This is a genomic window from Bacillus sp. AFS098217, assembly GCF_002551815.1.
Lineage (GTDB): Bacteria > Bacillota > Bacilli > Bacillales > Bacillaceae_G > Bacillus_A.
Genome location: NZ_NVPR01000046.1, coordinates 1 through 53,671 on the forward strand (window position 1 = coordinate 1; position 53,671 = coordinate 53,671).

At 35.5% G+C, this 53,671-nt stretch carries 55 protein-coding genes and 1 pseudogene; 15 read left to right on the forward strand and 41 right to left on the reverse strand.

Annotated features, from left to right (window positions below; translation table 11 throughout):
- Positions 1–61: 61 nt before the first annotated feature.
- Entirely contained in the window at positions 62–265 is a 204-nt protein-coding gene (locus tag COO03_RS13320; protein WP_097897639.1) for a hypothetical protein, read from the reverse strand.
- Between the two features lie 260 nt (positions 266–525).
- Here COO03_RS13320 and COO03_RS13325 point away from each other — a divergent pair, with 260 nt between their 5' ends.
- Positions 526–729, forward strand: coding sequence for a CsbD family protein (locus tag COO03_RS13325; protein ID WP_097897640.1), 204 nt, complete (start codon positions 526–528; stop codon positions 727–729).
- A 23-nt stretch (positions 730–752) separates the two neighbouring features.
- On the opposite strand, the gene COO03_RS13330 is transcribed toward COO03_RS13325, so the two are convergent.
- From COO03_RS13330 to COO03_RS13340, 3 genes are read right to left on the reverse strand one after another with little or no spacing between them, the layout of a single operon-like run.
- The gene (locus COO03_RS13330) at positions 753–1,001 is read right to left on the reverse strand and encodes a DUF2164 domain-containing protein (RefSeq protein ID WP_097897641.1); all 249 of its coding nucleotides are present in this window, start codon (positions 999–1,001) and stop codon (positions 753–755) included.
- A gap of 15 nt (positions 1,002–1,016) precedes the next feature.
- Positions 1,017–1,475 (reverse strand): peptidoglycan recognition protein family protein, encoded by a 459-nt coding sequence (locus tag COO03_RS13335; protein ID WP_097897642.1) that lies wholly within the window; start codon positions 1,473–1,475, stop codon positions 1,017–1,019.
- Positions 1,476–1,489: 14 nt separating this feature from the next.
- Entirely contained in the window at positions 1,490–2,293 is an 804-nt protein-coding gene (locus COO03_RS13340) for a protein phosphatase 2C domain-containing protein (protein WP_097897643.1), read from the reverse strand.
- A 147-nt stretch (positions 2,294–2,440) separates the two neighbouring features.
- On the opposite strand from COO03_RS13340, the gene COO03_RS13345 reads away from it, so the two are divergent.
- On the forward strand, positions 2,441–3,250 hold the full coding sequence (locus COO03_RS13345; RefSeq protein WP_097897644.1) for a YitT family protein: 810 nt from the start codon (positions 2,441–2,443) through the stop codon (positions 3,248–3,250).
- A gap of 30 nt (positions 3,251–3,280) precedes the next feature.
- Here COO03_RS13345 and COO03_RS13350 read toward each other — a convergent pair whose 3' ends face one another.
- Positions 3,281–3,649 (reverse strand): VOC family protein, encoded by a 369-nt coding sequence (locus tag COO03_RS13350; protein ID WP_097897645.1) that lies wholly within the window; start codon positions 3,647–3,649, stop codon positions 3,281–3,283.
- Between the two features lie 279 nt (positions 3,650–3,928).
- On the opposite strand from COO03_RS13350, the gene COO03_RS13355 reads away from it, so the two are divergent.
- The gene (locus COO03_RS13355; protein ID WP_097897646.1) at positions 3,929–5,464 is read left to right on the forward strand and encodes a BA3702 family sensor histidine kinase; all 1,536 of its coding nucleotides are present in this window, start codon (positions 3,929–3,931) and stop codon (positions 5,462–5,464) included.
- A 191-nt stretch (positions 5,465–5,655) separates the two neighbouring features.
- On the opposite strand, the gene hutG is transcribed toward COO03_RS13355, so the two are convergent.
- The 5 genes from hutG to hutP form a co-directional block, all read right to left on the reverse strand.
- A complete protein-coding gene (hutG, locus tag COO03_RS13360; protein WP_097897647.1) occupies positions 5,656–6,612 on the reverse strand; it encodes a formimidoylglutamase in 957 nt (318 codons plus the stop codon).
- On the reverse strand, positions 6,591–7,862 hold the full coding sequence (hutI, locus tag COO03_RS13365) for an imidazolonepropionase (RefSeq protein ID WP_097897648.1): 1,272 nt from the start codon (positions 7,860–7,862) through the stop codon (positions 6,591–6,593). The genes hutG and hutI overlap by 22 nt, the downstream gene beginning before the upstream one ends.
- A gap of 12 nt (positions 7,863–7,874) precedes the next feature.
- Positions 7,875–9,533: a urocanate hydratase gene (hutU, locus tag COO03_RS13370; protein WP_097897649.1), complete on the reverse strand. Its 1,659-nt coding sequence runs from the start codon at positions 9,531–9,533 to the stop codon at positions 7,875–7,877.
- Positions 9,534–9,555: 22 nt separating this feature from the next.
- On the reverse strand, positions 9,556–11,073 hold the full coding sequence (gene hutH / locus COO03_RS13375) for a histidine ammonia-lyase (protein WP_097897650.1): 1,518 nt from the start codon (positions 11,071–11,073) through the stop codon (positions 9,556–9,558).
- Positions 11,074–11,175: 102 nt separating this feature from the next.
- On the reverse strand, positions 11,176–11,616 hold the full coding sequence (gene hutP / locus COO03_RS13380; protein WP_000926516.1) for a hut operon transcriptional regulator HutP: 441 nt from the start codon (positions 11,614–11,616) through the stop codon (positions 11,176–11,178).
- Positions 11,617–11,814: 198 nt separating this feature from the next.
- Between hutP and COO03_RS13385 the strand changes: the two genes are divergently transcribed.
- The gene (locus tag COO03_RS13385; protein WP_097897651.1) at positions 11,815–12,771 is read left to right on the forward strand and encodes a class I SAM-dependent methyltransferase; all 957 of its coding nucleotides are present in this window, start codon (positions 11,815–11,817) and stop codon (positions 12,769–12,771) included.
- Between the two features lie 467 nt (positions 12,772–13,238).
- Here COO03_RS13385 and COO03_RS13390 read toward each other — a convergent pair whose 3' ends face one another.
- Positions 13,239–13,817: a DJ-1/PfpI family protein gene (locus COO03_RS13390; RefSeq protein ID WP_097897691.1), complete on the reverse strand. Its 579-nt coding sequence runs from the start codon at positions 13,815–13,817 to the stop codon at positions 13,239–13,241.
- 266 nt (positions 13,818–14,083) lie between these two features.
- On the opposite strand from COO03_RS13390, the gene COO03_RS13395 reads away from it, so the two are divergent.
- A complete protein-coding gene (locus COO03_RS13395; RefSeq protein ID WP_097897652.1) occupies positions 14,084–14,380 on the forward strand; it encodes a hypothetical protein in 297 nt (98 codons plus the stop codon).
- A 104-nt stretch (positions 14,381–14,484) separates the two neighbouring features.
- Entirely contained in the window at positions 14,485–14,916 is a 432-nt protein-coding gene (locus COO03_RS13400; RefSeq protein WP_097897653.1) for a DUF2621 domain-containing protein, read from the forward strand.
- A gap of 26 nt (positions 14,917–14,942) precedes the next feature.
- Here the strand turns inward: COO03_RS13400 and COO03_RS13405 are convergent, their stop codons facing one another.
- Complete coding sequence (locus tag COO03_RS13405; protein WP_097897654.1) at positions 14,943–15,449, reverse strand: CcdC family protein; 507 nt, start codon at positions 15,447–15,449, stop codon at positions 14,943–14,945.
- A gap of 89 nt (positions 15,450–15,538) precedes the next feature.
- On the reverse strand, positions 15,539–16,246 hold the full coding sequence (locus COO03_RS13410; protein ID WP_097897655.1) for a cytochrome c biogenesis CcdA family protein: 708 nt from the start codon (positions 16,244–16,246) through the stop codon (positions 15,539–15,541).
- A gap of 547 nt (positions 16,247–16,793) precedes the next feature.
- On the opposite strand from COO03_RS13410, the gene COO03_RS13415 reads away from it, so the two are divergent.
- Positions 16,794–17,702 carry an EamA family transporter gene (locus COO03_RS13415; protein ID WP_097897656.1) on the forward strand — a complete coding sequence of 303 codons (909 nt, stop codon included), beginning with the start codon at positions 16,794–16,796 and terminating at the stop codon, positions 17,700–17,702.
- A 197-nt stretch (positions 17,703–17,899) separates the two neighbouring features.
- Here the strand turns inward: COO03_RS13415 and COO03_RS13420 are convergent, their stop codons facing one another.
- Together COO03_RS13420 and alsR are read right to left on the reverse strand one after the other, a co-directional pair.
- Complete coding sequence (locus COO03_RS13420; protein ID WP_097897657.1) at positions 17,900–18,463, reverse strand: FtsX-like permease family protein; 564 nt, start codon at positions 18,461–18,463, stop codon at positions 17,900–17,902.
- A 454-nt stretch (positions 18,464–18,917) separates the two neighbouring features.
- Positions 18,918–19,820 carry an acetoin biosynthesis transcriptional regulator AlsR gene (gene alsR, locus COO03_RS13430; protein ID WP_097897659.1) on the reverse strand — a complete coding sequence of 301 codons (903 nt, stop codon included), beginning with the start codon at positions 19,818–19,820 and terminating at the stop codon, positions 18,918–18,920.
- A gap of 119 nt (positions 19,821–19,939) precedes the next feature.
- Between alsR and COO03_RS13435 the strand changes: the two are divergent.
- Positions 19,940–20,101: pseudogene (locus tag COO03_RS13435) on the forward strand (LrgB family protein); the annotation flags it as partial.
- 29 nt (positions 20,102–20,130) lie between these two features.
- Here the strand turns inward: COO03_RS13435 and COO03_RS13440 are convergent.
- Positions 20,131–20,541: an NUDIX hydrolase gene (locus tag COO03_RS13440; protein WP_097897660.1), complete on the reverse strand. Its 411-nt coding sequence runs from the start codon at positions 20,539–20,541 to the stop codon at positions 20,131–20,133.
- A 142-nt stretch (positions 20,542–20,683) separates the two neighbouring features.
- On the opposite strand from COO03_RS13440, the gene COO03_RS13445 reads away from it, so the two are divergent.
- Positions 20,684–20,884, forward strand: a complete 201-nt coding sequence (locus COO03_RS13445) for a DUF3903 domain-containing protein (RefSeq protein ID WP_097897661.1) — start codon at positions 20,684–20,686, stop codon at positions 20,882–20,884.
- Positions 20,885–21,192: 308 nt separating this feature from the next.
- On the opposite strand, the gene COO03_RS13450 is transcribed toward COO03_RS13445, so the two are convergent.
- The 4 genes from COO03_RS13450 to COO03_RS13465 form a co-directional block, all read right to left on the reverse strand.
- Complete coding sequence (locus COO03_RS13450; RefSeq protein ID WP_097897662.1) at positions 21,193–21,780, reverse strand: DUF2238 domain-containing protein; 588 nt, start codon at positions 21,778–21,780, stop codon at positions 21,193–21,195.
- Between the two features lie 29 nt (positions 21,781–21,809).
- Positions 21,810–22,565, reverse strand: coding sequence for a sulfite exporter TauE/SafE family protein (locus tag COO03_RS13455; protein WP_097897663.1), 756 nt, complete (start codon positions 22,563–22,565; stop codon positions 21,810–21,812).
- Between the two features lie 475 nt (positions 22,566–23,040).
- The gene (locus COO03_RS13460; RefSeq protein WP_097897664.1) at positions 23,041–23,616 is read right to left on the reverse strand and encodes a hypothetical protein; all 576 of its coding nucleotides are present in this window, start codon (positions 23,614–23,616) and stop codon (positions 23,041–23,043) included.
- 35 nt (positions 23,617–23,651) lie between these two features.
- Complete coding sequence (locus COO03_RS13465; RefSeq protein ID WP_097897665.1) at positions 23,652–24,695, reverse strand: NERD domain-containing protein; 1,044 nt, start codon at positions 24,693–24,695, stop codon at positions 23,652–23,654.
- A gap of 335 nt (positions 24,696–25,030) precedes the next feature.
- Between COO03_RS13465 and COO03_RS13470 the strand changes: the two genes are divergently transcribed.
- Complete coding sequence (locus tag COO03_RS13470) at positions 25,031–25,693, forward strand: excalibur calcium-binding domain-containing protein (RefSeq protein WP_097897666.1); 663 nt, start codon at positions 25,031–25,033, stop codon at positions 25,691–25,693.
- A 28-nt stretch (positions 25,694–25,721) separates the two neighbouring features.
- On the opposite strand, the gene COO03_RS13475 is transcribed toward COO03_RS13470, so the two are convergent.
- The 9 genes from COO03_RS13475 to COO03_RS13515 form a co-directional block, all read right to left on the reverse strand.
- The gene (locus tag COO03_RS13475) at positions 25,722–27,485 is read right to left on the reverse strand and encodes an ABC transporter ATP-binding protein (protein WP_097897667.1); all 1,764 of its coding nucleotides are present in this window, start codon (positions 27,483–27,485) and stop codon (positions 25,722–25,724) included.
- Entirely contained in the window at positions 27,485–29,236 is a 1,752-nt protein-coding gene (locus COO03_RS13480; RefSeq protein WP_097897668.1) for an ABC transporter transmembrane domain-containing protein, read from the reverse strand. The genes COO03_RS13475 and COO03_RS13480 overlap by 1 nt, the downstream gene beginning before the upstream one ends.
- 122 nt (positions 29,237–29,358) lie before the next feature.
- On the reverse strand, positions 29,359–29,580 hold the full coding sequence (locus COO03_RS13485; protein WP_097897669.1) for a YneF family protein: 222 nt from the start codon (positions 29,578–29,580) through the stop codon (positions 29,359–29,361).
- Positions 29,581–29,657: 77 nt separating this feature from the next.
- Positions 29,658–30,098, reverse strand: coding sequence for a sporulation inhibitor of replication protein SirA (gene sirA, locus COO03_RS13490; RefSeq protein ID WP_097897670.1), 441 nt, complete (start codon positions 30,096–30,098; stop codon positions 29,658–29,660).
- A gap of 157 nt (positions 30,099–30,255) precedes the next feature.
- Entirely contained in the window at positions 30,256–32,256 is a 2,001-nt protein-coding gene (gene tkt, locus COO03_RS13495; protein WP_097897671.1) for a transketolase, read from the reverse strand.
- A gap of 267 nt (positions 32,257–32,523) precedes the next feature.
- Positions 32,524–33,327: a phosphonate ABC transporter, permease protein PhnE gene (gene phnE / locus COO03_RS13500; protein WP_097897672.1), complete on the reverse strand. Its 804-nt coding sequence runs from the start codon at positions 33,325–33,327 to the stop codon at positions 32,524–32,526.
- On the reverse strand, positions 33,327–34,121 hold the full coding sequence (phnE, locus tag COO03_RS13505; RefSeq protein WP_097897673.1) for a phosphonate ABC transporter, permease protein PhnE: 795 nt from the start codon (positions 34,119–34,121) through the stop codon (positions 33,327–33,329). Before phnE (COO03_RS13505) ends, phnE (COO03_RS13500) begins: the two co-directional genes overlap by 1 nt.
- Positions 34,118–34,891 carry a phosphonate ABC transporter ATP-binding protein gene (phnC, locus tag COO03_RS13510; RefSeq protein WP_097897674.1) on the reverse strand — a complete coding sequence of 258 codons (774 nt, stop codon included), beginning with the start codon at positions 34,889–34,891 and terminating at the stop codon, positions 34,118–34,120. Before phnC ends, phnE (COO03_RS13505) begins: the two co-directional genes overlap by 4 nt.
- A gap of 117 nt (positions 34,892–35,008) precedes the next feature.
- The gene (locus COO03_RS13515) at positions 35,009–35,947 is read right to left on the reverse strand and encodes a phosphate/phosphite/phosphonate ABC transporter substrate-binding protein (protein WP_097897675.1); all 939 of its coding nucleotides are present in this window, start codon (positions 35,945–35,947) and stop codon (positions 35,009–35,011) included.
- Positions 35,948–36,131: 184 nt separating this feature from the next.
- Between COO03_RS13515 and COO03_RS13520 the strand changes: the two genes are divergently transcribed.
- Positions 36,132–37,724: a bifunctional metallophosphatase/5'-nucleotidase gene (locus COO03_RS13520; protein WP_373605251.1), complete on the forward strand. Its 1,593-nt coding sequence runs from the start codon at positions 36,132–36,134 to the stop codon at positions 37,722–37,724.
- 45 nt (positions 37,725–37,769) lie between these two features.
- Here the strand turns inward: COO03_RS13520 and COO03_RS13525 are convergent, their stop codons facing one another.
- Positions 37,770–38,009: a DUF896 domain-containing protein gene (locus COO03_RS13525; protein WP_097897677.1), complete on the reverse strand. Its 240-nt coding sequence runs from the start codon at positions 38,007–38,009 to the stop codon at positions 37,770–37,772.
- Between the two features lie 45 nt (positions 38,010–38,054).
- Positions 38,055–38,711 (reverse strand): YneB family resolvase-like protein, encoded by a 657-nt coding sequence (locus COO03_RS13530; RefSeq protein ID WP_097897678.1) that lies wholly within the window; start codon positions 38,709–38,711, stop codon positions 38,055–38,057.
- A gap of 142 nt (positions 38,712–38,853) precedes the next feature.
- Here COO03_RS13530 and lexA point away from each other — a divergent pair, with 142 nt between their 5' ends.
- Positions 38,854–39,474 (forward strand): transcriptional repressor LexA, encoded by a 621-nt coding sequence (gene lexA, locus COO03_RS13535; protein WP_141523256.1) that lies wholly within the window; start codon positions 38,854–38,856, stop codon positions 39,472–39,474.
- A gap of 28 nt (positions 39,475–39,502) precedes the next feature.
- Here the strand turns inward: lexA and COO03_RS13540 are convergent, their stop codons facing one another.
- From COO03_RS13540 to COO03_RS13550, 3 genes are read right to left on the reverse strand one after another with little or no spacing between them, the layout of a single operon-like run.
- Complete coding sequence (locus COO03_RS13540; RefSeq protein ID WP_097897679.1) at positions 39,503–40,303, reverse strand: DUF4097 family beta strand repeat-containing protein; 801 nt, start codon at positions 40,301–40,303, stop codon at positions 39,503–39,505.
- A gap of 5 nt (positions 40,304–40,308) precedes the next feature.
- On the reverse strand, positions 40,309–40,851 hold the full coding sequence (locus tag COO03_RS13545; RefSeq protein ID WP_097897680.1) for a DUF1700 domain-containing protein: 543 nt from the start codon (positions 40,849–40,851) through the stop codon (positions 40,309–40,311).
- Positions 40,852–40,855: 4 nt separating this feature from the next.
- Positions 40,856–41,167 (reverse strand): PadR family transcriptional regulator, encoded by a 312-nt coding sequence (locus tag COO03_RS13550; protein ID WP_141523257.1) that lies wholly within the window; start codon positions 41,165–41,167, stop codon positions 40,856–40,858.
- Between the two features lie 654 nt (positions 41,168–41,821).
- Between COO03_RS13550 and COO03_RS13555 the strand changes: the two genes are divergently transcribed.
- Genes COO03_RS13555 through COO03_RS13565 form a run of 3 tightly spaced genes read left to right on the forward strand, consistent with a single transcriptional unit; the run spans position 41,822 to position 46,223 of the window.
- Positions 41,822–42,784 carry an AAA family ATPase gene (locus COO03_RS13555; RefSeq protein ID WP_097897682.1) on the forward strand — a complete coding sequence of 321 codons (963 nt, stop codon included), beginning with the start codon at positions 41,822–41,824 and terminating at the stop codon, positions 42,782–42,784.
- Positions 42,784–43,998: a DUF58 domain-containing protein gene (locus tag COO03_RS13560; protein ID WP_097897683.1), complete on the forward strand. Its 1,215-nt coding sequence runs from the start codon at positions 42,784–42,786 to the stop codon at positions 43,996–43,998. The genes COO03_RS13555 and COO03_RS13560 overlap by 1 nt, the downstream gene beginning before the upstream one ends.
- The gene (locus COO03_RS13565) at positions 43,995–46,223 is read left to right on the forward strand and encodes a transglutaminase TgpA family protein (RefSeq protein ID WP_097897684.1); all 2,229 of its coding nucleotides are present in this window, start codon (positions 43,995–43,997) and stop codon (positions 46,221–46,223) included. The genes COO03_RS13560 and COO03_RS13565 overlap by 4 nt, the downstream gene beginning before the upstream one ends.
- A 118-nt stretch (positions 46,224–46,341) precedes the next feature.
- On the opposite strand, the gene COO03_RS13570 is transcribed toward COO03_RS13565, so the two are convergent.
- The 7 genes from COO03_RS13570 to COO03_RS13595 all read right to left on the reverse strand — a co-directional run bounded on the left by COO03_RS13570 (position 46,342) and on the right by COO03_RS13595 (position 53,258).
- The gene (locus tag COO03_RS13570) at positions 46,342–48,144 is read right to left on the reverse strand and encodes an ABC transporter ATP-binding protein (RefSeq protein ID WP_097897685.1); all 1,803 of its coding nucleotides are present in this window, start codon (positions 48,142–48,144) and stop codon (positions 46,342–46,344) included.
- A 10-nt stretch (positions 48,145–48,154) separates the two neighbouring features.
- Positions 48,155–49,342, reverse strand: a complete 1,188-nt coding sequence (locus COO03_RS13575) for a nucleotidyltransferase domain-containing protein (protein WP_097897686.1) — start codon at positions 49,340–49,342, stop codon at positions 48,155–48,157.
- Complete coding sequence (locus tag COO03_RS13580; RefSeq protein WP_097897687.1) at positions 49,332–49,820, reverse strand: lasso peptide biosynthesis B2 protein; 489 nt, start codon at positions 49,818–49,820, stop codon at positions 49,332–49,334. The genes COO03_RS13575 and COO03_RS13580 overlap by 11 nt, the downstream gene beginning before the upstream one ends.
- Before the next feature lie 36 nt (positions 49,821–49,856).
- Positions 49,857–50,159 (reverse strand): lasso peptide biosynthesis PqqD family chaperone, encoded by a 303-nt coding sequence (locus tag COO03_RS13585; RefSeq protein WP_097897688.1) that lies wholly within the window; start codon positions 50,157–50,159, stop codon positions 49,857–49,859.
- Positions 50,125–51,093, reverse strand: a complete 969-nt coding sequence (locus COO03_RS13590) for an aldolase (protein ID WP_097897689.1) — start codon at positions 51,091–51,093, stop codon at positions 50,125–50,127. The genes COO03_RS13585 and COO03_RS13590 overlap by 35 nt, the downstream gene beginning before the upstream one ends.
- A gap of 87 nt (positions 51,094–51,180) precedes the next feature.
- Positions 51,181–51,306, reverse strand: a complete 126-nt coding sequence (locus COO03_RS26495; RefSeq protein ID WP_141523258.1) for a paeninodin family lasso peptide — start codon at positions 51,304–51,306, stop codon at positions 51,181–51,183.
- A gap of 14 nt (positions 51,307–51,320) precedes the next feature.
- Positions 51,321–53,258, reverse strand: a complete 1,938-nt coding sequence (locus tag COO03_RS13595; RefSeq protein ID WP_097897690.1) for a lasso peptide isopeptide bond-forming cyclase — start codon at positions 53,256–53,258, stop codon at positions 51,321–51,323.
- Positions 53,259–53,671: the final 413 nt, after the last annotated feature.

Sequence of the window (53,671 nt, forward strand, 5' to 3'; positions counted from 1 at the left end):
TTAATTGATGTATATATAAGGTGATTCATATATAACCTTAGATACTTCTCTTTTCCTTCTATCATAATGGCTTCTGCTTAAACTTTTGATAGTTTCGCACTTTTAGCAGCAGTACACTTCCACAATCCGTACAAATATAGGCATCCACTGGAGAAGATGTAAACATCGTCTCTTTTTTTCTTATTTGCGCGTATCCGACAAACTCGCCTTCTCCAATATTGTTAGAGCCACAATAAGAGCATGTATGTACCTCTTTTTTTTGCATGAGAGCACCACCTTTGATCTGTTTCTACTCCCTTCGACAGTAATCTTCCATTTTCCTTCCATGAAAAAACCTAATTTCCAAAAGGAAAAAATGTTATAAAACTCGGATCAATACAAATGTATCCATTTTATGACAATTACCTTTCTATGCCATTAATCATTTGAATATCCTATTCATTCCCTATAAACTAACAATAGATACATCATTCAACTTGCACTATGAAGGATTAACCCCAATCAAACTACAAGGAGGAGAAATGTATGATAAAGCCTGAACATGGATTAAAAGAAAAAGTAGAAGGTGCTATTGATAAAGTAAAAGGTGAAGTAAAAGAAGTTGTCGGAAAGGTAACCGACAATAAAAAATTACAAGCTGAAGGCAAATGGGATAAAGTAAAAGGCACCGTGAAATATACTGTCGGTAATATAAAAGAGAAAGTACATGAACATAAAGAACGTAAATAAAAAGAGCCTATTTAAAGCTCTTTTTATTTACCATCCTGTTTTTCTAATACATATAAATCCTCTTCTATATTAGATAATTTATCTGTAATTAGCTTTCTTGCATCACCGATTGCCTGGTTATATGCATATGGTCCAAGTAATTTTATCATTTCTTCTATTAAACGTTCTGCTTGAAAACGCCCGATTGCTTCTAAGTCTTCTTCTTCAAAAAACTGCTGAATTTGTTCTACAAGCTCTTCTTTTTTTTCATTTGGTATTTTTACATTCATCATGAATCATCTTCTCCTCTATTTTTGAGATAATACTTTCCTTAACTCTATCATAGAAAAACGTGTTCCTGGGCAAGTTTTTGTAACACCTTTTAATTCACGATGACCAAGTATGCGTTCTTCACATATAGAAAATCGCTTCATAAAATCTCTACATAACGAATGTAAAGAATCGATTTGTGCTAAAGTCGGATCGTATTTATCAAAATTACCTGTCATACAAATCCCTATCGTTTCACTATTATATCCTTTTGCATGGGCTCCAATGTATAATCCTCTACCTTCAAACACTGTCCCATCTTCTTCAAGAAAATAATTATATCCAATACCACTCCATCCTCTTACCTTTTGATGAAACTCATGTGTTTTATACACATCCCATCCATCTTCAGCTGTGTGATGAATGATGAGTTTTGTTACATTTTGTAAAGGCTGCAATTCATCTTGAAACGTTAATTTTGCTTGTTTAATTTCCATTCCAAAACCTCCTTTTACAACTCAATCATAATTACCGTTTTATCATCTGGTCGAATCCGCTTTTTGTCTTCCAATGCTTCTATTATAGAAATATATTCCTTCACGCTATTTCTTCTTATATACTGTACAGTTTTCTCAAGTGACCAGTCCGAGTGAAATAATCCATCCGAACAAATAAAAATTCCTTTTACTTCAGCAAGCGGTAATTTCCCTTTTTGAATCCATGTAATTGCTTCCGGCATTCCATTGGCTACTGAATACCCACCTGGCATGTTTGCAAGATAGCGATTATATTTCAGCTGTTCTCGAATGTCATGAAAAATATGTTCTTCAGGTACAGATAAACCCTTTTTTCGATCTTCTTCACGTTTTCTTTTTGCTCGCGTACTTATTCCCTTCACTGTATCTTTTGTTAATACTTTCATCGTTTCATCATGCAATATAGCTACAATCATACAATCACCAAGCTGCGCATATTGAATGACTTCATCTTCTATAAGAACTGCCGCAACACATGTACACCATACATGATCTTTCTTTCTCGTATCAATCTTATACTTTATCATTTTTTCTTGTAACACTTTATTTGCAATTGCAATTTCATTTTGCAAGCTAGATTTTTCTTTTAAAGATGTAAAATGACTTGCAAATAAATTTGAAGCTAGGTAGGCTCCGTTATGCCCTTCTTCATCTTGAAACGGGATAAGTGGTGTTGCACCATCACATACCCCATAGATTTTTAATCCTTCATTACAAAAAAACGAATCCTCACATTCTTGTTTCAAAGGGCTTTTCTGTTGATATGTTTTAATTTCCATCTCTTTACACTCCTTTAATGAAGCTTAAAAAGTAATTCATTTTTCTGATTAGTCTAACTTTACAAAATAAACTATTTTCCCCTAAAACTTTTAATCTCATATATAATCTTGAAATAATATGATTTTTTAGTGAAGGACGGGAAAAAGATGGTCAGATTTCTTGGAGTTATTATTGGTTCTATTATTATTGCAATTGCCTTTAATCTTTTCCTTATCCCCCACAAGATTTTAAGTAGTGGAATCGGCGGAATTGCTATTATCTTAGGAATTGTAACCCCTGTAAATACGGGAATTATTAACTTTGTATTAAACGTACCTATTCTTATTTTAGGATACATAGGTCTTGGAAAAAAAGTAATTTTTAATACAATCGTCTCTGTAGTTGTATTATCAGTAGCATTATACTGGATTCCAGTACAAGTCGTTGCAACAGATCCACTTCTATCTTCTATATTTGGAGGCGTAATTGCCGGGGCAGGAGTTGGCCTTGTCTTTAATTGCCATGGTTCAACAGGTGGATTTGATATTATCGGCATGCTGTTATCTCGTAAAAAAGATATTAAACTTGGTGGTTTTCTCATTCTTTTAAATACAGTCGTTGTTGTCATTGCTGGATGTTTCTTCAACTGGGATGTGGCGTTAACGAGTTTACTTTCAATCTATGTAACAGGTAAAGTAATTGATGCTGTTCATACGAAACATCGCAAAGTTACACTTATGATTGTAACAAATCAAGCAGAAGAAATGAAAAAGAAACTCCTTTCCACTGTTGTACGTGGAATTACACTTCTTGAAGGTGAAGGTGCCTATTCAAGTGAAAAAAAGCGTGTACTTATGACTGTCGTTTCACATGAAGAGCTTGCAAGTATGAAGCAAACTATTTCTGAAATTGATCCTCAAGCATTTGTTAATATTACAGAAACTGTTGAGGTATTAGGATTGTTTAGAAGAGGGTAAAAAACTAGGTGGGAATCCACCTAGTTTTTTTTATTTATTTTCCATAAATTCTATTCTGTTTCCAAATGGATCTGAAACGTAAAATCTGATTACATCTGCACGTGCATGATCATCTATTACTTGAACCCCTTGCCCGGTCAATTTTTGTTTAAATTCATCAATCTGCTGTACATAAAAAGCCGGATGCGCTTTTTTGGCCGGAGAAAATGCTTGTTCAACCCCAATATGGATTTCTTGATTCCCACAACGGAACCAACAACCGCCACGCTTTCTTAATTCTTCTGGTTTCGGAATTTCTTCTAGACCAATCTGATTTCCATAAAATTCTCTTGCTTCTTCTTCACAACCTACTGGTGCAGCTACTTGTACATGATCAATTCCTTGAATGTAACCTGTCATATTCCTCTCCCCCTTTATATTTTCATTTTATTGTATATTGCTAAAAAAATAACTTATATGATTGTTATAAAACTCCATAAGATATGCTTAATAGCCATATGTATATGATTTGTTTTATTAATGAAGATGATGTTTTCATAAGAATCTATTTAAAAATATTGAAAATAAACACTATTCTGTAACTTTGTTTTTTATGGAAATATATGATGTTTTTCATATATGATATCTATTATAGGTTGTTGAATCTGTTTTAGATGCTAGTTGCACGGAGGAAAAGTTATGAGTCGGAAAAAGTTCTCATCCATTCAAAAAAGGCGTCAGGTGGCCAAGCCTCATCGTTTTAGAAGACAAAATTGTTCTTTAACAGAAAGGCATGTATCTCTTTTTGAACATAATCCTGATGGTATTATCTCTTTGAACATACAAGGAATCATATTGCACATCAATCCCTCTGCGGAAAAAATATTGGGATATGCTTCACATGAATTAGAAAGAAAGGTAATTACCTCTATTGTTGAAACACATATCTCTGATCAAGTGTTGCAATGTATAAAAAATACTACGTCTGATAATCAAAAAGAATATATACTTTCTATCTACCATAAAGAGGGACATAAAATAGATGTCGTCACAAAATTAGTCCCTATTTTTGTTCAAAATCGTATCACTGGTGTATATGCAATTATGAAGCCACTCGCAAAATCTGAAAGAATTGAAAAAATATTGCAAGAGAGTGAGAAACGTTTACGAACATTGATGAACTCAATGCCTGCTTTTGTCATATTTAAAGATCATGAAGGTCGCTGGCTTGAAGCAAACGATTATGCTCTTTCTTGTTTTGATTTTCATGATGTTCCTTATCACGGAAAAAAAGATAGTGAACTTATCCAATATAACGAGGCATATCGAGATGCATTTTTACATTGTGAAGAGATAGATGAACTCGCATGGAAAAAACGAAAAACGATTCACGGTGAAGAATTTGTTATACATAGAAGCACGTCTAATCTGATCTTGAATATTTCAAAAGTCCCACTTTTCCATTCTGACGGTTCAAGAAAAGGTCTCATTGTTATGGGAAGAGATGTTACTGAATTAAAAGAGACAGAAAAGTTATTACGAAAATCAGAAAAACTAGCTGTAGTGGGACAGTTAACAGCAGGGATTGCTCATGAAATAAGGAACCCATTAACTTCTTTAAAAGGATTTTTAACATTATTAAAACCTGAAATCAATGAACAAAACAAGTGGTATGTAGACGTGATGTTAAGTGAAATTTCACAAATGGAATCCATTACAAGTCAATTTATGGCAATGTCTAAACCGCAAGTTTTATCTATCCATTCTTGTCAAATCGAAACATTAATCGAAGAAGTTGTGACTTTCATTTTGCCTACTGCGATTATGCATAGTGTACATATAATTATGGATCATTCTTCTGCCATGCCCAAAATTCAATGTGATGGGAATCAATTAAAACAAGTCTTTATTAATATTTTAAAAAATGCAATTGAAGCAATGCCAGATGGCGGGAACATTTTTATTCAAACTCAAACATTAGAAGATGATTTCATTTTAATTCGCATTATCGATGAAGGGTGCGGTATTCCAAAAGATCGCATTTCCCGTTTAGGCGAACCTTTTTATAGTTTGAAAGAGAAAGGAACTGGTCTTGGTCTAATGATGTGTTACAAAATAATTGAAGAGCATCATGGCAAGCTAAAAGTTTCAAGTGAACTAAATAAGGGAACCACTGTAGAAGTTCGATTACCCATTTTTCCAGCGCAAAATAATAATGAAGTAGAAAAAGAGTAAATGGAAAACCATTTACTCTTTTTCTTATACGCTAACTTGCTTACTATATATACATCAATTAAAAAGCCGACATAACCCCCCTTTTTTAGGTGGGAGAGAGCATCTGGCCATGCATAGAAGCGGTTAGGGCCTTTTTCTGCCANNTTTATTCTGCATAGCAAGGATTTAGATGTCGAAAAATTAACATGGATTTATATAATCGTTTCTCTTGCTAGAAGAAAACTCATAATAACCTGAGCAGCTACCCGGCTCGTCATATCACGAAAATCTAGCGTTGGATCAATTTCTACAATGTCCATACCTTGAACAAGCGGTTCTTGACCAAGTACTGTAATCGCATCAAGTAAAGTTGTACTATCCATACCACCTGGGCCAATTGCTGGACAACCTGGTGCAAATGCTTGATCTAATACATCCATATCTACAGAAACATAAATAGCTGTAACGCCTTGTCTACGTAAAATCTCAATGCTTTCTGTAATGATATCTTTCATCGCTCTCTCTCGAACATGCTTCATTGTATATACCGTTACACCATGCTCTTTTGCATATTCATGATACGTTCGCGCGTTTGAAAAATTGCGTATACCAATTTGAACAAGCTGCTTTCCTGTAATCACATCATTCTCTAGTAAACTACGAAATGGCGTCCCATTAGACGGTCCTCCATCTTCTAAATTACGTAAATCATGATGTGCATCGAATTGGATAATGCCAACTTTTCCTTTACTACTTGCAAAACCACTTATACTAGGAAAACTAATAGAATGATCGCCACCAAGAACAATTGGTACCATTTGTGGATTTACTTTCGTCAAGTGACCGAGCGTCTTAACAATACGATTGTGACTTTCTTTTATGTCTGTCACATGCATCGTAATATCACCGCAATCATACAAAACGCTTTCTTTCATATCATGCTCTTCTGTAATTGCATATGTGCTATACGCATCTAGCATTGTCCGAATGGTTTTGGGTGCAAAACATGCGCCTGAATGACTAATAGACGGCTTTGAGAGCGGTGCACCAATTAATGCTGCACCAAAAATTTCTTCACTCTCATCCCAATTTTTAACCATTTCACTCCATTTCATTACTTCACGATCAATAAACTTTGCATTTTTCTTTAAATAGTGGCCTTGCTCCACGATTTGTCACCTCTTGTATATGCAATATTACCATTCTTCCATACTGTATTTACATGGCTTACTCCGTAATGATACGGTACATACGCATAATTATATGCATCCCATAAAACTAGATCTGCCTTACGTCCAACTCGAATTTTCCCAGCAACATCACCACGATTAATTGCATAAGCTGAGTTAACCGTTACAGCATTCCAAACTTCTTCTGGTGTCATTTTCAACTTCAACATTGCAATACTCATGATAAGCTGAATATTTTCAGTCGGGCAGCTACCTGGGTTAAAGTCTGTTGCTAAAGCAACCGCTACACCTTCGTCAATCATTTTACGTCCACGAGCAAAACTTTCTTTATTTAAGTAGAAAGTCGTTCCTGGGAGTAACGTTGCAACTGTATTAGAATTTGCAAGCATTTCAATTCCTTTATCAGATGCCCCAACTAAATGATCTGCTGATGCCGCACCAATTTCTGCCGCTGCTTCTGCACCACCAAGCGGGTCAATTTCATCCGCATGAATTTTCACGTCAAAACCAAGCTCTTTCGCCTTTAATAAGAATTCTTTTGATTCGTCTACAGAGAATACACCTGTTTCACAGAAAATATCAACGAACTCAGCTAATTGTTTTTCCTTCATCTCTGGTAATAAATCTAACATCCATTGTAAAAATTCTTTTGATCTTCCCTTATATTCTTTTGGAACAGCATGTGCTCCTAAGAATGTTGACACTAAGTCAATCGGATGCTCTTTTTGCAACTGCGCCGCCACTTCTAATTGCTTCCACTCTGTTTCATCATCTAATCCGTAGCCACTCTTTGCTTCCACTGTTGTCACGCCAAATGATAACATGCGATCCAAATGAAATTTCGCCTTCTGCACAAGTTCTTCTTTCGAAGCTTGCTTCGTCGCATTCACAGTCGAAAGAATACCGCCGCCTTGCTCTAAAATTTCTAAGTATGGAACTCCCTGTAATTTAAGAGCAATTTCATTTTCACGAGATCCACCAAATACAAGGTGTGTATGAGGATCAACTAGCCCAGGAGAAACCATTTTCCCTTCGCAATCAATGATTTCTTTTGCTTGTAAGCCTTGTGCTTCTTCAGCTGTTCCAACGAAATTAACAACTCCATTTTCAATACCTACTACTCCGTTTTCAATAACAGGAAGCGTGTTCATCGCTTCCCGTCTTAACAAGCCATCTTCTTGATCCATTGTTAGCAATTGACCGATATTTGTTAGTAAAGTGTCCAGCATGTTTCTTCCTCCTTATTTCATCATTGGAATATTAACGCCTTTTTCTTTCGCTGTTTCAACAGCTAAGTCATATCCTGCGTCAACGTGACGAACAACACCCATACCAGGATCAGAAGTTAATACGCGTTCAATACGTTTTGCCGCTGCTTCTGTTCCATCAGCAACGATAACCATTCCAGCGTGAAGTGAATATCCCATGCCAACTCCTCCGCCGTGATGTACAGATACCCAACTTGCACCGTTTACACTATTGATTAATGCATTTAAAATTGGCCAGTCTGCTACTGCATCACTACCATCTTTCATCGATTCTGTTTCACGGTTTGGTGAAGCTACTGATCCACAATCTAAATGGTCACGACCGATAACAATTGGTGCTGACAATTCACCACTTGCCACCATTTCATTAATGATACGACCAAATTTTGCACGCTCCCCGTAACCAAGCCAACAAATACGTGATGGCAAACCTTGGAATTCAACTTGCTGACGTGCCATACGAATCCAGTTACATAAATGCTCGTTATCCGCAAACTCACGTAAAATCACTTCATCAGTTTTATAAATATCTTCTGGATCACCTGAAAGAGCTACCCAGCGGAATGGCCCTTTTCCTTCACAGAATAATGGACGAATAAATGCTGGAACAAATCCTGGGAAATCAAATGCATTTTTTAATCCTTCATCGAAAGCAACTTGGCGAATATTATTACCATAATCAAATGTAATTGCACCTTTTGCCTGCATTGCAAGCATTGCTTCTACATGCTTTTTCATACTTTCTTTTGATAATTGTATGTAACGCTCTGGATCTTCTTTACGAAGTTTTGCTGCTTCTTCTAATGAGTACCCTGCTGGAATATAGCCGTTTAACGGATCGTGTGCAGACGTTTGATCTGTCACTAAGTCTGGTGTAATACCACGGTTTACTAGCTCCGGTAAAATTTCTGCAGCATTTCCTAATAATCCAATTGAGATTGGTTCTTTCTTTTCTTTGTATTCTTTCGCAACAGCTAGTGCCTCTTCTAAAGATTCTGTATACATATCGCAGTATCTTTTCTCAATACGACGGTCAATACTACGTTTATCAACATCAATCGCAATTACAACACCACCGTTCATCGTAACAGCAAGAGGTTGCGCTCCGCCCATACCACCTAAACCAGCAGTAAGTGTTAATGTACCTTTTAATGAACCACCAAAGTGTTGACGTGCTGCTTCTCCAAATGTTTCATATGTTCCTTGTAAAATCCCTTGTGTGCCGATATAAATCCAGCTACCTGCTGTCATTTGTCCATACATCATGAGGCCCTTTTTCTCAAGTTCACGGAAGTGATCCCAATTTGCCCACTTCGGTACTAAGTTTGAGTTTGCTAGAAGGACGCGCGGTGCATCTTCATGTGATTTAAAAATCGCAACAGGTTTTCCAGACTGAACGAGTAATGTCTCATCACTCTCCAATGTTTTTAACGAATCAACAATCGCATGATAGCTATCCCAGTTACGAGCTGCACGACCAATTCCGCCATATACAACTAATTCTTCTGGTTTTTCAGCTACTTCAGGATCTAAATTATTCATTAACATACGAAGTGCCGCTTCTTGAATCCAGCCCTTTGTTTGTAATTCTGTTCCTCTTGGCGCGCGAATTGTTTGTTTTACATTTTCCATTTCAATCTCTCCCTTTTCTTTTTTATAGTGCCGCATTTACATCCATTCGTTCCATTGTCCAGCGACTTATTTTTAACCAATGCGCAATATTTTCAATATCTGTTGAGAAAATACGATCGTTTGTAATGGAAGGCACGTGCTGACGACCTTGATGATAAAAAGCCCTCGTTACTGTACTCATTTCTTGGGTACCACGATATTCCGCCGCTTGCATTGCACAAATCATTTCAATTGCAAGAACACGTCTTACATTTTGAATAATTTGATGTGCATGACGCGAAGCAATTGTTCCCATGCTTACATGATCTTCTTGGTTAGCTGATGAAGGAATAGAATCCACGCTTGCTGGATGCGCTAACGTTTTATTTTCTGAAACGAGTGACGCTGCTGCATATTGCATAATCATTGCACCAGATTGAAGTCCTGGTTCTGGACTTAGAAATGGTGGTAAATCATTTAATTGCGGATTCACAAGACGCTCGATACGACGCTCAGAGATATTCGCAAGTTCCGCCATTCCAACCTTTAAAAAGTCCATTGCAAAAGCAATTGGTTGTCCGTGGAAGTTCCCACCAGAAATTACTTTTTCTCCACCATCAAAAATAAGCGGGTTATCTGTTGCTGCGTTCATTTCAATTTCTAATTTTTCTTTTACATAATTTAAAACTTGCCAGGAAGCACCATGCACCTGCGGGATGCAGCGAAGCGAGTATGCATCTTGTACGCGTTGTTCCCCTTGCTTTGTGACAAGCTTGCTATCATGGAGAATAGCTCGGATACGCTTAGCAACTTCTACTTGTTCTTTGTATCCACGAGCTTTATGAACATTTTCATCAAATGCATCAATAATGCCGCGTAACCCTTCAATTGTCATCGATGCAATTAATTCTGATTGATAAGCAATTGCTTCAGCTTCTATATAAGAAAGAATTCCTTGTGCTGTCATCGCTTGCGTACCATTGATTAATGCAAGACCTTCTTTCGCTTCTAATTCAATTGGTTCTAGCCCTTCTTCCGTAAGAGCTACCATCGCATGAACACGTTTCCCTTTATAAAACACTTCACCTTCTCCTAATAGAACGAGAGCAAGATGAGATAATGGAGCCAAATCACCACTCGCACCTAATGAACCTTGCTGCGGAATAACCGGGTGAATTTTCCGATTCACAAACTCTAATAGCATATTGACAACAAGAGGACGAACACCAGATATCCCTTTTAACATCGTATTAGCTCGTAAAATTAACATCCCGCGGGACACTTCTTCCGGGAAGGGATCACCTATCCCGCATGCATGTGATTGAATTAAATTATGTTGAAGTGCTTTTACATCATCTTTTTGAACAAATACATCACTAAACTTCCCAAAACCAGTTGTGATACCGTAAACAACCTTTCCATCTTCTACGATTTTTTCAACAGCTTCACGGCACTGTGCTACTTTTTTCATGCTGTTTGGGCAAGCTGTTACTCCTTCCCCTTCAAACAACAATCGTTTCATTTCTTCTACTGTCAATGAATGTCCTGTTAACGTAATCATTATTGTTCCTCCTTAAAAAAGCAAAAGGGGACCTTATCTTTTTAAGACAGACTTCTGTCCCAAAAAGCAAGGCCCCCTTCTAACTAATAGACTATGGGCAAATCATATGTGATTAATTCCTAAACCAATCGCCTCATGCTCAGATCCTTTTACAGGCGCACCTATCGTTCCATAAAGTGCAACAGCAACCCATTCGCCTTCTTTTTTGCCGTCGTATGGTGTACCGCGCACAATCGCAAACCGAAGACCTACTGTACGAAGAACGTCTGCTAACTGAATTTGACCTCTCGTTACTCCGTACAACGCTTCCATGATTGCATGATAAAGTGCATGCGTTTCTCTGTAAACGTCTGTTTCAATAACTTGGTTGCTCTTAGCCGCTGTTTCCATTGCTGCGACAACCTTTTGCGAATTCATAGAACCAACTTTTCCAGTACAATACTTCCAACCTTTTGGAATGGATAGTACGGGACTTTCATTCTCATCCGCAAGCGCCAACAACATGGCCATACGACCAATTCGATGTGTTCCTTGAAGAAGCATGCGACTCTCTCATTTCTTATAAATTATTTGAATATTACTTAATTTAAGAATATATGAAAACGTTTTAATCGTCAATAGTTTAAACGATTATTTGAATGAATTTTTTTAATACTCTGTTACTGTTGTGTACACAGTTTATTTACAGAAATTTTTAAAGCATGCTATAGTCTCACTAACAGCTGTAAGGGGGAACCAAAATTGGTTAAGAGAAAAGATATTCATTTTCGAATTGACGAAAGATTACTAGAAAGATTTGAAGCAGCACTTCATTATGAAGGTCTAAATAAAACAGATATTTTAACACATGCTATTCAGCAATTTTGTGTAAAGGTGGAATTAGAAAAGATGGATGATGTAAAAAGGCAATACGCTGTAAGTAACCATCTGCAAACACGGATCGATACTCATAAAAAATATGAGGAAAAACGAGTAGACTTAGATGAAGTTGTAATAGATTATCTACAATTACAAGGAACGGAAAAGATATTAGAAGTTGGATGTGCTAATGGAAAATTCCTTGCACTACTGCAAAAAAACGGTCATACGGGACATCTCACTGGTCTTGATCAATCTACAACTATGCTGCGAGAAGCTGCTATGAATACAGCAAAACAACATGTAAATATTGAATGGAAACTTGGAGACGCTACTAAACTTCCTTTCCCAGCTGATTCTTATGATTGGATAATCGCAAGACATATGCTGTATCACATGACGGATGTTGAAAAAACAATTCAAGGATTTCATAAAGTAATTTGTCCCGGAGGCAGATTCCTAGCCACAACAAATTCCCAGATCTCATTACCCCGTATGGATGAGATGTGTAACAAAATGTTAGCTGCATTCGATTTACCTGAAAAATCACCAACAGCTACTCCATTTTGTTTAGAGAATGGAAAACAACTATTACAATCTGTTTTTCAAACTGTAGAAGAAACAAGCATTCATAATTCACTTGTATTCCATAACGCGACGCCTATTGTCAATTATATCGCTAGTATGTTCCCATCATTAAACATACCTGATGATATTCACCTTCATTTAGAAATGAAGGAATGGCTTACAATCGAAATAGAAAATGAATTATCTCTTCATGGGGGAGTATGGCGTGACCCAAAAACACTTGCTATTTATCGTTGTACAAAATCAGCATAAATTCATCTTATAATATAATCTCTAAAATCCACATATTTAAATCTAATTGAAGCAACCTTTCCTATTTAATACATAACAAAGATTGCAATACTTTCGCGGCACGTATACTGTAGGCAACGCCATCCCCTTATATTCCATTTTTATATTCAGATAAAATAAGGCAACCTTACTTTCAATAGCAGGGTTGCCTTATTAGTGAGGATAAATCATCTTAAGTTACATTATCAAAAGTTTCAAATACTCTTTACCAGCCTGTACCATGTTCAGAGTATTGAATGATTTCAGTTTGAGATGTAATCTCTTGTTTAGCCTGTTGTGTATCTTTAGATACATTCATATTTAGTACCACAAGAATTGCTAAAAAACTCACCCTGTATAATTTGAAATAGCACCAAATAACGAAACATGATCACTTCAATATAAAAAGCTAGCATTTTGCTAGCTTTTTATCCTCTTCACATGCATTGTCAACCTTCAACTGTTTGCCCCAAAAGCTTTTCCATCATGATATTCTTATTTCCTCGATAGAAATTAACACGATGCTCGTTTATCACATCAAAATACTCTCCTATCGCAAGTCCGAATTCTACAAATGCATGTCCTTGTGCCGTTATGATATTTTTATAGCTTACAACATTCTTATAGATGAAATTTTCTATCGGAAAACAATCTAATTTACGATAATCCATTGTGACTGTATAAGGGACATCTTTTAGTAAATCAGCTGCCGCTAACACAAACGGTCCAGCACAAATTGCCGCAACTAATTTTTCTTTCTTATAGAATTGACGTACGATAGAAAATAACTGTTCAGAATCCTTAATATGTATAACATCCCCGCCAGGAATTATGATTGCTTCATAATCTTCCACACGAACTTCAGTTAATTCTAAATGTGGTTGCACCTGTAATCCTGTTTCAGCTGTAATCATGTCTTTTGTTAATCCTACTGTTTCAATTTTGTAATCACCCTTCAACAAAGCTGTGGTCACGGTAATCTCAAATTCAGCAAATGTCGGATATATAAATAAAAGTATTTTCTTCATATTCTTTTCTCCCATCCCTTTTTCAACAAAATACTCCTCACCTCCACAGTAAACAGAATTTTACAAACAATCAACAAAATACTTCTCGCCTTGTTTCCTATTCCTATCTAACTTATAATAAACATAGAGACGATTACGGACGCATTTTATGTAAGCTTGGGTTTCCAAGCTTACATTATTTTTTGCTTTCCCTTTCCTTATAAAAGGAGTATACTAAAGTAGAACGTATGTTCTTAACAATTACATACAGTAAGGAGATAGAACAAATGGTATACGACACAAAAGTAATTTCTTGGAATGAAGCTTTAAAACAATTACAACGTCGCTACACAAATCAACCAGTAAATCGAAAACAGTTTGAAGATGTTGAACTCATGGAATTCTTCCGCGATAATGACTACATTTCCCTTCCTACACATATTAGCGGCTTATCAACAAAGCGTTTTACTTCTTACTCTATTTTCACAACTGAAGATAAAGATCGTAAAGTTGGCACACTTATCATTGAATATTTAGAAGATGATACTGATGTATTACGTATCGAACAATTATACTTCGTTTAATTCATAACGCTTGGTCAAAATGGCCAAGCGTTCTTGCTTTCTATCAATCTCACTGCTTATAATACTAGTAAGGGAAAACTGCTATCGTAAAGGGGGGTATACTGTTGCTTGAAGGATGGTTTAGTTGGTTTATTATTTCTTGGACTGTTATTTTACTAAGTCTTATGTCTATTGGTGGATATTTCATGTTCCGAAAATTCTTAAAACGATTACCAAAAGAAGACGGCATGTCCATTTTAGATTGGGAAGAGCATTACATTAATCAAACACGGCATTTATGGGATGACAATCAGAAACAATTATTAGAGGAACTAGTAAGCCCAGTACCTGAACTATTCCGTGATGTTGCAAAATCAAAAATTGCAGGGAAAATTGGAGAGCTTGCGTTAGAAGAAAAAGCCACAAAAATAACTGAAGATTTAATTATTAAAGGATATATTGTAGCAACGCCAAAGCGTGATCATAAGTTTTTAATTAAAAAATTACAGGAAAAACAAATTGATTATTCTCCGTATCAATCACTTTTAGCTAAATAAAAAAACCTCAAGAATCTTGAGGTTTTTTACGTTAACTTCATATCTTTCTCATTATAAAATTCATCTTCTTTTTCCATTTCCTTTTGCAATTTTGTAAAGGAACGATACATTGCAATTCTCCATGATACAATCATTGCAAAAGCAAGTAAGAAGAACATACCGCTCAGCTGCCCTAAATCAACTGATTGACTTAAATATGTTTTAAAGACAATACGCACTACAAGTAAACCAATTAAAATAAAGACGAATGCTTTTGAACGCTTTAAATAAATTTCTTGTCCACGTATTTCAAATTTAGATGTTTTAATAAGAAAAATCGAGAAAAATAACCCAACACCAATTGCTTCTAACATTTCAACTGGAGTTAATCGAAATTCAGGAAAAATATACATCATTGCCCCCGTACTCATAAAAAGCGGCGGGAGAATAATTTTTTTCAATGTTGCTGGTTTCTTTGCTGCTTTTAAACGGATAAACATCACACCAACAGCCATACAAACCGCAACAATACTTGATAAGACCGCTACGCTCATACTTTCTCATCCTTTTTGTGGAAATATAAAAAATACAGTTTCATTATAAGCTTTCTTATTATTATTTCCAACATTTCCATGAAATAGTACTAAAAACCAGTGAAACCACCAAATAAACTTGAGACATACACAATGATTTTTGTCATCCAGTTAAAGTATAGCAAAATACCCATGACAATCATAATGTATCCCCCTACTTTTACAAACATTCCACTATTGCGCTTAATCCAAGACATTTTCGTAATAAAGAATGAAAGTATAAAAAATGGGATAGCAAATCCAAGTATGTAAGCAATCATATATAGCATTGCAGATTCTGGATTCGTGGTAGCTAATCCAATTACAGCTACTAGAATTGGTCCTGTACACGGTGTCCAGCCAGCTGCAAATGCCAAACCAATTAAAGTAGAGCCAATATAGCCACTCGGACGACTTTTAAATGTAAACTTACGATCTTGCATTAAGAACTTCGGCTGAAAGACCCCTACGATTACAAGGCCAAACACAATAATAAATAGTGCCCCTAACTGCCTAATTAAATCTTTGTAATCTTGGAAGAATGACCCAATAAAGCTTGTTCCAAACCCAATCGCAATAAATACAATGGAAAATCCCAGCAAGAAAAATGCCGTATGTATCATACTTCTCTTACGAAGCATTGCATTTTCTTCTTTTAATTCAGAAACCGACATTCCGGTTATGTAAGACAAAAACGCTGGATACAGCGGTAAACAACAAGGGGAAATAAATGATAAAAATCCGGCCCCAAACGCTAAAAAAATATTAAGATCTTGCATAGTTTCACTCCTCTCCTCTTCAATATTGTAGCAAAAACGACCAAAAATGCTATGAACAATTGATGAATTCACAGTTTACAACGTGCCAATAAGAAAAAATCCTATTATCACTACTTACAACCATCTTTCTCTAAAACGTTTTCACTTTCCTTCTATTATAAATACATTCCATTCATCATTCACATAAAATGAAACTTTAATCCGTTGGGGTTTTCTTCATCCTCCACTGATTATTAGCCCTTACCAATCGGGATAACAAAGCTTTTCCATTTCACAAACTACTCGCATGTGATTATTCAGTATTCGATACATATCTCGCAAAAAAATATTTTTTTCAAATGATAGCTTTATACAAGATAATCCTTATTTTACAATACTTCTACAATTTTAAATTTCAATATTATGCATAAATATCATACTTTTATTATTATTCTATAAAATGTCGCACTTTTCTTTTATTTGACCCTTCATTTTTAATTTTGTATACTTCCATCTAGTTGTATATGTCCGTTTGGGAACAATTTAATATAGATGGGAGGAATTTTTCATGCTTCGTTATTCTCTTTTAGTTTTATTAGGAGCATGTAGCTATGGGATCTTAGCTATTTTTGTTAAACTTGCATACGCAGAAGGTTTTTCACTTGGGGAAGTCATTGGGAGTCAATATTTGTTCGGCTGGTTTATTTTACTTGGTATTACGCTTTTATTTTCCAGACATCGTGTTCCACTTAAACAAATGCTTATTTTATTTGTCGCTGGAACGTCTGCAAGTTTGACTGGGATTTTTTATTATGCTTCATTAAAAACGGTACCAGCTTCCATTGGCATAATCCTTTTATTCCAGTTCGTTTGGGTTGGTATTATCATTGAAGCTGTTGCAACAAAAACATTGCCATCAAGAGAAAAAGTCATTTCTGTTATCTTTTTAGTTGCTGGTACATTCTTATCGAGCGGATTATTAGAAAAATCAACAGGTGATTTCGATACAATGGGAATCATATTAGGTTTATTATCTGCTGTTACTTTTGCTACCTATATTTTTATCAGTGGTAAAGTTGCTGTTGAAGTACCATCATTACCACGAGGAGTTCTTTTAATGGCTGGTGCTTTAACTTTAGTAATGATCGTATTCCCGCCAACATTTATTTTTAATGGTGCCATTTCTCAAGGCCTTTGGAAATATGGCTTAGGATTAGGAACATTCAGTATCGTTATTCCGACAATTGCCTTTACAATCGGAATTCCTAAAATCGGTTCTGGTTTAGCAACTATTCTTGGAGCAGCTGAGCTTCCTGTTACAACAATCATGTCTGTATTCGTTTTAAAAGAGGCGGTACTCTCTTCTCAATGGCTTGGTGTAGCACTTATCTTGGTTGGTATTGCAATTCCGCAAATTGCATATACAATGCGTGGACGATATCGTAAACACCATACACATAAAAAGGTTGCTGCCTAGGAAAAGAGGATTCTCAGTTAGGAATCCTCTTTTCTATTCCACATTATTTTTTACACGATTCGCTTTGCTAATCGATCAACTTTTACTATGGATTGCTCATTTGTCATTCTATACAACCTTTCTCCTTAACTCTTTTTAATTTTTTCACTACATCATGATTATTTACACGTGTAAAACCGAGGAAAAGGTATGATGATTCATGCTTTTTCCTCGGCTTTATATACACTTTCTTTTTTTAGATCGTATACAAATTGATAACATTGCCACATTGATAATACAATTAAAATCATAATAAGCAGTGTCGTTACCAATAATGCATATATCGTAATCAGCGTCCCACTTACCCCACGAATTCCTAATACTTTCATAAAAATAGCAATAAATAGCCTCAAAAATAACATGCCATGAATCAACCCGAAAAATAGAGCTCCCCCAAAAATCAATAACTGTTCCTGACATAACAAACATACAATCTGTCTTTTTTTCATATTAATGGCTTCATATGATTGAAATTCTTGTCTTCTTGTTTTTAAGAAACCTTTTATCATTTGATATGTAACGAAGCCACACACAAAAAACAACAGAATAGATACATAATAAAATAACGGTACATGTTGTAGTTTCTTTATTATCACCTCATTTGATTGAATAGATATAATAAAGAAAGATAACATTGTACTCATTGCAATCCATATGAATTGCTTTAATCTTTGGGCAGCAAAATTTTGTATATTGTTTCTTGCTAACCGAAATATAGACATAATTGATTCCCCTACCTTACTTCATAACGTACTACATACTATACTACTAGTGTATAAAAATATGACATTTTTAACATCGAACTACAATCGGAATCTTTCCTAGGTCTTAAGTCCTAGGAATAAGACGGTATTGATATATAAATACAAATTGAAAAACCAACCCCCCGCCTTTCTTTTAGGTGGGCGAGAGCATCTGGCCATGCATAGAGAAACGGTCAAGGCCTTCCCTTGCCACATGCAAGGATCAAAACAAAGGAAGAAAGTGATTGCGGGTCATGTTTTGTTCTACATAACAGCAACTTATATGCTGAAAAATAAAAATGAATTTATATAAAGAAAGGGAATTCTTATATAATATCTAATAGGTTAGAAGTTATGAAATAAAAAAAGCGGAAATGCATTATAATAGCATCTCCGCCTTTTTCTTCTACAACTCAAAAGTTGATTTCATTATTCATTTGTCACTTTCCACTTCTATTCGCTTTTTCTCTCTTGCAATTTTTAAAAACTCTAATAGCTCAGGATTACTATTTGCTTTCCGATATGCAACTGACATCTCTGCCACAAAATTAGAATCATATATAGCCTTATATACAACTTCTGTTTTATATAACTTATTGGCCGAAACCGGAATTACTGTTATTCCAATCCCCGCTGCTACAAGCCCCATTACAGTTTGGTATTCCGTCGCTTCTTGTACGATACGTGGACTAAATCCTGCCCCGCGGCATAGCGATAATATTGTGTCATATAACGCAGGCCATACTGGTCTAGTTATAGATACAAATGGTTCATCTTGCAAATCCTCAATGTGAATTTCCTTTTTCTCTGCAAGTGGATGCGCTTTCGGTAAACATAACGTACAAGAAAGCTTTTGAATCGGTTCTACTTCTAATAATTGCGTCGAAATAGGCGGGCGTAAAAAACCAATATCAATTCGATTATCATGAAGTGCATGAACTTGATCTGGTGTAGACAATTCATGCAGTGCAACGGATACCCTCGGAAATTTCTTTCGATATTCCCTAACAATGGACGGTAAAATATCATATATAGCCGCCCCAACAAATCCAATTGAAAGCGAGCCAACTTCCCCTCTTTGTGCACTTTGTGCAACTTCTACTGCTTTTTCAATTTGATCAAACGCTTTTTTCACTTCTTTTAAGAACATTTCTCCTGCTTCAGTCAGTTCAACCTTTCGCTTCGTTCTTGAAAATAACATAACTCCCATTTCTTTTTCTAATTGCTGAATTTGTTGACTAAGTGGCGGTTGTGTCATTTGTAAACGAGCAGCTGCTCGTCCAAAATGTAGTTCTTCTGCCACAACAACAAAGTATTGCAAATGCCGTAATTCCATTTTGGACACCCTTTTCCATTAATATATATAATAAATTAATAACATATAATTTATATATTAGACAACTTTTTTGAAAGAACGTATAGTAGAAATTGTTAATTCTTTTTTACAATTTCTATGTAAAAAAAGGAATTATGTTAGGTACTAGCGCCAATGGAATTGGTACATCAAAAGCATTTGAAATCGGTCCTGTTGAAAGTACAATCGCAAGCTTATCTATGCTTTTAACAGCTGGAGCAAGTTTAGTCATTGTACCACTCTTCTTACCTTGGTTACAGTGAAAAAGCAAGTGTTTTTGCCACTTGCTTTTTCATTTCAACTCCATATTTACATATTGGCATAACAACTCATAATCTTCTGGAAAAGCTAAAGAAATTTCTCTTAATTCATAAATACCCTTCCAATCAATCTTATGAATTAATCCATCTGGATCTTGAATATTCATATTACCGCCCATTTGTTTCACAAGATAATAATGTACATAAACAGGGATCCCATATGTTACACCCTTTTTTTCATATATTTTATTTATAACTTCTACATGATAGCCCGTTTCTTCCCAAACTTCACGAACACAACACTCTTCAAGTGTTTCGTCTTCTTCCTGTCCTCCGCTTGGTACAGACCACCTTTTCGGTTCGTCTTTTTTTCCTTGTAATACCATCAAAACTTCATTTTTTTCATTCACGCATATAGCTGCTGCTCCAATCCATCTTTTCATTTCTCTCTCCTCCCATATCTAATATTCTTTCTTCTTTTATTCTTTCCCTTGAAAATAGAGGAAAAAGCTAAAATCGTAACGAAAGATTATATCAACTTCAAAGACAGCCCATACCTAGAAATTCGAACGGAAGGATGAAAATATGATTTCTAAATATGTTGTGGAGTGTGTCTTTTGTGAAGAAAATCGAAAGCCTCGGCAAGCAATTGTCACCGTTCCTGCTACTTCTCATGCACTTGCTATTCAAAAAGTAAGAACTGAATGTAAGCGTCGTTTTGGAAAAACATTGCTATTACAAACAAAAATTACGGAAGAACTATTTTTACACAAAAAAGAAAGCTGACCATGGTTTGGTCAGCTTTCTTTTTCCGATCATATTTTCACATGAAGATTAGGGGCATCCTCTTTAAGGATCGGGATTTTACCATTATGTACGTTCCATAATGGGCATCGAACAATATATTTCTATACAATTAAATATTGAATAGAATAGGGCAAAATTTGTTCGCATTTTTAGAAAAGGGATAGGGATATAATACTAGTAATACGTCGAATACTCGAACGTTACACTCATTATATTATAGCAAATCCTTTTATATGAGAAATATGAATTACTTACATAATTCATACGTAAAACATATTAATAGATTTCTATATATTTTTCTTATTCCGAAAAACCATTATCGCTAGAATCGCTCCAAATAACGCAAATGTCATATCCCATTGTGTATCCCAAACATCTCCTTGCGTTCCAAGAAATGCTTCTGCACCTGTTCCCGTTAGTTTTGCAACCGCAAACTCCAACAACTCATATAGTGCACTAAATGCTAAACAAACTGATATTACAAGTAATTCTAACCATCCTTTTTTCTGAACCCCAACTACCTTTACAAGTACTTCCCTTACTAATAAAGCTGGAACAAACCCCTGCATAAAATGTCCAACACGATCGTAGTAATTTCTTTCTAACTCAAACGTATCACGAAGCCAATTGAATAGTGGTACCTCTGCATATGTATAATGCCCTCCGATAAGCAATATCAACATATGAATCCAAGTCCATACATATGTAACTGTTGAAAATTCAAATCGATAATATGTAATCATTAATATAAATACTAAAATAACTGCTGGGGCTACCTCTAAACACCATGTAAAAAAATCTTTCGGGTAGATTCCTGATATGAATAATGCAATCCAAAAACTTACACATAACAATTTATGAAGATGCACGGTCACATCACTTTCCTCCTCAATATTTCTTCACCTTATTCCATTAATAGCATACATCCAGCTAAAATAGGCGTCATCATCATCGAAACTTTCAATATAATACGAGGTGCATAATTTGTAAACTTCGCTCCTATATACGCTCCTAGCATCGTTCCCATTAAAACTTGTACTAATAATACATAATCTAAATATCCTTCGGAGCTATATCCAAACCCACCCCCAACGGCGATTGGTAGAATAATAAGCATTGTAGTTCCGACTGACTGTTGAATCGTTAAACCTAACAACACCATTAGTCCTAGTTGAATAAAAGGCGCTGATCCTATCCCAAATGCACCTGCTAATCCTCCAGTTACTAGCCCTAGCAAAATACATTTCCCTAATACAACGATAGATAACGGTTCTCCTATGTCCATAGACGACTTCTTTTGATTTTGAAAAAAAAGTAATCGAATAAACATAAATATTGCAGATAAAAACAACATACTAGCCGTAAACCAATGAAGAAGATGTGCTGGAATCACCGCACCAAATTTAGAACCAATATATGATCCAACCGCTCCAAATACCCCAACAATACTGCCAATTTTCAATGTAACATTCCCTTCTTTATAATGACTCACCACTCCGGAAAGGGTTGTAAATGCCATTGCGGTTAGCGATGTTGCAAGAGCTACATGAATCGGAACTTGAAATACGAGAGTCAGTACTCCAATAATAAATCCAGCACCTCCTGCCCCAACAAAACCTAATAAAATACCCATTAAAAACATTGTTATAATAATAGCCACTTTCTTTCCCTCCAGTAGCTCTATTCTAATATATTTCTTTTTTTACGCAAATAAAAAAACATCCGTACAGGATGCTTTCATTACTTCGCTTCACGTGAAAACTTTGTATATACGCCAATACCAGCAAGCAGTACTCCCAATCCTGCAAACATAGTACCTAAGCCTAAAAAAAATGAACCAAGTGTTTGTAAATCTTCCATATGTATCTCTCCTCTAACATTATAATCTGTATATTCAACAAATTAATTATACATCATTTTCCATTTCTGTTCCATTTATTTTTCAACATTACTATTGCACCTATAAAACTTGCAGTACCTAATTTGTACAAACTCAAAATTGGTAGAAATTAAATTTTTATATTTTTTATTTAAAGCAGTATCACAACTGTATTGTATTCTCTAATAAACTCCCAAAAACAAAAAACAGAAGACCATCAATTATATATGTCTTCTGTTCTTTATTTCATACTATTTTAGTCTTTTTGTATTGTATACTCTATCACCTTATCATCATGATCAAATTGAAGAACAAGACACTCACTATCTATAGAAATGAAGCCTCTTTCATTTCCAAGGTAGTATAAAGTTTGAGTCGTTTCCTCAAGACGTCTCGTTTCAGTCGGATTCCCTAATAACTGTATCATTTCTTCCTTAGACTTTCTTACTAGTTTATGTTTCGCTAGAAGATCATCCACCATATATACTCGTTTCTGTTCATTTTTTAACCATCTATCTGTATGAAACTTCGAATTATACTCATTTACACCTAGTTGTACGATACAAAAACTAAATAATACTGCTCCAAAAATTGTAATTCCTTTAAATCTTTTCTTATATTTTCTCTTATTATCACCTACAGAAAAATATAAAATTATCCACTGCATAACGAGTAAAAGAATAAACGGAAGCGATACCGCTAAAACACTCACTATATTATAAAACGAATGAATCATATCAATGATGAATATGAAAGCAAGATATACGAACAAATATAAAAAAATATAAACATATAATGTTCCCCACAATAAAAAATCTCTATATTTCCCCAATAAAAAACCACCTTTATCACATCATATTGTTTCTTTTACACCTCCACATCTTCCATACGTTCGACCATTTCTTTTATTTCTTGTAATTCTTGTACTGTATATAACACTTTTTCTTTTAACATTCCATTTCTGAAATAAGTAACAAGTTGTTCTCTATCCTTCAACTTCGGTAGTGTATCATTAGAAATGTCGATGATTTCATGTCCGCTTCCATTTATCTCATTTCCAAAATATACAATTGGCTTCACTTCTTCTTTTAAAACTTTCGGATTCATCTCTTTCAAATACTCATATAAAATTATTGAAAGGTGTTTTGCTTTATAAGCAGGGTTCCCTTCATTTACTACCTTCAAAGTCCCTGAATCTCCCTCTGTCGTAAAAACAAATGTTTCTTCTTTATCATATTCATGTTGATGTTTACCAATCTCATCAATCATAAATGAATATACCCCTGCGTTTTCTTTCGTTAACCCATGTATCATCCTTCCTTGCCATTCTGTTGTCTCAATTACATATATTCCAGTTGTCAATAACAACAAATGATCAATCCGACGATTTTCCATCTTACTTCTATTTCGACTCGATACTTTAGGTAAAAATACATTTGGAATAATATATAGCTCATTTTCTGTGAGGATTCCTTGTTGAACAAAGCCTCGTTTCATATCATGTAACATTTCATGCGTGTTCATTTCTTCTACATTTCTAGAATACGCTTTTAAATCTGTAATTAGATTTTGCAACCTATGTATCTCATGACTATGTTTTTGTTGCATTTCACTGCGTTCTTTACTGTGTTGTACAACTAGTTGGTTCTTCATCATTCGCATATTTTCAACTTCTCTAGCTGTACTCACTTTTAAATCATTATATTTTTTCTTCTCTACGCTTTTTAGTGTTTCTTGCTGCTGTTCATAATTTGCAACCGTAGCCGCAATCTCACCTTGATGGTTTTCTATTGCTTGTGTCTTTTCAAATGCTACTTGTTGATTCTCTGATTCTAACTGTTTATTCTTATAAAACAGTACAAATACTCCCGCTAATAGTGCTAGGATCACACATATAAGTACATATTCCATTTTCCTGCTCCTTTATTCAATACTTCATTATTTCTTACATATCAAAAACGTATCTCTTCTATTATACTATGCTATTTATCAACTACATGTAAAAATTAAATAGTGTTATCACTTTTTCATATTTCTTGCATTACGTATACTTTCACAAATTAATTTGATGAATTCATTCGTGCTGTAACACATACAAAGTCAGTTCTTTCATGGAATTAGCTTTTGTATTGGTTGTAGAAATAATATTTCTTACAAAAAACAGTTTATAAATTCAACTTTTTGTAAATTCATTATCTAAATTTGTTATACTAACTATTGTGATTTTAATATATAGGGGGAGCACTATGTCAAACAAAACTCAAAAAGAAGAAAACAAACGACGTGGTTGTGGTTGTTTAGGCTGTTTAGGTATTATTATTCTCATAGTAGTTTTACTAGCTTCATGTTTTAATGGCGACAAAAATACTACAAAAAAAGAAACGGAAACTACAGTTACGAAACAAGAAAATAAAGCAACAACACAGCCATCTTCTGAAAAAGAAAATAAGGCTATGGAAACTAAAACAAAGGACGAAAAAAAGACTTATTCAGTTTCTGATTTACAAACTGCATTCCCAGTAAATATGCCTTTCAATGATTACATCAATAAAAATAAAGAGATGAATGTAGATCATCCTGTGGATATTTCATTAGGTAAAGGAAATGTTGGTAAAGTATTACAGGCTACTGATGGCTTAGTAGTAGTTTGTGTTGATGGGGTTAAAGTTTTTGATGTGAAAACATTTGCAACAATGGATGAGGTAAAGCAATTTGAAAAAGATTCTATTGCAAAAACCAAAACAACGTCTGCTACCGCGCCAGACACTAAACAAAATAATACTAACGTACATTACAAATCTTGTGACGAAGCTAGAAAGGCCGGAGCCGCTCCAATAAAAGCTGGTGAACCAGGTTATGCAAAACATTTAGATCGTGACGGCGATGGAATAGCTTGTGATAAAAAATAATTAAGAAAAAAGCCTTCAAAGGCCTTGATTACAAGGCTTTTTGAAGGCTTCCTTTATTCTGAAGTAAATACATATTATAGTATAACCCTTGTTTGCTAAGTAACTCTTGATGTGTTCCTCGTTCTACAATTTCTCCTTCATGCATAACAAATATTTGATCGGCATCTTGTATTGTAGACAACCTGTGTGCAATTGCTATTGTTGTTCTCCCTTTTCTCATGCGCTGCAGTGCTGTTTGAATCGCTTCTTCTGTTTCTGTATCAATATTTGCTGTCGCTTCGTCTAATACTAGTACTTTCGGATTTGTCGCAATTGTTCTCGCAAAAGCAATAAGTTGACGTTGTCCACTTGAGAATGCAGCTCCTCTTTCTACTACTTCAGTATCATACCGCTCTGGTAACTTTTCAATAAACGTATTTGCCTGCACAAAGTGCGCCGCTTCTTCTATTTCTTCATCAGTAATACCTTCATTATACATACGAATATTTTGTTTCACATTTCCTGCAAACAAAAAAGCATCTTGCAGCACAAGACCGATTCTTTTTCGAATTTCCTGCTCCTCAAATTTCTCTAAGTTTACACCGTCTATTAGAATATTCCCTGCTTTAATATTGTAAAATCGCATCAATAAGTTCATAATTGTACTTTTCCCGCTTCCAGTATGTCCAACAAAAGCAATCGTTTGCCCTGGTTTTACATGAAAAGATACATTTTTCAAAACATCACGTTTTCCATCATAGGAAAAGGTAACGTCTTTAAATTCAATTTCACCTTCACGTACTTTCGGCTCTTCATTTCCTTGTTGAACAGGTGCTAAGTCTTTTTCATCCATCAAATGAAAGACACGAGATGACGAAACGAGTGCTTGCTGGAAGAAAGATAGTTTCATCATCATTTCATTTACAGGTTGGAAGAAACGGTCAATATAGTTAACAAAAGCATATAACACCCCAACTTCAACCGGACTATTCAAAGCGTCAATTCCAAATAAGGCAAGCACTAATGCAATCGCTACAATATGAACAAGATCTGTGGCTGGACGTAAAAATAATGCATCTAATTTTAACGTACGGCGCCCAGCACGGTAATGTTTATTATTTACTTCTTCAAATTCTTTTCGCATCCGCTTCTCTTGGCGAAACACTTGCACAATATTCATTCCTTGAATCGATTCATTTAGCTTTGCATTTAAAATACTCAATTGATTACGAAGCTCTAAATAAAACATAGAGCTCTTTCGGCGATACATCGCCATAACGGTCAACATAATTGGAATTAATAAAAGGGAAAACAACGCAAGTTTCACATCTAGTAAAAACATCGCTACTAAAATTCCAATTAAAAACACCACATTTTTTACAAATGTTGATAACACACTCACATAGAAGTCTTTAATCGCTTCTGTATCATTTGTTATACGCGATACAAGCGTACCAATTGGTGTACGATCAAAAAAGCTTAGTGACAACCTTTGTACATGTTCATACACCTCAACGCGCATATCTTGCACAATTTTGAACGCAATATTTTGGAAATACAGTAAATTTAAATACGTAAATAAAACCTTTAACAAATGAGCAATCATGTATACAACAAATAAAGTCACAAGTGCCGACTGTTCAAAGTTACGCGGAACTAGATGTTCATCAAGAAACTGCTTAATTAAAAACGGCCCCATCATTTCTGTAACAGTTGCACCAACTAGAAATAAGAATGCCAGTGATAATAAGCCTTTATATGGTTTCATGTAAGACAGCAATCGCCACAAATCACTTCTTTTTTTCTCAGTCATTATATGCCCCCTTTCTCAACTAACGCCTCTAACTGTTGACTTTCATACATCTCTTTATACCAGCCATTTTGTTCCATTAGTTGTTCATGTGTTCCTCGCTGTACAATTCCCCCCTCCTCAACAACAAGAATAAGGTTTGCATGTTGAATGGCACTTAATCGATGCGCCGTAATAATCGTTGTTTTTTGCGCCCTTTCTCGTTTCAAAGCAGTTAAAATTGTTTCCTCTGTCTTTGCATCAACTGCGGATAAGCAATCATCTAAAATCAAAATTTCAGCATCCGTTAATAACGCACGTGCAATAGAAATCCGCTGTTTTTGTCCACCTGATAAGGAAACCCCTCTCTCCCCGACTACCGTATCGTATCCTTCCGGAAACCGAACAATATCATCGTGGATACAAGCGATATCAGCAGCACGCGTAATTTCTTTATATGTAGCATCTACCTTTCCAAACGCAATATTTTCACCTATACTTGCTGAAAATAAAAAATGATCCTGCGGCACATATGAAATAGCAGATCGAATACCGTGAAGCGTCATATCACGAATATCTTGATTCCCCACTTTTAATCCCCCATTAAAATGATCATATTCCCTGATTAAACATTTTAATAACGTTGTTTTTCCTGCGCCTGTCCGTCCAACAACCCCTAATGTTTCACCCTTTTTCAAAGTAAAATAAATGTCCTCTAAATGAAGAGTTTCATTTTTCTTATAAGAAAACGTATCAATTGCAAACGAAATATCACCGCTTGCCACATTATGTATTGCATCCTCTTTATTCACAACATCTGAAGTCTGTGATAGGATTTTTTCCACGCGGTCATACGATGCGCGTCCGCGTTCCATGATATTAAAAAGCCATCCAAACGCCAGCATCGGCCAAACAAGCGTCCCTAAGTATGTTGTAAATGTGATCAATTCACCAACTGTTAATTCGCCGCGTACAACTAAGAGCGATCCATAACAAACAGCAATTAAAAACGAAAAACCGACAATAAGAGCAATTGTTGGATCAAATAAAGAATCAATACGTGCTACCAGCATATTTTTATGTACAACATCTTCCGACTTCTTTCGAAACGCCTGTAAATCTTCCTTTTCTTGACCAAGCGAGCGAATGACCTTCATTCCACTCATACTTTCTTGTACTTTATCATTGATTTCAGAAAACGCTTGTTGTGCTTTATGGAAGCGTCTGTGTAATAAAGTACCATAATAATTAGTAGAAATTGCTACAATCGGCATGGGAATTAAACTTACTAGCGTTAACTTCCAACTAATAGTAAACCCCATAGCCACCAGTACACATCCACCCACAGCTAACGAATCAACAAGTGTTAATACACCCGATCCAGCAGTTTGTTGAATTGCTTGAATATCATTTGTTGCATGCGCCATTAGATCACCTGTACGATGTGATTGATAAAAAGATGGACTCATATTCGTAAAATGTTCATATAACTTCTTTCGTAATTGGCGTGCAAGCTTCAAAGAAGATCCAAAAATCATAATACGCCATATATAACGTAATATGTACATTGTAATTCCGACAACAACTAAAAGAACAACCCATTTTAACAATTTTTCAGATGTCAATGTTTGATTGTTAATTTCGTCTACAACAATTCCAATTACTTTGGGTGCTACAAGTTCAAGAAGTGCTACACCAAACAACAAAATAATGCCCGTTATGTACGCCCGTTTCTCTTGTTTAAAAAACCAAGCTAAATTAAAAAATACTTTCATTATATCCCCTCCCCTAAAATGAGCGATGTTTTCAGTTTACCAAAAATACAGAATTTTTAAAAGTTTTAAATATTTAATTTACCCAAAAGGAAAGGGCACTCTTATCGAGTGCCCTTCAGCGCTTATTTCATTTGTTGTTTGTTCATTGCGCTCATCATTTGATTGATTTTCTTTTGGGATGGTTTTTGTCCCATTTGCATCATCATCATTTTTAACATTTGTTCATTAATTGGTGGATTTTTTTGTAAGTAATTCATCATATATTTGCGGGCGATGAAAAATCCTAACGCCACGCCTGCTACTAGTGCTAATACGCCCACTAGAACAACTACCCAAACTGACATATATTTTCCTCCTTCATGTTGTCTACCTTACAGTGTACTAAAACCTTTTCAATAAGACAAGATTGTATTCGACATTTTTACACATATGTTCGTACTTGTTTCAAAGGATTTAGCCAACCATACTTTTTATTTTCATAATCCATTGCTAAAAATGTCAATTCACATTTCCTGAGTACTTCAAAAAAAGTCGTTTCCATTGAAGCATTTCCAGATGTGCTCATTTGAATATATTGTGATTTTACCGTTATTTCTCCATACTCTGCCCCAGTATAAAGCATGTGTGTATGATGTGTTCTATCATATTTCCCGAGCCTACGTAAAGCTTGTTCTAATTTATGGTGAATTTTCATTACTTGTAATGGCATCGTAATATACTTCATCTGCTTATATAACACTTTCTTTTCCGAAAGGGAACCAGATTCTGAAAATCGAGCAAATAAATCGAAAAACAAATATTCACGACCAAAGTATGTCTTCGCAATATCTTCTTGAATTAAATACAATTCATATGTTTTCATTTTTCCCCTCCCGATCTGGACAACCTTTTTCTCTAAATTATATAGAAGAAAATATGCAATGATTGTCTGACTACGGAGAAAGAAAAAACTTTTTCTGTCGAATAAACTCATTTACATAGAAAAATCTCTCCATGCCGGAGAGATTTTTCACAAATCATTAAAGCATTTCTTTTACTTTGCGAACAACATTTTCTACAGTGAATCCATACTCTTCCATGATCTTTTCACCAGGAGCAGAAGCACCGAATGTATCGATACCTAGTACATCTCCCTCAAGACCAACGTAACGGTGCCATCCGAATGTAGCACCCATTTCGATTGCGAAACGTTTTGTTACTGCTTTTGGTAATACAGATTCTTTGTACTCAGCAGATTGTGCTTCAAAGCGATCCATAGATGGCATGCTGACAACAGTTGCATCAACACCATCTGCCGCTAATGCTTTTTGCGCTTCAATTGCTAAGCTTACTTCAGAACCAGCTGCAAGTAAAATTACATCAGCTGTTTCTTTCTTGCTTGCAGAAACGACATATGCACCTTTTGCTACTTTTTCATAAGTATCGTCTTTTGCACCTTCTAATGTTGGAAGATCTTGACGAGTTAAGACTAATGCAGTTGGTGTTTTTGTAGATTCTAACGCTAATTTCCAAGCTGCAACAGATTCGTTACCATCAGCAGGACGAATAACAGATACATTCGGCATTGCACGAAGCGCTGCTAAATGTTCAACTGGTTCATGCGTTGGACCATCTTCACCAACAGCGATGCTGTCATGTGTAAACACATATGTTACAGGCAATTGCATTAACGCTGCAAGACGAATTGCTGGACGTAAGTAGTCAGAGAATACGAAGAACGTACCACCGTAAGTTTTTAAACCGCCATGAAGTGCAATACCGTTCATTGCTGCTCCCATTGCGAACTCACGTACACCGTACCAAATGTTTTTACCGCTGTAATCATCTCTTGTAAAGTCTTTTTCGTTATTCATGTATGTTTTGTTAGAACCAGCAAGGTCAGCAGATCCACCGAAGAATGATGGTACAGACTCTGCAATTGCATTAATTACAGCACCTGAAGAATTACGAGTTGCTGCTTTTGATCCTAATTCATAAGTTGGTAAGTTTTTCTCCCAACCTTCTGGAAGTTGACCGTTCATTGCTGCTTGCAGTTCGTTTGCTAATTCTGGATATGCTTGTGCATATTCACCTAACATAGTGTTCCACTCTGCTTGCGCAGTTTCACCAACATCTTGTACTGTTTTACGGAAGTTATCATATACTTCTTCTGCTACATGGAAGTCTTGCTCAGCAGTCCAAGCATATGCTTCTTTTGTTAATTTTGTTTCGTCTACGCCAAGTGGAGAACCGTGTGAAGCAGATTTTCCTGATTTATTTGGAGAACCGAAACCAATTGTTGTTCTTACTTCAATTAGCGTTGGGCGTTTTTCGTCAGCTTTCGCTTCCTCAATTGCTTTCGCAATCGTTTCCACATCGTTTCCATCCTCAACACGGATTACTTGCCAACCGTATGCTTTATAACGATCTTCTACACTTTCAGAGAATGAACGATTTAAATCACCATCTAATGAAATATCATTAGAATCGTATAACACAACAAGTCGACCTAATCCTAAGTGTGCAGCTAACGAAGATGCTTCAGCAGAAACGCCTTCCATTAAATCGCCATCACCACAAATTGCGTATGTGTAGTGATCAACTACATTGTAAGCATCGCGGTTATACTTCGCTGCTAAATGTCTTTCAGCCATTGCCATACCAACAGCTGTTGAAATACCTTGTCCAAGTGGACCAGTTGTTGCATCTACACCTGCAGTATGACCATACTCAGGATGTCCTGGAGTTTTACTTCCCCATTGACGGAAGTTCTTTAAATCGTCCATTGTTACGTCGTAACCAGATAGATGAAGTAGGCTGTATAATAACATTGAACCATGACCTGCAGATAATACGAAACGATCGCGGTTAAACCACGTTGGGTTATTTGGATTATGTTTCATAAATTGTGTCCATAATGTATAGGCCATTGGTGCTGCACCCATTGGCATTCCTGGATGACCAGAGTTTGCTTTTTCAATCGCATCAATGGATAATGTGCGAATCGTGTTGATAGAAAGTTGTTCGATTGAATGTGACATGCTATTCTTCCCTTCGCTTATATTAGTAAACGTTTTACACATTTATATGATAGCTTCCCACGCAAGATTATACAACATGTATCGACAAATATGTTGATGTTTTTTGATTTTTTTGTGACAAAGCTTTGATTTCCAACATGTATGGGTATTCAATCCGCCATACTTTTTCACTGTTTTTATTTTGGTAATAAAAGGAATTAACTACATCTTCATTTATTACTATTACTGACACTCCATATCCTTATAAACAAGCCAAAAAGTTTTATTTTATACAACCCGTTTTCGAATTGAACTGGAAATAAAATCAATGATAATAACCATCATAATAATCCCAAGTAAAATGATTCCTACACGGGGCCAATTTCGAGAGCTTAATGCAAAAATAAGTGGTGTACCAATTCCCCCTGCCCCGATAACACCTAAAATTGTGGCAGAGCGAACATTAATTTCAAATCGATAGAGCGTATAAGATAAAAAGTCCGGTAATACTTGCGGCAATACTGCATACCAAAGTACTTGAAAACGGTTTGCTCCAGTAGCAACAAGTGCCTCAGTAGGACCTTTCTCTATATTTTCAATTCCTTCAGAATACAATTTCCCTAACATACCAATTGAATGCAATCCTAAAGCTAACACACCTGCAAAAGAACCAGGACCCACTGCTTTTATAAATAGAAGAGCCATAACTAATTCAGGAAACGTACGAATAAAACTGAGCACAAATTTCCCTGCTGACGATGTTACTTTTCCTGTACTCATATTTGCCGCCGCCCAAAATGCAAATGGTATGGACAAAAAAGCAGATACAAATGTCCCTAATATAGCAATTGCTAGCGTATCAATTAAACCGTGCAACAAATCCTCACCATCTGGTGAAGATACATATGCCCAATCTGGATTTACTATCCCAGTCATAATCGCCTTAGTAATTTGTCCAGCTGTGTCCTTTATTCCCTCAACAGGCACTCCTGAAAATGCCCATACATATAAGACCGCAAGTGCAATAAGAATAATCCAGCGATATAAACTTAGTTTCTTCGGTTTTGGCACAATTATTGTCGGTTTACTCATCATAATTTCTCCCGTAATACTGTACTTATATAATCAATCATCAATACAACAACAAGCGTATAGATAATAATAGAAGCGGTTTGTTGATATTGTAAAAATCCAAGTGTGCGATCATAGTATAATCCGATCCCACCTGCCCCGACTAAACCTAAAACAGCCGCTGCACGTACGTTTACTTCAAATGTATATAATACATAAGAAACAAAATGCGCCATTACTTGTGGAATCACTCCATATACGATCCACTGCACTTTATTCGCCCCTACAGCTGTCATCGCTTCTAATGGACCTGAATCAATTGATTCAATCGTTTCATATAATAATTTTGCAATCAGTCCAACTGAAAAAAACGTAAGAGCTAAAATACCTGGAAGTGGACCAATTCCAAAAATTGCAACAAAAATCGCTGCTAATAATAGATCTGGTATCGTCCGAATAAAATTTAAAATAAATCGAGCCGGACCATACAAAATAGGAGTTGAAAACACATTATTGGCCGCTAATAAAGCAAGTGGAATAGCCAGAATTGCCCCTAAAGTTGTTCCGATGATAGCCATTCGAATCGTATCCAAAATGGCAGGGGTAATTGTCTTAAAATAACTCCAATCTGGAGGCACCATTTCTCTAAGCAAATCCAACATATTTGGCAAACCTGTTACAAGCTTTGAAAATGATGCCTCCACTTGTATACTACTTCCCCAAAATAATAAAATGATAAGAATAAAAGTTAACAAATGCTTCAGTTTGCTCGAGGGCTTTGGTATTGTTTTCGTATTTATTGTTAGCTCACTCATTTAACCGCCACTCCTAAGAATTCATGTTTTTGAGCAGAACGACCATAAATTTCAGCAAATTTCTCGTCAGTTGCTTCTTCTACCGGTCCATCAAACACTATTTCCCCTGCATGCAATCCAATGATACGCGTTGCATATTCCCTTGCCAAATCAATAGAATGTAAGTTTACAATTGTCGTAATCCCAAATTCCTGGTTGATTTGCTTTAAATCATCCATCACTTGTTTCGTAGTAAGTGGATCTAAAGAAGCAACTGGTTCATCTGCTAAAATGATTTTCGCTTCCTGTGCTAATGCTCTCGCAATTGAAACACGTTGCTGTTGACCTCCTGATAATTCATCAGCCCTCGTATATGCTTTTTCTAAAATATTCACACGTTCTAGTGCCCGAAATGCAAGCTCTACGTCCTGTTTCGGAAAAAGTCCTAGTGTTGTACGCAGTGTAGAATGATATCCAACACGTCCAGCTAATACATTCTTTAATACAGTAGACCTCTTTACAAGGTTAAAACTTTGAAAGATCATGCCAATATCGCGGCGAAGACGCCGTAATCCTTTTCCTGTTGCAGCTGTAATCGATTGTCCATCAATTACAATTTCTCCTTCTGTAATTTCATGAAGCCTATTAATAGATCGAAGAAGTGTTGATTTTCCAGCTCCGGATAAACCAACCATTACAACAAATTCACCTTTATGTATCTTCATATTAATATTGCGCAAACCTTTTGTACCATTCGGATATACTTTAGAAACGTTTTGAAATTCTATCACACATCTTACCTACTTTCTAAATGTTATAAGAAACCGAAAAACGGCTAACTAACTGAAACTGAATAACATTTCAGCTAGTTAGCCATTTTTCATTATCATTCAAAACTCTCCTATGGATTACTGCGTTTTTACTTTCTTTCCGTAGTCACGAACGATATCAAATTTACTATCATCAGATTTCACATATCCTTCATGTGAATATACCTCTTTAATAATTTTATGACCTTCTTCACTCTTTCCAATTTCAATAAACGCATCTTGTAATTTTTTACTCCATTCAGCATCTAAATCAGAACGTACAGAAATCGTATCATTTGGAATTTTTTCTGTGAACTTCACAATTTTAGTCTTATCAAATACATCTGGATAATCTTTTTTAACAATATTACGAGCATCTTGGAATACAACCGCCGCATCAACATCACCGTTTAAAAGTGCAATAATAGATTGGTCATGGCCTTTTAATGTAACAGGTTTCACATCTTTTAACGGATCAATGCCCTCTTTCATTAACACTGCCGCTGGCCACACATATCCTGCAGAAGATGTTACATCTTGATATCCGATTTTTTTACCTTTTAAATCGTTAATACTATTAATATTGGAATCTTTCTTTACGACAAACTCAGATTTATAAAAGTCCACTAAATCTTTTGTAGGCTCTCCTGTCGAATCATCTACCCCAAAGCGTTGCGCCTGTAATATTACATTCGCCGCTTTCTTTTCATGTGCTAACACATATGCAGTCGGTGGCAGAAAGCCCACATCCACTTGCTTAGATGCCATCGCTTCTACAATTGTATTGTAATTTGTTGAAACACTGACCTTTACAGGAATATTAAGCTTATCACTTAACAATTTTTCTAATGGTTTTGCTTTTGCCTCTAACGTATCAGCATTTTGTGAAGGAACGAACTGAACATTTAATGTTTTGGGCACATACCCTTTTTTCGTATCTTCATCTTTACTTGCACTTGATTCTTTTGCTCCACAACCACTCAATAAACCGACCGCTAGTACAGCTGTTACTCCCATTGCGAAAACCTTTTTGAACATATCAAAGCCTCCAATTTTTTAAGTTATAAAATGACAAGCCGTAAACATGTAGAAATATAACATAGATTTTTCCATACGGGAGTTTATTTACAGAATATTTACACATTCTAAACATTCTAAACATTCTACACATCCCCATTCAATATTATCTGTTATGATTAGTATTAGATAATTTTGAACGGGGATGATACTTTTGAACCAACATGATACTGTACACATAAATCTTCTATTAACAAGCGATGTACACGGTACTGTTTATCCACTGCACTATCAAAATAACGAAACAGCAGAAATAGGGTTAGCAAAAATAGCAACCCGTATCAAACAAGAGCGTTCCCAATGTGAACATGTAATTGTAATCGACAATGGTGATTTCATTCAAGGAACTCCATTCACTTATCACTACGCTACATATGAGCAACATAAAAACAATCCAATGACTCTACTCGCCAATCACATCAGTTATGATGCAGCCATTATTGGAAATCACGAGTTTAATTATGGAATGGATGTATTAAACAAAGCGGTATCAGATTCAACTATGCCCTATCTATCCGCAAATATTTTAAATAAGCAGACAAAAAAACCTTACTTTGGGAAACCATATATCATTAAACATATACAACCTACTATAAAAATCGCTATCTTGGGAGTTACAACGCATTACATTCCGAATTGGGAGTTGCCGCATCATATTAAAGATTTACTATTTGAAGATGCGTTAGAAACAACAAAAAAATGGGTTTCTCACATTCGTAAACACGAGCAACCAGACTTATTAGTCGTAGCATATCACGGTGGTTTTGAACGTGATTTACAAACTGGAGAACCGACGGAAATTTTAACAGGAGAAAATCAAGGATATGCAATGTGCCAAGAAATAGAAGGAATCGATATATTATTAACTGGACACCAACACCGCTATATTTCTAATACAAAAGTAAACGGTGTAACAATTTTACAAACTGGATGTAATGGCCATTCATTAGGGAAAGTTCAAGTGGAGTTAGAACAAAATAACAATCGGTGGATAATCAAGAAATGTCATTCAGAACTGTTATCTGCACAAGGTGTTCAAGCAGACGAAGAAGTGCTTGAACTTGTATCTAGCTATGAAAGCCAGACACAAAAATGGCTCGATCAGCCAATCGGCACCATCATTGGTGACATGCGAATTCATGATGCAATGCAAGTACGTTTACAAGATCATCCCTTTATCGAATTTATAAATAAAGTACAAATGGAAGTAGCTGGAGTCAACATTTCTTGTACAAGCCTGTTTCATAATGAATCTTCTGGCTTTCCAAAACATATTACAATGAGAGATATTGTTTCAAATTATATTTATCCAAATACATTAAGGGTCATACGTGTTACAGGGAAAGATATAAAAGAAGCTCTTGAACTATCTGCTGAATATTTCACGTTGCATACAGATGGGGAAATTATTGTAAACCCGGCTTATATTGAGCCAAAACCGCAGCATTATAATTACGATATGTGGGAAGGAATTTCCTACATATTAGACATTTCAAAACCAGTTGGTGAAAGAGTGGTTTCCTTACAATACGACGGGACCCCTATTCAATTTGATCAAGAATATGATGTAGTCATGAATAATTATCGTGCAAGTGGGGGAGGAAATTATTTTATGTATCAAAATAAGCCCATCGTAAAAGATGTACCCATTGATATGTCCGAACTTATTGCGAATTACATATTAGAACGAGGAACAATTGAAGCGACAACTAACCAGAATTGGAAAGTTATCAAATAACCAATGTTTCTATTAAAATCAAAAAAGATGGGCTCTGCCCATCTTTTAATTTAATTTTTCATTATCTTGCTTCTTTAGTGCTTTTAATTTCGACGGGGTAATATCTTTCCCCTCTTCGTTAACGACTTTAATTCCTTTTAATTCGTTTAGCATATTTTGACGAAATCCTTTTAAATATTGTTCACGGAGCGATTGGCGCTCACGTTGTTCTTCTTCAGTTAAACCTTCAGCTTTTGCTTTTTTCGCTAAGAAGTTAATACGTTCAATGAGTTCGTGACTTAGCATCTCGAATCCCCTTTCTACTTAAAACTGATTATTATCATACAATAGTTAGTCCTGTTTATCAAGCAATTGCTTCGTATACTCCACGTATCTGCGGTGTACCGTAGCTTTTGATACATCATGCCCAAAGCCACGAAGTGTCGCAGCAATTTCTTCAAATGTTAATTCATTTCGGCGCAACCGTACAATCTCTTCAATTGGTACTTCTTTTTTCTCACGCCCTGTACTTAAATGACGATTTTTTAGATTTTTTTCTGGGCGAAATCCTTTTTCTACCGCTCTTTGCATACCACGTTTAATCTTTAAATTATGAATTTTTCTCTGATATTCTTCTACTATGCCAATAATATTGAGTACCATTGAATCAGAATCTGAAAGCTGTAATTCACCATTATGCGTATGTGTGTACACTTTTACTCCTTCTTTATGTAAACAGTGCATTAAAGCAATCTTTGCATTCCCTCTACCAAGACGTGTTTCATCTTGAATAAGTAGTACATCAACCTGTTCATCCCGAATGATATCTAGTACCTCTAATATACCATCACGCTCAATTGTATAGCCGCTCGCCTGCTCCTCAATTACCTTGATAACATTCATTTGATACCGATCAGCTAAATGCAACAATTCATCTTTTTGACGTGCTAACGATGTTTCCTGCGCTTCTTTTGTTGTACTTACACGAGCATAAATGATTGCATTCATTTTGAAACCCTCTTCCTCATTTTGATTTTTCTATTAGTTTAGCATAAATTCAGATTCTGTTCGAACTTATGTTTGTAGAATATTTTTTCGCGTGTTATACTTATTAATAAGAAAATTAAAAGAAAACGAGGTGTTAAAAAACATGGAAAAGTTAACAAAGCGCCAGCAAGACATTCTCGACTTCATTAAACTAAAAGTACAAGAAAAAGGTTATCCACCTTCCGTACGTGAAATTGGTCAAGCAGTCGGCCTTGCTTCTAGTTCTACAGTGCACGGACATTTATCACGTCTAGAAGAGAAAGGTTATATTCGACGTGATCCAACAAAACCAAGAGCCATTGAAATCTTGGGAGACGAAAGAATTAACACAAACACACAATCAGTTGTTCAAGTACCAATTGTCGGAAAAGTTACAGCTGGTTTACCGATTACAGCCGTTGAAAGTGTAGAAGAACACTTCCCACTTCCTGCAAGCATCGTTGCTGGAGCAGATCAAGTTTTTATGTTACGAATTTCTGGAGATAGTATGATTGAAGCAGGTATCTTCGATGGAGATTTAGTGGTTGTTCGCCAGCAGCATTCTGCATACAATGGTGAGATTGTGGTTGCATTAACAGAAGATAACGAAGCAACAGTAAAACGTTTTTATAAGGAAAAGGATCATTTTCGCTTACAACCGGAAAACTCTTCCCTTGAACCTATCATTTTAAAACAAGTATCGGTTATCGGGAAAGTAATTGGCGTATATCGTGATTTACATTAAAAAAATAGACCTTCTCTGGTCTATTTTTTTAATTCACTTCAATTGTAACGTCTCCAGCAGACGTTTTCCCATTAATTTTCACACTACCATTTCCAAGCGTTATATCCCTATCTTCTTCCTTAAAAATTCTCACTTCCCCTGCATAAGTCTTTCCACTGACAGTCGCATCTTGAGGCTTCTCGAGTAAACGAATATTAATATCTCCAGCAGTTGAACTTGCTTCCACATCGTATTTAGAGTCATGATCAATAACATCCACATCTCCACCTGTTGTTTTCGCTACAACTTTCCCGCTTACTTGCTTTACTTTTATTTCACCAGCTTCAGAAGACCCTTCGACCTTTTTTGCCGTTATTTTCTCTAATTCTACGTCCCCACCAAGCGTCGAAACGTTTACATAATCACTTTTTATATCACTCACTTCTATTTTCCCTGCAGATGAATTCACCTTTAATTCTTGATATGCTCGTTCTGGAATAACAACCGTTATTTCAGGCGTTTTAAACCCAAAAGATAAAAATGAAAAATCAAATGAAATTCCTTTTTTCACTTTTCCTTGCACCTTTAATGTATCGTCTTTTTCATCAATAGTAACTTTTTGGTTTTCCAAATTACCTGACTGTTTTACATAAAAAGAGGAATCATTCCCTTTCTGAATCGTAACATCTCCAGCGTCCAAAGCAATTTCTACATTCTTAATTGCTTCATTTTTAATAACCTTTTCCATGTCTCCCTTTTCCACTGTAGCTACTGTTTTTGTATATGTTTGCGATATACCAATCACTCCAATAATGATACACGCAACAGCCCCTAACAATATTTTTTTCAATTTCCCTATCCCCCTTTAATCATTTTGAGATTCCAATTGACATAGCGCACACAAAAATTTTTAAACCAGTTTGTACAGTAGTAAGCTCCTATGCACAACAATAACCCCACGCCAACAAACGTAATAGCAACAAATACATCCAGCCATAAGAAATTGCCCATTAGTATTTTAATGATTACAAAGAATGGTGAAATTACACTGGCAATTCCGCCAACCCAAAGCGCAAATATAAAACTTACAATTGCGATTAAAGGACCTAATACAATAATAAAATTTAATAAACTAAGACCAATTGCTGCCATTACAGCTCTTGTTATATTGGAAGCAGAAGGATCCTTTTTCATCTCATCAAAACGATATAAAGCTAGCATTTCTTTCGCAATTGTTTTTGGCGAACCGAGCCCTTTTACAATTTCAGATTCTGTCTTCCCCTCTTCGAATCCAAACTGAAAATGCTCTTCATAGTCATATGAAATATCTCGCCTTTCTTCTTCTGGGAGCTTTCTAAGCTGTTCCGATAATTCGCAAAGAAACTGTTCTTTATTCATCCCATTACACCTCTTCAATAATTTCTTGTACCCCTTTAGCAAAATCGCGCCACTCCGTTACAAGTGAATGGAGCTGTGCTTCCCCTTGATTTGTTAATTGATAATATTTACGCGGTGGCCCTTCCGTTGATTCTTTTAAATACGTTTGAAAATACCCCTCTTTTGTTAACCGACGGAGTAACGGGTACACCGAGCCTTCTGATATTAAAAATTTATTGGAGATTTGCTGAACGAGTTCATAACCGTAGCAATCTTTTCTTTTCACAAGTGCCAGTACACAAAGCTCTAGCACGCCTTTTTTAAACTGGACGTTCAAAGACAATCCTCCTTCCCAGTCAGTACTATTCAATATAAGGTACTTACTTTAACCATAATATACCATTTACTATTATTTATTGCAAGGTACTGTTGTCTATGTAATAAATGTTTACTCCCCTCTTTTCCTTACACTATATTAATTAAAAAAATCACATCTCATTGAGACATGAGTTTCTATTTAAAAAGGTTCTTTTTAGTTATTACCTGATACCGGTTGATCTATGTTTCTAGTGAAATATTTTTATATCAAAACAAAACAATTAAAAAACGCAGAGTAGGATTTCCTTAGATAACATAGAAATTATATAATGTGATAAAAAGGGGGAAATTCCTCAACAGTGCCAACTATTTCAAGCAAATTTTTCTTTCCTTGCCCCTTAGATTTGCTTTCCCCCTGAAATAAAAATCCCAAAAACAAATTTTATTTTACACGAGTTATTTACATAGACCATACTTATCACAATAAAGTGAAACCTTAATCAGTGGTTTTTTCTTCATCCCCCACTAATCTCGGTTTTTTACAGGCAGCCCGACTCCACCAAACTTCTTTGTTTTCTCCAGATTTTGAGATGAGGGTCTTACTGCCCGCAAATAGTGGGATTAATTGAATGAACTAGAACTAGAAAAAGAAAATGAAATTGGGAGGGGTACGATGACGCAACTCGATTCTTTGCATCCAGTTGTAGAAAAGATAATCAATAATATTGAGAAGGTGATGGTTGGAAAACGAAAGGAAATTACCCTGATCTTGGCGGCTCTCTTAGCTGAAGGTCATGTACTATTAGAAGATGTTCCAGGTGTTGGGAAAACAATGATGGTACAAGCCCTTGCCAAATCCATCGATGCAGATTTCAAAAGGATTCAATTCACTCCTGATTTACTGCCATCAGATGTAACAGGTGTTTCTATTTATAATCCGAAAGAATTACAATTCAAATTTATGTCAGGACCTATTATGGGAAATATTGTACTAGCTGATGAAATTAACCGTACATCACCGAAAACGCAATCAGCCTTGCTTGAAAGTATGGAAGAAGGCAATATAACAGTAGATGGGATAACAAGACCTTTACCGAAGCCATTTTTTGTAATAGCTACACAAAATCCAATCGAGTATGAAGGAACTTATCCTTTGCCAGAAGCTCAGCTTGACCGTTTCTTACTAAAGCTAAAAATGGGCTATCCCACACCGGAAGAAGAGTTTGAAGTTTTAAACCGTACAGAAAAAACAAAGCCTATTTCTCATTTACAAGCTGTTATTACAATAGGAGAATTACTACACTTACAACAAAACATACGGGAAATATATACGGCCAAAGCCATCAAGCACTACATCGTAAAACTCGTTAATCAAACCCGCTCTTATAACTCCGTCCAATTAGGAGCTAGTCCGCGTGGTTCCATTGCTTTAATGAAAGCATCACAGGCATATGCGCTCATAAATGGCAGGGACTATGTCATTCCTGATGATGTTAAATTTTTAGCGCCATATGTTTTGTCCCACAGACTCATTTTAAAAATAGAGGCGAAATTTGAAGGGATAACACCAGAAAGTATCATTACAAAAATTCTCGCCCGGACTCCAGTTCCGGCTCAAAAGGCAAAAAACTCCTGATGAAACAGCTATTACGAGTAGTTCATAACGTCGTAAAGCTATCGGTAATTGTTTTATTCATTGCTTTAACATTTCTATACACCATGTTACAAGGAGAATTCGTAAGTTGGTTTCTATTTTACAGCTTTATTCCTTTCGGTCTTTATTCATTACTGTTTCCCTTTTGTGCCCTATGGAACGCCGAGGTGAGACGCATAACAAATCAAAAGGAGTACACAGCCGGACAGCAACTTTTAGGCACTATTACAATAAAGCGAAAAATCCCCTTTCCCTTGTTTTATTTAATTGTAGAAGAAGTACTACCTATGGGATTCAAAAACTGCAAACAATCAAAAAAAGCAAAAGTATTATTATTTCCAGGATTCAAACGAAATATTTCATATCAATACGCAATCGACGCACTCCCTAGAGGTGAACATAACTTTTCGAGTGTACGTGTAAAAACTGGTGATGTATTTGGGATTATTGAAAAAGAGACAACCTTTTCAGTTCCCGATAAATTTTTAGTTTACCCTCAATATATAGACATAACTTATAGACAAGTGGAAAGCTATTTCGAACAAGGAACGCTTTCCTCAAATGTGAATGTAGCAAGAGATGCGACAATTTCAGCTGGTGTCAGAGACTATAAACCCGGTGACCGTTTTTCATGGATCGATTGGAAGGCAACTGCTCGAAAAAACAACATTATGACAAAAGAGTTTGAGCAACAGCGAAGTCATGATGCCGTAATTTTTATGGACAGAACGCCCTCTCCCATGTTTGAATTAGTTGTTACGTTTACAGCTTCTCTCTTGAGATCTATCTTAAAACATGATTCACAAACATCATTCATATCCACCGGAAAAGAACAAACCATTTTCTCTTTACATCATGGAGAGACACAATTACAACAAATTTTCTGTCATTTAGCAAAAGTACAAGCAGACAATATGTTCCCGCTCTCTCAAACTATAGAAATGGAGTTAAAGAAAATCTATCAACCAATAACATTCGTACTTGTGACAAGTAATCTTTCCCCCGATATTCAAAAAATTGCTGAAAGTATGTCAATGAAAAACAGTAGGCTCATGATATTTGTCGTCAAAGAAAAAGCACATCAATTCTCAAATCGGGAGCTAAACGTACTCGAAACACTGCGAAAACGAAAAATATTTGTGAAAGCGGTTTATGGGAATCATTATGCAAATGTATTTTTTGGGGTGAGCAAATGAGAACATTACCTTCAAATAATAAACGAGATATTAGTAGTTTCCTAATGCACATATTCGGTTTTCTCATTTTATTAGAATGGTTAAGGCCACTTATAGAAGTTACAGACATGGTAAGACTGAATCTCTTTACAGGATTTATAGGAATTTGCTTCGTTCTCTCTTTTTTTCAAGTGCGATTTCAAATTTCTATAAAGATTGTAGCCATCTTATTTATGATTCATTCAGTAGATTATAAGGGAAGCTTTATTCATCCTGCCTGGTTGATAGAATTCTTGTCTGATTTTTCTCGTAATATCACTCTTCTCTTTCAAGCAAACTGGTGGGATCTTTCCAAAGTCTTTCAGACCTTCTTATTTTTTCTAGTGCTCTGGTTTTTGTGCTTCCTCATCCTCTATTGGATTATTCGCCAAAAACGTGGGCTCTTATTTCTTACCTTAACCATTATTTATATCACAATTTTTGATATATCCGGATTACACGACATGAATAGAGCGATTATCCGTACAATTATAACTGGTTTTTTCATGCTCAGTCTTCTCCATACTGAACGCATAAAAACGTCCGAGAACTTGCAAAGGCACACCAAATTTGCACCGAGATTACTCGTACCGACTGCTGTATCTATTATACTTGCGATAACCCTTGGATATTTCGCTCCAAAACCTGGTCCTCAATGGTCTAATATTGATACTTTCTTAAAATTTGATTCACCTTCAGCGAATAAGGAGGCAGAAATCAGCAAATCTGGTTACAGTATGGATGACTCTCAATTAGGCGGTCCTTTTAAATGGGACGACACAATTGTTTTCACGGCGCAAATGCAAAACAGTCAATATTGGAGAGTGGAAACAAAAGACTTTTATACCGGAAAAGGTTGGAAAATTTCTGAAACTCCAAAAAAAATTTCTTTTAAGAATAAAAACAACGTAGTGAGTTGGTATGAGCCTAATACAAAAACGGAAACTACCGAAGCGATTATCACCATGCAAAAAGACTACCCTCACCTTATTTATCCCGCAGGATTAGTATCGGTTGAGGCTACTTCTAATGCATCATTCAGTGCAGATCCCTTTTCGGAAAAAATCTATGTGATGAAAGACAATTATTCCACTACCTTAAACAAATACAAGGTAACTTATGAGACTCCTCATTTTTCTATCGAAGACTTAAAAGCTGTAAAAACAGCAGAGGGTCTAGAGGCAAGTCCTTATTTTATAGCAAAGTATACACAACTACCCGACTCGTTACCAAAGAGGGTAAAAGACTTAGCCATAAATCTTACAAAAGATAAAAACAATCGATATGATCAAGTATTAGCTATCGAAAGCTACTTCGCAGATAATTCCTTTGTATATGAAATAGAACATGTTAAGGTTCCCGGAAAGGATCAAGATTATACAGATCAGTTTATCTTCGATACAAAAAGCGGATACTGTAATAATTTTTCAACATCTATGATTGTTTTACTTCGCTCTATCGGAATTCCCTCACGCTGGGTGAAAGGATATACAGGAGGCACTCTTGAAAACAAATTGACTGATTCAGAGTATAAGAACATTTACACAATCACTAATAAAAATGCTCACTCTTGGGTGGAAGTATACTTTCCGGGATACGGATGGGTCCCGTTCGAACCAACAAAAGGTTTTAACAATCCGTATAACTTCACACACGATACTTCAGCTCCCGCCTCACAAAATAGCGCAACCACGGTACCTAGCAACGAAGAGATTCCCCAGCAAAACGAAGGAGTAAAACAAAAGAATGTAATAGAGAATACGGAAGTTCCATCTAACGGAAAGATTGTCGATTCAAAAAAAACGTTTTCATGGTGGTATTTGTTCCTTTGTATTATATCAATGAGCATACTTAGCTATGTCCTCTTTACTACTAGAATAAAGTGGTTCGCATTTTTTATCCTTTTCTTCTATAAATACCGAAAGGGAGATGCTGTTTATTCAAAGGCATACAACGCACTTTTAAAACAACTGGCGAGAAACGGCATTCCCCGCAATGAGAGTCAAACATTGAGAGAATATGCAATCCATGTAGATACCCTTTACAATTCGACTGATATGCAAAAACTCACTCTTAGTTTTGAAAATGCTATTTATCAAAAAAATCATGCCGCATCGGAATGGAACAAATCTGTACACTTATGGGAAAAACTCATAAAAAAAGCATCCTCTCCGCCCAAGTCAAATGAATTCGATACGGTAATTTGATTGAAAAATGCACAATATAAAAAACCCGAATCACAGACCTTTTTTCAAAGCTTCTATGATTCGGGTTACAATGCAACTCCCACGTAATTAGCTCATCATCACCTGCACTTCTTCCTTCCTATGAGCTAACTTCTATCTGTGTTCCTAATAGATTACTAAACACACCTTTTCTTTCCTTTGCTAATTGACTAAATGCTCCTCTTTGAACGATTTCTCCCTGGTCTAATACAATAACCTGATTAGCATTTCGTATCGTTGATAAACGATGAGCAATCACGATAATGGTCATCGTTCCCTTTAATCTTTCTAACGCAGCTTGAATTTTCGCTTCATTTTCAGTATCTAACGCACTTGTTGCCTCATCTAACACTAAAATGGATGGTTTTCGTAAAATTGCCCGTGCTAATACAAGTCGCTGTCGTTCTCCCCCAGAAAGTCTGATCCCGCGATCTCCAATGAATGTGTCAAGCCCCTGCGGAAGCCTTCTTACAAATTCAGCAGCTGCAGAAAACTCCAGTACCTCCCAAATTTGTTCTTCGCTTGCATTTGGTTCAATCATCAACAAATTTTCTCTTATACTTGCATTAAATAGAAAGGGATCTTGCGGAACATAACTAATGGACCTCCTTAATGACAATAAATTATTACTTGTAAGAGGGCTACCATCTATTAGTACTTGCCCTTTTTCCGGCTGCATAAGTCCCATTAAAATATCAATTAACGTACTTTTTCCTGCCCCTGAGCGTCCGACAATGGCTGTCATACTCTTGGTTGGAATTTGTAAATGAATATTTTGAAGGGCATATACAGATTCCTTCTGATTATAGCGAAAATAAATATTCCTACATTCAATCCCTTTTTCTATAAATATCGGTTTTACATATTTATGCTGTTGGTTCACATCTTGTATTTCAATTACTTTATTGCATTCCTCCCGTAATTCCAATAAAGACTTAAAAGCAGGAATACTTGCAGCAAGTTGCTCTAGATTAGACTGAACCCCTGTAAATCTTGGCCATAGCCTTGAAAAAATGAGAATGATTAATAATAATTGCTCTGATTGTGCATGAAACAACGTTACAGATAAAAATATAAAAGATGCAATTAAAACGGCCAAGGAAATTTTATAAAAAACTTGAGAATTTGACCTTATTTCCATATATTCCATTTGTTCATTATTCATTTTTTCTGTTAAAGAACGAAACCAAGTTAGACGTGATGCTTCTAAAGTATTACTTTTAATGTCTTTCATTCCGTTAAAATGGTCCGTTATACCAGCAAGATAATTTTGTGCTAATTCTGAAGTTTTACTCCCTAGTATTCGTGCTTTTTTAATAAAAATACGAGAAGCAAATGAGAATACCAATCCGAATAACAAAACAAATATAGTTATTTGGGGAGATAATAAAAACGCAAACCCAACCTGTATGAAAGTAAAAAGGATAGAAGCTAACAATTGTAAAATAAGATTAATTCCGTAGCTAACACGAGCTAATTCTGTAGTTAATGCATTTATAAGATCCGTTTTCCTTTTTTCTAGAAAAAAACTCCATTTTGCTTGTAAAATCAAACTATATGTTTCCAACCTTAACTTCCGAGTAAAGTCTTGTTGCGTTTTCGCATCCCTTAAGGTTATATTTCTTTGTAATAGACTTTGACTAATCACCAGTAATATATATATACCTAAAATAAGAGGTAAGCTCGTTATTTCAGGAAAATCCTTTAAAATTTCAAAAACAGGTGCACTAAGAGAATTTCCTCCCTCTATATTGACAATTCCACTCATACTTATCATAGGAATTAATAAAATAATTCCTATCCCTTCAAGTAAACTAATTAAAACCATTCCAAAAAGATTCATATACAGGATTTTCCCTGCAGAAGAGTATAATTGCTTCATGAAATATATAATATGTTTCATTGGGTCCCCCCTATAGCACAGCAATCTTCCTTGTTTTCCTCCAAAGACATAGAAACGGACGTAAAGGAAAATACAAAAAATGAAGAGATTTAGGTAACGGTAATGTTTTAGCATCAATTGGATAAGGATAAAGTTGACTCATAATAAATACAATCTTCTGCTGATTAGACATCAACGAAAATAAATGGCGACTATGGTACGTAGCAACTTCTTTAGGAACAGGATCTGTATGTAAATTAATCATTTGTTTGAAATAAAACAGAGCTTCTTTCGCTAGTTGTTTTGAACATTTATTGGCTAATAATCCTACCATTCTTTCATTTAGCGATGTATGCAGCAATTGAGATGCTAAAATTAATGCTTGTCCCCCTAAATGAAGCATTTGATATTTTCTTAGTAACTTATTAATCTCATCCCATTTAAGATCTTGATTGACAATTTGTTTTATATCTACTAACCAGCGTAATCTGGACCAACCGTGTCTTGCTCCATGAGAAGCAAGAAATAAAAATAAGTCTTCACTTCCTAACATATATACAGAATCATCCATAAGTGTACTTTTTCTCTTTCGATCCCAGAGCTCTTCAAACCCAGGTTCCTTCCCTGGACCAGGATTTAGCCTCCAATGAAGTTCAAGTTTGATCCGCTTTGTTGGATGGAAAAATGTTATATGATGATGTCTCCATTTCCAATCATTTAATATCGTTTGAATATAATCATCTTTCACATATCCCTGCTCTAAAAGAAGTTTTTCTGCTTTTTCTAGATTAGAAATAGGAATAAGGATATCCAAGTCGCAGGATGTTCGCAGGGAAATATCTCCGTATAGATCCTGCGACAGTACAGGTCCTTTTAAAAAAAGAGTACGAATCTCATTTACGTTAAATAATTTACTTACTTGTTCCATTTCAGCACTTAAATGAAGCATTTGAAACGTATTTTTTTTGAATGTTACATACAGATTTTGAACAACATGGGAAGGAATCAGTTTCTCATCCACCTCTTTGAGCTTACGATAAATCAATGGATAAACACGGTGATGCATAGTTAGTTCAAGAAATACATTCCAATCAATGTCCGTAAACCATTCATGACTGTGTGCTGGTATGATATCATCATCTTGTAACTTCAAAATTTCAAAAATAAGTTTTAATTCCTTAGACATAAATTCCAAATTGAGACTAAAATCATTCCCCATTGTATTCTCCTTTAATCGTTTCCGCGTGTATCCTTTTTGCAAATGTTCCAACGACAGTGAATTTCCCCATTCCTTCCGACCCAGTAACATAAAAAGAACCACTACGTAACCATGCATGCGCAATTAATTTCCCACTATTATCTTTAGCAGTTCCTAAGTAAAGGGTGCTCTCAATTTGCCGTTTCTCGAGCATTTTCATCCCAGCTATAGCTTTAACAAGGCATTGGCTTTCCCAAAAAGTATAACGGCTCATAATAGATATGGCCTGGGACACATTCTTTAGTATCTTCCTGTGTGATGATTGAATATGAATAAAAGATGTTTCATCCATGTAATCTCCTAAAGAAGGTGCAACTTTAGCAAATGTTATATTTTTTAGAACACGGGCCCACCCTAAAAAAAGAAACGCCTCTAAAAACAAAAACTTTGTTTTCGTATCCAGCGATAAAAATAGCCTTAGCCTTTTCACAATATTCATTATTCCCTTCCTAACAGTTCTATAAAAAATATGAACCTATTTAGGCTGATCTTTAATATAAATTAAACCTTCTTGAAACAAACACTCTAAAAAGGAAAGAACTTGTTCTTCACAATCTATTTGTTTTATATTATATTTGGATAATAATGTAGTAACTAACTGAGTAACCATAATTGGATTTTCAATAAGATCCCATATCTCTCCCCCTATTTCACCCAAATTATAATACTTTCCTTTTTGGACATTTAGCATAACCTTTTCTCCATCCATATCGCTTACTATATTTCCTTTACTTTGTACAATTTTACATTCTAGCGAAACTTCTCTTATATGAACCATCTGTCATACTCCCTTTCTGTATAGAATTTAAAATAACCTGTACAAGTTCGTGAGCTGTAAAGCGTGAAGTTGGACGCTTTAATTGAAACATTTCAATTCCACTTGCAACATTGGAAGAAGTTTCAAAATGCCATTCCATCAATCCTAATCTTGAAAGTAAAGAGTTCCGATATGTATGGCAAAATAATGTATGCAAACGTGTAAGCCCTTCAATTCGAATCATTTCAATGCCCGCACTCTCTGTTGTCACTAGCTCGATAACACCTGCAAGAGGTAATGGATCTGTGAAAAATTGAGAAGTTACAGGAACAGCATACTTCGTTTCTCTTTCAAACAACGGATGATACTGTGCTATTTCCATTCCAAACTCATTTAAGCTTTCTTGCCATAGTTTTTGTTGAGGATAAGACGGATGCACCATCGGAACATTCTCACATAAAAAAGACACAGCAACTATGTCATCACTTAAAAGCTGATATCCTTTGCTTAAAAATGCCGAGGCAAGGGTTGATTTTCCAGCCCCTGAATCCCCAATCAAAGCATAAGCTTTTCCGTTTATAGCGATTACACTTCCATGTAGTGGAAGTACCTTTCGTTGCATTAAAAGTGCTCCCATACAAGTTCCTAAAATATAAAGACGTATTTTGTCTTCTTTCGCCTCTGGCACAGGTGAAAAAACAATTCTTTCACCTGCCTGTATTGAAAATATAGCAGTATGAGGAACTTGAAACATTACTACATCATCTTCCACTACGAATGTTTTTTGCTGCGCTGCGTTATATTTACTCCATTTCTCCGATAAATCAGCAATTTCAACTTTAATATCTGCTATATCTTTCTGTTCATTCATTCGAGGTAATTCTGGTAGAGGAATTTCACTTACTATTTTTAATCCAAAAGCTTTATATAACACAATACTCATAGAATCTATCATCGTCTTCACTCCGTATTGTCAAAAAGTTATTTTTAAAGCTCTCATATAATCTAAAGCTATATAAGAGCTTTAAATGTTTCTAATGACTTAACTATACTTTACTGGATCATCCGGATCAGGTTGAACAGCATCAGGAAGTTTATGCCCAGGTCCAGCCATAGTCATATTGATGTCAAGTACTTCTAATACAGGTTGCTCCCATTCCTTTTTCATAATATCACCTCCTTTCAAATAGACCTTTTTATGAATCGATAGAAAATTAGGCTGCGCATTAAAATTCTAAAGTCTAGATCAAATGCGTATTCTGGCCGTGGTTCTCTACGAATTTTTGAAATTGCATTTTTAATTACTTCTACATTTAAAAATTCGGAAATTATAGGATCTACGCTAAGCTGTTGAAGTTCCTCAATAAATTCATTCCAAAAAGGAGCCATACGATAAACACCATCTGCACCTTGAACACCTCGAACTCGTTGATTTAATCTCACTTTATCAGGAAGAAAATTTTTGGTTGCTCTTCGAATAAGTGCCCTATCTAACCCGTTTTGAACGTACTGTTCTTCCGGAACTGACAAACAAAATTGAATCATCCGTAAATCATTTGTAGGATCACGATCCCATAAAGCATAGCGTAACGATAATTTCGTTTCATATGTCCCATTTATGCTCCAATAATATGGTTTTTCAAACTGTTCTCTTTTCATGTCATATGCACTTGAGATAGATGCACCTGTTATATCAATCTCCTTCTCTTTGAGTCTATCGAAAACATTCATTTTTCTTGCAAATTCTGGATTAATAATTACAGGAAAAATACTTTGTTCTTCTGGCGAAAGTAACTGATTCAAAAATGGAAATGCTTTTTTTCTTACTACCGCGAAAACACGTGATTTTTTTACTCCTATATTTCTACTATATAAATGTAATTCGCGAAAAAAGCGCATCAAATGTAGTTTTTTCAAAAGCATCGCTTGGTAATCTAAAACAGGCCCCCACGATACTGTCCAATTGCCCCTTTGTCCACTGAGTAGTACACCTATTCCCTGCCGGGAGGCTTTTTCATAAACTCCACTCAGCCAAAAAGTATTCTCAAAGAATTTATATGGCATCTCCATTGTTTCTAGCCAATCATCAACTTCTGATAGTGGACTTCTCTCTGGCAATTCCAAATAATAATCCTTTATATTTCCTACATGCTGTACAGTTGATTGAATAAATGGTCTTTCATCAGCTACTCTACCTTTGTGAGTCCAATCTACAAATCCGTCTACCGGGACATAGCTAAACGTATGTAATTGTTTATTTTCAGCCCGTAAATCTCTTGCAGCGAAACCAACGACAGAACCCGAATCCAGCCCCCCACTCAAATGAGCCCCTACTTGATGATGCGTGCGTAAACGTGCCTTAACTGCACTGCGATATACATCCCGAAACGCTTCCTCATACTCTCTATTTGATTTAAGTCGAAGCATTTCTCCATTAGTTGGTGTATAATATCGTGAAAATGTCACTTTACCTTCCTTTACCAAAATAGTGTGTGATGGAGGGACCTGCTCTATATATTTATAGACTGTTAAAAACGGATCTACTGATTCAAAATTAACGGGTATAGCTAAAAATTCAGCAAGCCACTGTTCATTCAATGTTTTTTTGATATAGGGAAGAGTAAACAATGGATTTATAATTGTACAAAAAGCAAATTGTTTCTCACCACGGTAAAAATACAATGTCCGACTACCAGAGAAATCTCTCGCCCCAAAAAGGGTTTGCTTTTTCTCATCCCAAATCATAAAGGCAAAATCACCAACCAAGTGCTTTGGAGCCGCTTCTCCCCATTTTTGATAAGTAAGTAAAATCAGCTCACTATCTGTCATATTCTTTCTGTCTGCATAATCCACTTGTAATTTTTCAAATAACTCATTACGATTATCAATAATAGCATCTGCCGTAATCGCCAGTTGCTTCTCATAATTATAAAAGGGCAATTGCTCTCCAACGGACTGTGGTGTAATCCATTGGGCATGACACCCAAGGAAAGCATTATTTTTATGCCATATTTGAACATCATCGGCAGGATACTTTTGTAAATGATTCATCAATCTTGTGCCGTGTTCAATCGATATGCTCTCTTCATTAAAATGAATAATACCTGTTATAGCACTCATTTTCTCCTCCCATTACGTAACAAGTAAGTACAAGTTCTCTTTTATATATTTATTTCATTCAACATGTTTTTCCTTACTATAGAATCAACATTCAATATTCACTTACCAATATCGTTCTATTTAAAGAACAATATTGGTTATGTCAATACCTGATCAATTAAATAACCCGATTTACTATTACTAGTTATTTCTTCTATAGATAAGATTATATATAAGTTAAAGCTATCATTATATCTTTTTTATGTCAATGAACCATCAGTACTTTTAACCAACATTTTCCATAGATAAGTTCATTATAATGAACTTATCTATGGAAAATGTATGATTCGAATATTTATTCATTTGAGTACTCTCATTAATAAAAAAACTATCTATATAAATCCCTGCTATGCAGAATAAAAAGTAACCTACAC

Coding starts and splice junctions, on each gene's coding strand:
- hutU (WP_097897649.1), bottom strand. CDS start 9,533: ATGGAAAATGTAAAACAAACAATTCGCGCGCCAAGAGGAACAGAATTA.
- COO03_RS13470 (WP_097897666.1), top strand. CDS start 25,031: ATGTCAAACAAAACTCAAAAAGAAGAAAACAAACGACGTGGTTGTGGT.
- COO03_RS13580 (WP_097897687.1), bottom strand. CDS start 49,820: ATGAATATTGTGAAAAGGCTAAGGCTATTTTTATCGCTGGATACGAAA.
- COO03_RS13335 (WP_097897642.1), bottom strand. CDS start 1,475: ATGGAAATTAAACAAGCAAAATTAACGTTTCAAGATGAATTGCAGCCT.
- tkt (WP_097897671.1), bottom strand. CDS start 32,256: ATGTCACATTCAATCGAACAACTTTCTATCAACACGATTCGCACATTA.
- COO03_RS13565 (WP_097897684.1), top strand. CDS start 43,995: ATGAGAACATTACCTTCAAATAATAAACGAGATATTAGTAGTTTCCTA.
- COO03_RS13590 (WP_097897689.1), bottom strand. CDS start 51,093: ATGATAGATTCTATGAGTATTGTGTTATATAAAGCTTTTGGATTAAAA.
- COO03_RS13520 (WP_373605251.1), top strand. CDS start 36,132: ATGATACTTTTGAACCAACATGATACTGTACACATAAATCTTCTATTA.
- COO03_RS13345 (WP_097897644.1), top strand. CDS start 2,441: ATGGTCAGATTTCTTGGAGTTATTATTGGTTCTATTATTATTGCAATT.
- COO03_RS13390 (WP_097897691.1), bottom strand. CDS start 13,817: ATGAAGAAAATACTTTTATTTATATATCCGACATTTGCTGAATTTGAG.
- phnE (WP_097897673.1), bottom strand. CDS start 34,121: ATGAGTGAGCTAACAATAAATACGAAAACAATACCAAAGCCCTCGAGC.
- COO03_RS13585 (WP_097897688.1), bottom strand. CDS start 50,159: ATGGTTCATATAAGAGAAGTTTCGCTAGAATGTAAAATTGTACAAAGT.
- COO03_RS13340 (WP_097897643.1), bottom strand. CDS start 2,293: ATGGAAATTAAAACATATCAACAGAAAAGCCCTTTGAAACAAGAATGT.
- COO03_RS13595 (WP_097897690.1), bottom strand. CDS start 53,258: ATGAGTGCTATAACAGGTATTATTCATTTTAATGAAGAGAGCATATCG.
- hutI (WP_097897648.1), bottom strand. CDS start 7,862: ATGCTGGACACTTTACTAACAAATATCGGTCAATTGCTAACAATGGAT.
- COO03_RS13330 (WP_097897641.1), bottom strand. CDS start 1,001: ATGATGAATGTAAAAATACCAAATGAAAAAAAAGAAGAGCTTGTAGAA.
- COO03_RS13355 (WP_097897646.1), top strand. CDS start 3,929: ATGAGTCGGAAAAAGTTCTCATCCATTCAAAAAAGGCGTCAGGTGGCC.
- COO03_RS13530 (WP_097897678.1), bottom strand. CDS start 38,711: ATGAATGCAATCATTTATGCTCGTGTAAGTACAACAAAAGAAGCGCAG.
- COO03_RS13475 (WP_097897667.1), bottom strand. CDS start 27,485: ATGACTGAGAAAAAAAGAAGTGATTTGTGGCGATTGCTGTCTTACATG.
- alsR (WP_097897659.1), bottom strand. CDS start 19,820: ATGGAATTACGGCATTTGCAATACTTTGTTGTTGTGGCAGAAGAACTA.
- COO03_RS13445 (WP_097897661.1), top strand. CDS start 20,684: ATGATTTCTAAATATGTTGTGGAGTGTGTCTTTTGTGAAGAAAATCGA.
- hutH (WP_097897650.1), bottom strand. CDS start 11,073: ATGATTACGTTAACAGGACATTCATTGACAGTAGAAGAAATGAAACGA.
- COO03_RS13515 (WP_097897675.1), bottom strand. CDS start 35,947: ATGTTCAAAAAGGTTTTCGCAATGGGAGTAACAGCTGTACTAGCGGTC.
- hutP (WP_000926516.1), bottom strand. CDS start 11,616: ATGCTTCTTCAAGGAACACATCGAATTGGTCGTATGGCCATGTTGTTG.
- COO03_RS13325 (WP_097897640.1), top strand. CDS start 526: ATGATAAAGCCTGAACATGGATTAAAAGAAAAAGTAGAAGGTGCTATT.
- COO03_RS13320 (WP_097897639.1), bottom strand. CDS start 265: ATGCAAAAAAAAGAGGTACATACATGCTCTTATTGTGGCTCTAACAAT.
- COO03_RS13410 (WP_097897655.1), bottom strand. CDS start 16,246: ATGCAAGATCTTAATATTTTTTTAGCGTTTGGGGCCGGATTTTTATCA.
- COO03_RS13440 (WP_097897660.1), bottom strand. CDS start 20,541: ATGAAAAGATGGATTGGAGCAGCAGCTATATGCGTGAATGAAAAAAAT.
- COO03_RS13480 (WP_097897668.1), bottom strand. CDS start 29,236: ATGAAAGTATTTTTTAATTTAGCTTGGTTTTTTAAACAAGAGAAACGG.
- COO03_RS13395 (WP_097897652.1), top strand. CDS start 14,084: ATGGTATACGACACAAAAGTAATTTCTTGGAATGAAGCTTTAAAACAA.
- COO03_RS13405 (WP_097897654.1), bottom strand. CDS start 15,449: ATGAGCGTAGCGGTCTTATCAAGTATTGTTGCGGTTTGTATGGCTGTT.
- sirA (WP_097897670.1), bottom strand. CDS start 30,098: ATGAAAACATATGAATTGTATTTAATTCAAGAAGATATTGCGAAGACA.
- COO03_RS13525 (WP_097897677.1), bottom strand. CDS start 38,009: ATGCTAAGTCACGAACTCATTGAACGTATTAACTTCTTAGCGAAAAAA.
- phnE (WP_097897672.1), bottom strand. CDS start 33,327: ATGAGTAAACCGACAATAATTGTGCCAAAACCGAAGAAACTAAGTTTA.
- COO03_RS13560 (WP_097897683.1), top strand. CDS start 42,784: ATGAAACAGCTATTACGAGTAGTTCATAACGTCGTAAAGCTATCGGTA.
- COO03_RS13485 (WP_097897669.1), bottom strand. CDS start 29,580: ATGTCAGTTTGGGTAGTTGTTCTAGTGGGCGTATTAGCACTAGTAGCA.
- COO03_RS13570 (WP_097897685.1), bottom strand. CDS start 48,144: ATGAAACATATTATATATTTCATGAAGCAATTATACTCTTCTGCAGGG.
- COO03_RS13545 (WP_097897680.1), bottom strand. CDS start 40,851: ATGAATAAAGAACAGTTTCTTTGCGAATTATCGGAACAGCTTAGAAAG.
- COO03_RS13575 (WP_097897686.1), bottom strand. CDS start 49,342: ATGGGGAATGATTTTAGTCTCAATTTGGAATTTATGTCTAAGGAATTA.
- lexA (WP_141523256.1), top strand. CDS start 38,854: ATGGAAAAGTTAACAAAGCGCCAGCAAGACATTCTCGACTTCATTAAA.
- COO03_RS13415 (WP_097897656.1), top strand. CDS start 16,794: ATGCTTCGTTATTCTCTTTTAGTTTTATTAGGAGCATGTAGCTATGGG.
- COO03_RS13555 (WP_097897682.1), top strand. CDS start 41,822: ATGACGCAACTCGATTCTTTGCATCCAGTTGTAGAAAAGATAATCAAT.
- COO03_RS13350 (WP_097897645.1), bottom strand. CDS start 3,649: ATGACAGGTTACATTCAAGGAATTGATCATGTACAAGTAGCTGCACCA.
- COO03_RS13420 (WP_097897657.1), bottom strand. CDS start 18,463: ATGTCTATATTTCGGTTAGCAAGAAACAATATACAAAATTTTGCTGCC.
- COO03_RS13465 (WP_097897665.1), bottom strand. CDS start 24,695: ATGGAATATGTACTTATATGTGTGATCCTAGCACTATTAGCGGGAGTA.
- COO03_RS26495 (WP_141523258.1), bottom strand. CDS start 51,306: ATGAAAAAGGAATGGGAGCAACCTGTATTAGAAGTACTTGACATCAAT.